Source organism: Pseudoalteromonas sp. 1_2015MBL_MicDiv (assembly GCF_002407505.1).
Classification (GTDB): Bacteria; Pseudomonadota; Gammaproteobacteria; order Enterobacterales; family Alteromonadaceae; genus Pseudoalteromonas; species Pseudoalteromonas fuliginea.
On the sequence record NZ_CP012737.1, the window covers coordinates 1153432 to 1211102 of the forward strand.

Sequence of the window (57671 nt, forward strand, 5' to 3'; positions counted from 1 at the left end):
GCTTGAACAAAAAGTTGCTCAACTAGAGAGCTGTGAAGCAGCTGCTGCAACCGCAACAGGTATGGGGGCCGTATCTGCCTCAGTACTGAGCTTTTTATCGCAAGGAGATCACCTTGTTGCCTCAAGTGCTTTGTATGGTTGTACCTTTGCGTTTTTCTCGCACATGTTGCCGCGCTGGGGAATCGAAGTCACCTTTGTTGATATGACCAATGAGGACGAACTACGCGCTGCCATCAAACCTAATTCAAAAATGATATTTGTAGAAACGCCAATCAACCCCACTATGGCGGTTATTGATTTGGCACTCATTGGCGCAGTTGCTAAAGAGCACAGTTTAATTAGTGTAGTCGACAACACCTTTTTAACGCCGCTACTGCAATCACCCAAAAAATACGGTATCGACATTATAATGCACAGTGCGACCAAGTACTTAAACGGCCACGGAGACGTAGTCGCGGGTATTGTATGTGGATCGCTTGAGCACATAACACACATTAAAATGACCGTACTAAAAGACATTGGTGCAACCATAAGCCCGCACGACGCATGGCTAATTAATCGAGGCCTAAAAACACTCGCCATTAGAATAGAGCGCCATTGTCAAAGCGCACAAACAATAGCGCAATATCTAGAAGCGCATCCACAAGTAAGCACCGTATATTACCCGGGGCTTAAATCGCACCCAGGTTATAAGTTTATTGGTAACCAAATGAAAGCCGCTGGTGGTGTTATTGCGTTTGAAATAAAAGGCACACTACAAGATGGCGCACAATTTATTGATAGTATGAAACTTTGTACACTTGCAGTAAGCCTCGGCGACGCTGAAACACTAATTCAGCATCCTGCATCTATGACTCACTCGCCTTATACGCCAGAGGAGCGAGCTGCCGCTGGAATAAGTGATGGGCTGATCAGACTCTCGGTTGGGCTTGAAGATGTTAACGACATTATTAGTGATTTAGACCAAGCTTTTACTAAATTGGTTGTGTGTATTTAATTGTATACACTTAAAAATAAGCTGCAGGCCTTTATTTAAAGGTCTGTATTTTTAATGTGCCAACGGTGTAATTTTAACTTTACGATCTAAGTGATCGCGCTAAATACTGATGTTAGCCTATCTATTAAACTTTTCTTCACTTTTGCATAGTATGGGGTCATTCGATATTCAACAGGTTTGAGTATCACACTGACACCGATTTAGGGCTCACACCCAAGAAGGTACTTATGGCTAAAGCAAGTAAATACACATCCAAAACACCAGACGAAAATGGTGTTATACACTGGAGTGATGAAGAAAATAAAATTTGGTCTGAGCTTGTAGCGCGCCAACTTGCATGCATTGAAGGCAAAGCCTGCAGTGAGTACATGCAAGGGTTAAAAAAGATTAACCTGCCGCACGACCGTATTCCGCAGTTAAGCGAGCTAAACGAAGTGTTACTAGCCACTACCGGTTGGCAAGTTGCACCAGTACCTGCGCTTATCGACTTTGACGAGTTTTTCAGATTACTGGCAAACAAGCAGTTTCCGGTAGCTACATTTATTCGTAGCCGCGAAGAATTTGATTACCTACAAGAGCCTGATATTTTTCATGAAATATTTGGCCATTGCGCCATGCTAACTAATCCTGACTTTGCCGAGTTTACGCATAAGTACGGGCAATTAGGTTACGCAGCGCAGAAAAAGGACCGTGTATACCTTGCGCGTATATACTGGTTTACGGTTGAATTTGGTTTAATGCAAACCGAAGACGGTCTGCGTATTTACGGCGGCGGTATTTTATCAAGCCCAGGGGAGACTCAGTACGTATACTCAAATACGCCAGAAATTAGCCCAATGAATGTGCTTGATGTACTGCGTACGCCGTACCGTATTGATATTATGCAACCACAGTACTACACCATAAATTCGATTCATGATCTGTTTGATATATCGCAAATGGATATTATGACTTTGGTTGAGCGAGCTAAAGAGCTTGGTTTGCACGACCCAAAATTTCCACCAAAAGAAAAATTAGCCAGTTAAATATTAATGCTAAAAAAGCTAAAAGTAAGGATTTAGAATGTCTTCATTAAGTGCACAAAAATGCGAAGCCTGTCATGTAGATGCGCCAAAAGTATCTGACGAAGAGTTAGCGCAATTAATTACTAAAATCCCAGACTGGGTACCAGAAGTACGCGACGGCATTATGCAGCTTGAACGTGTTTATAAATTTAAAAACTTCAAACAGGCTATCGCGTTTACTAACAAAGTAGGCGACATGGCAGAAGACGAAGGCCATCACCCAGGTTTATTAACCGAGTGGGGCAAAGTAACCGTTACATGGTGGAGCCATTCAATTAAAGGCCTACATAAAAACGACTTTATTTGCGCAGCTAAAACAGACGACGTATTTAACGCGCTGTAAACCACATTAATTGAGCAAACCAACAAAAGCGCTTATTTTTATAAGTTCTTTTTTGGTTTGGGGGGCGCTTATCGGTAACGATCAACTCGGCGTTAATTTTTATTACCCACAAAGACTAAAAAAGCTAGCCAAAAATGATCATTTCAATTTTAATGCTTTCGGGGATACTTATTATTCATTTAAACAATAAATTGTAAAAGTATAGAAGCAGTAGCCCAATATATGAATTTACTTATAGCATTCAGTAGAGATCTATTTAGCTGTGGTGCTGAAGGAATGTACTGAACTTACACTACAGTGAAAAGGAATTTTAAATTGAAAGAGCAAGCCTCAGACTTCTCAAAAGTACAAAGCGTATTTACATACAGTATATTCAGAATTTCTTTAATTATCCCCATACTACTTTCAATCGTTTTGCTGTTATTTATTTGGGTAAATGACAATTTGAGCATTACTTGGCCAAGTAAAGAAAGTTTAGATGTTTTCCTAAATTATATGGAAGTCCCTCTATGGGTACTTGGTTCATCTATTCCATTAGGTACATTAGCGGCGGCTAATTTCAGGGCATTACAGTTTCAACAAAACCTCTTGTACCAAAAAGAAAATATCGAAAGGCAAAATTTTGAACACATTATCGACTTGTACCATAAAGAACTTTCGCTTTTTAAAGAAAAATTTGAGTCAATAATCATCAATGGTAAATTTAAAACAATAAAAGGTTCAAACGGAGCTCTTATTTTTACACGATTTTATGAGAAGCCAACTAAAGAAAATTTAAATGTAATTAATCTAAATAAGTTACGTATGGAGTCCGTATTTCATTTTATGACAACTTTTGAAAAAAGCCTTTTCGAACTGGGGAGTAAAACAGCTTCTTTAGAAAAAGAAAATGAGTTTAGAGCTGCGTTTATAGAAACTTTCGGTAAGAACATATCTTCAAGCGAAAAAAAAATACTTTTTAGCAAAATAAATATCTACGATGGAAAAATTTTATTTTTATTAACAGGCATTGAAGAATATCACTTTGAAATTTGTCAGACGTTAGGAATTAAACATTTTTCGATAAGTAGTGAAAATATTATAACTGTAATTTATTCAATATTTGATATTTACGGTTTACAGTCTAGTTTATTCGATGATGGCAATAGTCTATCACCTATGTGCTTTTCAAGTTTAAGGCAGGGTATGTTGTTTGATATATTAGAGCATTGGGTATCCCATAGTAATATAGGCAAGTCACACATAAAAAATGAAGAATATAAATTAAACGACTTTTTACATCATTATCAAATTACTATTCTTACTACTGCAGATAAAACAAAAAAGCCCTAAACCCAAAGGGCTTAGCGCTTTTCTATATACAATTAAAGTTTAGCTAAAACACTTCACTTCAACGTATCGTTGGGTTTCGTTTCACTCAACCCAACCTACGATTACTCATCAATTGAGCGTAGTAGGGCGTTGATGCCTACTTTTTCACGTGTTTGCTTATCTACTTTCTTCACGATAATTGCAGCGTAAAGGCTGTGAGTGCCATCTTTTGACGGTAGTGCGCCTGGAACAACTACTGCCCCTGCTGGTACGCGGCCATAGTGAATTTCGCCAGTTTCGCGGTCATAAATACGAGTGCTTTGGCTGATGTAAACACCCATTGAAATTACTGCGCCTTCTTCAACAATTACGCCTTCCACAATTTCAGAACGTGCGCCAATAAAACAGTTGTCTTCAATGATGGTTGGGTTAGCTTGTAGAGGCTCTAAAACGCCGCCTATGCCAACGCCACCTGATAAATGTACGTTCTTACCAATTTGTGCACATGAGCCTACAGTCGCCCATGTATCAACCATAGTGCCGTCGTCAACGTATGCGCCAATGTTTACGTACGATGGCATAAGTACGACGTTTTTACCTACAAAGCTGCCTTTACGTGCTACAGCGTTTGGTACTACGCGCATACCGCCTTGCTGAAATTGCTCTGGCGTGTAGTCGCTAAATTTAAGTGGTACTTTGTCGTAAAACTGGTTTACGCCGTCGTTCATTGGTTGGTTGTCGCGAATACGAAACGACAGTAAAACCGCTTTTTTAAGCCACTGGTGTACAACCCATTCACCTGATATTTTTTCGGCAACGCGTGCTGCGCCGCTATCAAGTAAATCAAGTGCGTCGATAATGGCTTGTTTTACGTCGCTTGATACTGTGCTTGGGCTAATGCTATCGCGGTTGTCCCATGCGTTTTCGATCATCGTTTTTAAATCTGACATGTGTGTCCTCTATTCAGTTTCGGCGTTGAATTTTTTACGTAATGCCTGATGAATTTTTGCTTGCTCTTCATCAGTCAGCGCTTGGTATTCGTTATTAGATACAACAAAGAAATCCTCTGCACGTTCACCTACCGTGGTAATACGGGCAGCGTGAATGTGTAGTAAATGCGCTTGGAAAACTTCGGCTATTTTGGTTAGTAAACCTTGTATATCGACGGCTTGAATTTCTATTAAGCTACGGTCTTTGCGTGCATGTGGGCGCAACACAATTTTAGGTTTAATATTAAAATCTTTAAAGCGTTGAGAGCGGCTCTTTTTAAAGCGAATTTTTTTACGTGGATCGCTAAGTGCTTGCTCAAGCCCGCGTTTAATTGATTGCGCTCGACCGCTCGCTATTGGGTCGCCACTTACTTCAAGTATGACAAAGCTAAACAGGACGTAACCGTCTTTGGTGGTCAGTACTTGCGCGTGCTGTATTTGTGCTTTTTTAGAGCCAATGACACTCACTAATCTCGCAAATAGTGCACCAGAGTACGGGCTGTATACAAATACTTGTGTACCACCATGCATGGCTTTGTTAGATACAATTACACTAGGTTGGCTTAAATCGGTGCTACTTAATAAATGCTCACTTTGCCACGATATTTGCTGTTCGCTAAAGGCGGTAAAGTAATTGGCTTTAAAGCGACTCCAAATTAAATCAATTTTTTCCTCTTGATAGCCCAAGTTAAGTAGACGTTGTTTAGCTTGGTGCTTTTTATCGCGAATTTGGTCGCGTTGATCCATTGGGTTTTCGAGCCCTAAGCGCAACGCGCGTTGCGTGTGCAAGTACAATTCACGCAGTAGGGTGTTTTTCCAATCGTTCCATAAGTTGTCGTTGGTTGCACGTATGTCGGCAACGGTTAAACAATATAAATAGTCGAGTTGGCGCTCTGTTTTAATACGTGTTGCAAAGTCTTTTATTACAGCAGGGTCGTTAATGTCTTTACGCTGCGCGGTAACCGACATAAGTAAATGGTTACTTACAAGCCATGCTACTAATTTTGCATCAGCCGATGAAAAACCATGTAATTTAGCAAAGGCTATAGCATCAACAGCGCCAAGCTCTGAGTGATCGCCCCCTCGGCCTTTAGCGATGTCGTGAAATATACCGGCTAAATAAAGTAGCTCCGGTTTATCCATGCGAGTGACTATTTCACTGCAAATAGGAAACTCGCTAATGCCTGTTTTATCAAAATATTCGTAAATGTTTTTGATTAATTTGTGAGTGTGCTCATCTACGGTATAAGCATGAAACAAATCGAACTGCATTTGCCCAAATATATTACGCCACTGCGGTAAGTAGGCGGCAAGCATGCCATGTTTGTGCATTAACGTAAATGCGCGTCCCATACCGTTAGGGTGTTTGACTAAGCGTAAAAATGCTTCACGACAGGCTGCATAATCTTGTAAATCACCCAATAAACGACGGCGTACTTGTCGAATAGTACGAATAGTACTTGGGTAAATATGGGTGATTTCGGGGTTGTCGGCGATGTGCTCAAACAATACAAAGAGCTGGTCACGTCTAAAAAATACGGATGGATCTTTTACGCGTATTTGATGGCCAACACGTTCAAAATTTCTGTCGAGTACTTCTACAACATTTTCACTGTTTTGCGGTGAAATGCTTTGCTCAAAATACGAAAGCAGCATTTGGTTAAGCTCGCGTACGCGGCTCATTATTCTAAATAAGCGTTTCATCATACGCTCAACCGAGGCTTTACCATCGCTGCCAAAACCTAAAATTTCGGCGGCTTGGGGTTGATGATCAAACAATAAACGGTTTTCTGAACGCCCTGCAGCCAAATGAAGGGCAAAACGAATGTTCCATAGGTTTTCTAGGCACTCTGATAGCTCTTGAAACTCTTCGTGAGTCAGATAACCGTGGCTAATTAGCTCTTGCAGTGTTTCGGCTCTAAAGTGTTTTTTAGCAACCCAAATGATGGTTTGTAAGTCGCGAAGGCCACCGGGGTTTTCTTTAATGTTTGGTTCAAGGTTATACGCAGTGCCGTGGCACTTTCTGTGACGTAAGTTTTGCTCTTGTACTTTGGCAACAAAAAAGTCGCTAGAACCCCAAACAGGGGTTTCTAGTACAAAGGTTTTAAGTTTTTCGAACTCGATATGGTTGCCAAAAATAAGCCGACTTTCGAGCAAGCTGGTGGCAAAGGTGACGTCTTCACGTTTTTGCTCAATAGCTTGCTCAATGGTACGCACGCTATGGCCAATCTCTAAGTTGAGATCCCACAGCATAGTGACAAACTGGCCTATTTTTTCGCATATTTCTTCACTGGGTTGTTCAGTGACTAAAAGTAGAAAATCAATATCGGAATAAGGATGAAGTTCGCCGCGTCCATATCCGCCCACAGCAATTAGCGCTAAATCAGGTTCGTGCGATAACTCATAAACATGAAAGAGCTTAATTAATAGGCGGTCAATAAACTCAGCCCGGGCATTAATTAAATTCCCAACCGGTTGCTTAGAAAATTCGTTATGTAGCCATTTATAAAAATAGCTAGAACAATCGCGATAATCACTAAGTTGCTCAGCATCGCTAAGCAACTTTTTTACTTTGTTGGGTAATGCCACGTGGGCTGGCTCCTTGTTGAACCTTTCACACGGATAAGGTTTGTCTTATCAAGTGTTTCGGTTTTATTAGTGTTCTATTATCCTGTCGATAGTATCATCCGATCGTAGCGTTAAAATTTCAACACCATTTTCGGTCACTAATAAAGTATGTTCCCACTGTGCAGACAAACTACGGTCGCGTGTTACTACTGTCCAATCATCTTTAAGAAGCTTACATTGGCGTTTACCCGCATTAACCATAGGTTCAATAGTTAAACACATACCTGCTTTTAAGGCTTCGCCAGTGCCGGCTTTACCATAATGCATTATTTGTGGTTCTTCATGAAACCCTGCGCCAATACCGTGACCGCAATATTCACGTACGATTGAGTAGTTAAAGCTTTCTGCATATTTTTGAATCGCTGAGCCAATATCGCCTAAGCGCACACCTGGTTTTACCATTTTAATAGCAAGGTATAAGCTTTCTTGTGTTACTTCTGCAAGACGCTTAGCTTGAATGTTTGGTGTACCAACGTGGAACATTTTAGATGTGTCGCCGTGGTAACCGTCTTTAATGACAGTTACGTCAATATTTACGCTGTCGCCTTCTTTTAATGCTTTGTCATTTGGAATTCCGTGACAAATAACGTGATTAACTGACGTACAAACTGATTTTGGAAAGCCATGATAATTTAATGGAGCAGGGATTGCTTGTTGCACATTAACAATATAATCATGACAAAGTGTATTTAGCTCATCGGTGGTAACACCTGGCACTACATGAGGGCCGATCATTTCAAGTACATCGGCCGCTAAGCGCCCAGCTACGCGCATTTTCTCTATTTCTTCAGGGGTCTTGATAATAGCGCTCATTGAGGCTCCAAAGTTGAGTTTTTAACATTTATCGTCGAACAAATTTTGCACGCGACGTTGAGTATTTAATTTTAATATGGTATAAAGCGCGCCGTCTTTTTACAAATAAATTCTTAAATGATTTTTTGTATTTAAGGCAAACACAATTTGATTTTAACACACACACGTATCGTCACATACACTTGGGTGCATTTGAAGTTTAATTACTTCGGTGTTGGTGCTATGGGATATGTGGAGGCCTAACCCTAAACAACTATAGAGGATCTATAAAATGGCAAATGTTTCAATGCGCGATATGCTTCAAGCTGGTGTTCACTTTGGTCACCAAGCACGTTACTGGAACCCTAAGATGAAGCCTTTCATCTTCGGTACACGTAACCGTGTTCATATCATCAACCTTGAGCAAACAGTACCAATGTTCAATAACGCACTTAAGTTTTTAACTGGTGCTGCTTCAAACAAAGGTAAAGTTCTTTTCGTTGGTACTAAGCGCGCAGCAAGCGAAGCAGTTAAAGAAGCAGCTATTGCAAGCGACCAGTATTACGTTAATCACCGTTGGTTAGGTGGTATGTTGACTAACTGGAAAACAGTTCGTCAATCAATCAAGCGTCTTAAAGACCTTGAAGTACAAAGCCAAGACGGTACTTTCGAGAAATTAACTAAGAAAGAAACGTTAATGCTTAACCGCGAAATGGACAAGCTTGAAAAAAGCCTTGGTGGTATCAAAAACATGGGCGGTCTTCCAGACGCGCTTTTCGTTATCGATGCTGACCACGAGCACATTGCTATCCGTGAAGCTAACAACCTAGGTATTCCAGTTGTTGCAATCGTTGATACTAACTCTAATCCAGACGGCGTTGATTTCATCGTTCCTGGTAACGATGATGCTATCCGTGCTGTAAGCCTTTACACTAGCGCTGTTGCAGCTGCTATCACTGAAGGTCGCGAGAATAACATCGTTGCTCAAGCTGAGAAAGACGATTTCGTTGAAGCTGAGTAATTAGCTGTCATCAAGTCTTCATCTTTTTAAGGTGAAGACTTGCTATTCTTGTAGAGCGGGTAACCCGCTTATCTAAACCAGATTTCAGATTTGAGGATTTACTAATGGCTGTAACTACTGCCCTAGTTAAAGAATTACGCGAGCGCACAGGCGCTGGCATGATGGATTGTAAAAAAGCGTTAACTGAGACTGATGGCGACATCGAGTTAGCGATTGAAAATATGCGTAAAAGTGGCGCTGCTAAAGCTGCTAAAAAAGCAGGTAACATTGCTGCTGAAGGTACTATCATCATCAAGCAAAATGCGGGTGTTGCAGTACTAGTAGAAGTTAACTGTCAAACTGACTTCGTTGCAAAAGACGTAAGCTTCTTAGCATTTGCTAACAAAGTTGCTGACGCTGCAATTGCTGACACAATCTCTATCGAAGACTTACAAGCTAAGTTTGAAGAAGACCGTGTTGAGCTAGTTACTAAAATTGGCGAAAACATCAACGTACGTCGTATACAGTACGTAACTGGTGAAAACCTAGTTGAGTACCGTCATGGCGATCGTATCGGCGTTGTTGTTGCTGGTGTTGCTGATGAAGAAACACTTAAGCACGTTGCAATGCACGTTGCTGCATCTAGCCCTGAATACTTAACACCTTCTGATGTGCCTGCTGATGTTGTTGAAAAAGAAAAGCAAGTACAAATCGAAATCGCGATGAATGAAGGCAAGCCTGCTGAAATCGCTGAGAAGATGGTTGTTGGTCGTATGAAGAAATTTACTGGTGAGGTTTCTCTTACTGGTCAAGCTTTCATCATGGAACCTAAAAAATCTGTTGGCGATATTCTTAAAGAGAAAAACGCAACAGTTACTAGCTTCGTACGTGTAGAAGTTGGTGAAGGTATCGAGAAGAAAGAAGAAGATTTTGCTGCTGAAGTTGCTGCTCAAATTGCTGCAGCTAAAGGTCAGTAAGATTAACTATTTGTGATGCAAAAGGAAATTAGATGCAATTAAAGTACTATTTGGTTTTGCTTCACAGCTAGAAATTCTTTAAAATAACCGCGCTTTTATGTTTAACATAAGCGCGGTTATTTTTTATCCATAATTCAATAAAAGTTGGCCCCAATACTATGACTATCAATCGTAAACCTATTTTTAGACGTGTTCTTCTCAAATTAAGTGGTGAAGCTTTAATGGGAGACGAAGGCTTCGGCATCGATCCTAAAGTTTTAGACCGTATGGCACAAGAAATTAAAGAGCTAGTAGAGCTCGACGTAGAAGTGGGTTTAGTTATTGGTGGAGGTAACTTTTTACGCGGTGGATCGCTTGCAGAAGCAGGTATGAATCGCGTTGTTGGTGACCATATGGGTATGCTTGCAACAGTTATGAATGGCCTTGCAATGCGTGACGCGCTGCATCGTGCATTTGTAAATTGTCGTTTAATGTCGGCTATCCCATTAAATGGTGTGTGTGATGCATATAACTGGGCTGAAGCAATTAGCTTATTAAAAACGGGCCGCGTTGTTATTTTTGCAGCGGGTACGGGTAATCCATTCTTCACGACTGATTCTGCAGCGTGTTTACGCGGTATCGAAATTGAAGCGGATACTGTAATTAAAGCAACGAAAGTGGATGGCGTGTACAGTGATGACCCTGTAAAAAACCCAGAAGCGACGCTTTATCGCCACTTAAGCTACAATGAAATCATCGATAAAGAATTAAAAGTTATGGATTTAGCGGCATTTACTCTAGCCCGCGATCACAATATGCCGTTGAGCGTATTTAACATGAATAAATCAGGCGCGCTAAAACGCGTAATTATGGGTGAAGAAGAAGGAACACTTATTTCTTCACAAGCCTCAGATGAAATAATCAAATAATTAGGATTAAACCGTGATTAACGATATTCAAAAAGACGCGCAAGCGCGCATGCAAAAAAGTGTAACTGCACTAGGTAGCCAATTATCTAAAATTCGTACTGGCCGCGCACATCCAGCTATCTTAGATGGCATTATGGTGTCGTACTACGGTGCACCAACGCCTTTAAACCAAGTTGCTAACGTGACAATTGAAGATTCTCGTACACTTGCTATTGGTGTATTTGATAAGTCTTTGGCGCAAGCTGTTGAAAAAGCGATTATGGCGTCTGACTTAGGCTTAAACCCTATGTCAGCAGGTACTGTTATTCGTGTACCACTTCCTCCACTTACAGAAGAGCGTCGTAAAGACTTAATCAAAATTGTACGCGCTGAAGTTGAAGGTGGTCGTGTTGCTATTCGTAATATTCGTCGCGATGCTAATGGCGATGTGAAAGCGTTATTAAAAGATAAAGACATATCAGAAGATGAAGCGCGTCAATCAGATGATGCGATTCAAAAACTTACTGATAAGTTTATTAAAGAAATGGATACGCTATTAGCTGCCAAAGAAACTGAATTGATGGAAATCTAGGCAACTAAAATTATTAGTTTTGAAACGCCGTCTGGGGTATACTAGGCGGCGTTTTTTTATGGAATATTCAATATTTATGGTTCTAGACGCTGACACAATTTCACAGCAATGTTTACCTAAACATGTTGCCATCATAATGGATGGTAATGGACGTTGGGCGCAAGCTAGAAATAGACCTCGTGTATACGGGCATAAAAAAGGCGTGGATGCCGTTCGTCAGTCTGTTCAGTTTTGCACTAAGTTAGGGATACAATCGTTAACTTTATTTGCTTTTAGCAGTGAAAACTGGCGCCGACCTGAGGATGAAGTGAATACGTTAATGGAGCTTTTTTTGTTTGTTTTAACAAAAGAAGTTAAAAAGCTTCACAAAAACAATGTAAAACTGACCATTATTGGAGACTTATCACGATTCTCGGAGAGCTTGCGTAGTAAAGTATATTCCGCACAAGCGTTGACTGAGAATAACACCGGGCTGCACTTAAATGTTGCAGCTAATTATGGTGGTCGTTGGGATATGGCTAATGCAGCTAAGCAACTTGCGTTGCAAGTAGAAAAAGGCACACTTAACGCCGAAGATATTACCGAAGAGCGTTTAGCGCAGCATATGAGCATGGCAGATCAGGCAGAACCTGATTTACTTATTCGCACTGGTGGCGATGTTCGTATTAGTAACTTTTTATTATGGCAAGCCGCTTACGCAGAACTTTACTTTACCGACACACTTTGGCCTGATTTTAATGAAGCAGCATTTGCTGAGGCCATTGCGTGTTACGTTGCCAGAGAGCGACGTTTTGGTTGTACGGGCGAACAAATAAAACAATTACTCGCTCAAACCTAAATAGAATAAGGGTCACAATTTTGTTAAAACAACGCATTTTAACCTCGCTCGTGCTAGCGCCTTTAGCATTAGCATTGGTTTTTTATACACCGCTTACTTTATTTAGTTATTTTGCAGGTGCAATAGTATTATTAGGTGCATGGGAATGGTCTGCATTTATGGGCCTGTGTGACAAACTCAAAAGAAGTGCTTTTGTGCTTTTAGTTGCGGCTTTACTCGCAGTGCTCAACTTACATTGGCCAATTGAAGCTTTATGGCAAAATGGTAAATTAGTGGGTGATGCAAATTATTTATTTACACTTGCATTTGCTTGGTGGATTGTTGCCAGTTATTTAGTATGGCGTTATCCCGCTATGGCGAAAGCTTGGAATGAAGGCCTTGTGATGCGAGGCATCGCTGGTTTACTAACGCTTGTGCCATTGTGGCTTGCACTTAATACCTTACGCAGTGCGCAGTATGCTGAATCGGCTCATTTTGGTTCTATGCTGATTTTAGTCGTTTTAGGTATTGTGTGGAGCGCTGATGTGGGTGCCTACTTTACCGGGAAAAGTTTTGGTAAGCATAAATTGATGCCTAAAGTGAGCCCAAATAAAACAATTGAAGGGCTCGCCGGTGGTGTCGTTGCTGCTGTTATTTTTGTCTTAATATTTTGTCATTTCACCGATGTTGATTTAGTTGTTTGGCCTGTATACGCCATTATGACCGCTTTGATTGCGTTGTTTTCTGCTGTAGGTGACTTACTCGAAAGCATGTTTAAACGCGAAGCTGGCTTAAAAGACAGTGGTAATTGTTTACCTGGTCACGGTGGGATTTTAGATAGAATTGATAGCTTAACCGCTGCGGCTCCAATGTTTGTTCTGTGTTATGCATGGACGCTGAGTTTATGAGCCCAAAGCAACAACTGGTTATTTTAGGTGCAACAGGGTCTATTGGCTTAAGCACATTAGATGTTGTATCGCTAAATAAAGAACTATTTGATGTTTTTGCTTTAACAGCCGGACAAAATGCAAAAAAAATGGCTGCGTTATGCATAGAGCATGAACCTGTATATGCAGTTATGGCTTCGCAAACGGCTGCTGAGCAGTTGTCATCGTATTTAACTAATACTCAGTGTAAAACTAAAGTAAGGTATGGCGAGCAAGCTATGAGTGACGTGTGTGCTTATCCTAATGTTGATGTTGTTATGTCGGCAATTGTAGGTGCAGCTGGTTTATTGCCAACATTAAGTGCAGTAGAAGCAGGTAAAAAAGTACTGCTTGCCAATAAAGAATCACTTGTGATGTCTGGCCAGTTGTTTATTGACAAAGTTAAACAACATAAAGCAACTTTACTACCAATTGATAGCGAACATAATGCTATTTTTCAATGTCTACCTTCTTCGTTACAAAATGCCAAAGGCGATCAAAATTTACAGCAACATGGCGTAAGTAAAATTTTGCTTACCGGTTCTGGTGGCCCATTTTTAACCCGTGATATAAATACGTTAAAAGATGTCACTGTTAGCGAAGCAGTCGCTCACCCTAATTGGTCTATGGGTCAAAAAATATCAGTAGATTCGGCCACTATGATGAACAAAGGCTTGGAGTTTATTGAAGCCAAGTGGTTATTCAATTGTGACACCAGTGATATTGATGTAGTTATTCATCCGCAAAGCATTATTCATTCAATGGTGCAGTACCACGACGGTTCTATTTTAGCGCAAATGGGTAACCCTGATATGCGCACTCCTATTGCCCATGCACTTGCATATCCTGAGCGAATTAATGCGGGTGTAAAGCCTCTCAATTTCTCTGATATTACAGACTTTTCATTTACCAAGCCTGATTACGCCCGTTATCCTAATTTACAACTTGCGGTTGATGCATGTAGTGCAGGGCAAGGTGCTACAACGACAGTAAATGCAGCGAATGAAATAACAGTAAACGCGTTCTTAAATGGTAAAATTGGTTTTACCGATATATACAAAATAAATGCACAAACACTTGAAGCTGCAACGTACACCAATGTGCAAAGCTTAGATGAAATTTTAGAGTGCGATAAATTAGCGCGGATTAGCGCTTTGCAATTTATAACAAAAGTGGCGCATTAATATGTTTGATTTTTTTTGGAACCTAGGCTCATTTATTTTAGCGCTTGGTATTTTAGTGGCCATACATGAGTACGGCCATTTTTGGGTTGCGCGCAAAATGGGCGTTAAAGTGCTGCGTTTTTCAATTGGTTTTGGTAAACCACTTATAAAATGGCACGATAAATATAATACTGAATACGTAATTGCAGCAATACCACTAGGCGGTTATGTAAAAATGCTTGATGAGCGCGTTGATGAAGTACCACAAAACCAACGTCACTTATCGTTTAATGCTAAATCGGTTCAAGCGCGTATTGCTATTGTTGCAGCGGGTCCTATGGCAAACTTTTTGTTTGCTATTTTTGCACTTGCTGCCATGTATATGGTGGGTGTGCAATCGGTTAAGCCAGTTGTTGGCAGCGTTACTGAAGGGAGTCGAGCGGAGCAGGCGGGCATAATGCCAAGCCAGCATATTATTAAAATTGGCGATGACGATATAACAACGTGGCAAGATGCTACATTTGCACTAATGTCGAGCTTAGGTGAGGAAAGCGTTGAGGTTACGGTTCGTGATAAAAATCTACAACCACGTATTAAAACGCTTAATTTAGATGGTTGGAAACTTGATCAGCAAGATGTTCCGCCACTGAGTTCGTTAGGTATTGTTCCATTTAGACCTCAGGCAACACTGACTATTGCCGCTGTGACTGAAAATTCAGCAGCAAAACAAGCAGATTTGAAGGTTAATGACACTATTTTGGCTGTAAATGGCGAAACAATAAGCAGTTGGCAGCAATTAGTTAATCTTATTACGCAATCGGCTAACAAATCTTTACAATTTAGTGTAAAAAGACAAGATAGTATAAAAAGCATTACAGTAACCCCGCAAAGCCGCCTTGATAATAGCGGTATTGAACAGGGCTTTTTGGGCGTAGCACCGGTTGTTCAACAATGGCCAGAAGGGTATGTAGAGACTAGACAATACGGCCCTCTTGACAGCATTGTCCGAGGAACAAAAGAAACATGGCGCTTGATTACTCTTAGCTTTGACATGATAGGTAATTTAATTACAGGCCAAGTTTCTGTTAAAAATTTAAGTGGTCCCGTGGGCATTGCAGTCGGTGCTGGAACTAGCGTAAGCTATGGCTTAGTTGCATTTTTAAGCTTCTTAGCCTTGATTAGCGTTAACTTGGGTGTATTTAATTTATTACCCTTGCCAGTGCTTGATGGTGGACACTTAATGTATTACATAATTGAACTTTTTCGTAAAAAGCCAGTCTCTGAAAAGACACAAGAGTTTGGTTTTAAAGTGGGAGCCTTGCTACTCATTTTTCTAACATGTTTCGCTTTGTTCAATGATGTATCACGTTTGTAGCTACAGCGTGACAATTACTAATTAGAACACGATTGTAAAGCATCATTAATTTTAGGTGCTAAGCGGTAATACAGTTGTATAGGATAAAGATAATAAAATGGCTATAAAAAAACATTTGGCAGTTTCAAGTTTATTGGGTGCAAGCTTTGCAGCACTGGGCCAAACTTCCTTTATTGTTGAAGATCTTAAAGTTGAAGGCTTACAGCGCGTAGCACTGGGTGCTGCATTAACGCATATTCCTATCAATGTGGGCGATAATGTTGACGACTATACGATTTCAAAAACAATAAAGTCACTTTACCGCTCTGGTCACTTTGACAACATAAAAGCACTTCGTGATGGCAATAATGTTATTTTTAAAGTAACAGAACGTCCTACGATTAGCTTTATTGAGTTTGAAGGCAATAAAGATATAAAAGACGAGCAACTTAATGAGTCGCTTGAACAACAAGATATTCGCCAAGGTGAACCGCTTGATAAAACTGTTATCGATAATATCGAAAAAGGGTTAGTTGAGTTCTTCCACAGTATTGGTAAATACAACGCTAAAGTTGATATTAGTGTAACTAAATTACCACGTAACCGCGTTAAGCTTAAATTAGAGTTTGATGAAGGTGATGCCGCCTCCATCCGCCAAATAAACTTGGTTGGTAACGAACTTTTTTCTAATGAAGACTTATTAAAGCTTGCCGAGTCACAACAAGATTTACCGTGGTGGCAATTTATGGGCAGCGACCGTTACCAAAAGCAAACGGTTGAAGGCGATTTAGAAAAAATTCGCAGCTTTTATTTAGACCGTGGTTACCTACGATTTAATATCGATTCAACACAAGTGTCAGTAAGTCCTGAACGTGAGTCAGTATATGTTACAGCCAACTTAACTGAAGGCGTAAAATACAAAGTTAAGGGTTTTGATTTTATTGGTGACTTACTTGGCCGCGAAGACTTAATTAAAAGTGTTATTCCACTTCGTGCAGGCGAGTTATATAACGGTTCAGTAGTAACGTCTTCTGAAGAGTTTATTAAAAGTTACTTAGCACGTTTTGGCTACGCAAATGCTGAAGTACGTACTATTCCAGAGATTGACGACGAAAAGCAAGAAGTGCAATTAACGTTGTCGGTTAATCCGGGTAAACGTGTTTATGTGCGTCGTATTATTGTTGGTGGTAACCAAAATACGGCTGATGAAGTACTTCGCCGTGAAATGACACAACTTGAAGGCGCTTGGTTATCTAATCAGAACCTAGAGCGTTCAAAACTACAAATTCAACGTTTGGCCTACATGGAAAAAGTTGATTTTAATGTAGTGCCAGTCCCTGGTGTGGATGATCAAGTAGATGTTGATTTTACAGTAAAAGAGCAATCAGCCGGTAGCTTTAATGCCGGTTTGGCATATGGTTCTTACCAAGGCTTACAATTTAATATTGGTGTGACAGAATCTAACTTTTTAGGTACTGGTAACCAAATTGGATTCAATATTAATACCTCTAAGGGTTCTGAACGTGTAAGTTTATCGTACACTGACCCTTACTTTACGCCTGATGGTGTATCACAAGGTAGTAGTATTTTTTACAGTAACTATGATGCGAGTGCCTTTAGCCTTGTTGACTACAAATCGAAAAGTTACGGTATCGGTACAAATATAGGTTTCCCAATTGATGCGATTAATCGTATTAACTTTGGTGTGCGCTGGATTAAAGAAGAGCTATCGGATATTGCTGAGTATGAGCAAACACGAGTATTGCGTGAAACATTCTTAGATCCGGAAAACCCAGATGCTGGTTTCGATTTTAATAAATATGAGCTAAGTGTAGGTTGGTCGCGCGTTACTGTTAACCGTGGTTTATTTCCAACAGCGGGCTCACGTCAAACACTTAACCTAACTGCGACAACGCCAAATTCTGATCTTCAGTACTTTAAACTGAATTACGATTCACGTTTTTATTGGCCTATATCAAATGACCACCGTTGGGTATTTTCAACGCGTGCAGCGCTTGGTTACGGTAACGGTTACGGTTCAACAAATGGTTATGATCAAACATTACCATTTCAAGAATACTTTCGTATAACTGAAATGGAACTTCGTGGCTTTGACCGTAATACAATATTACCACGTGCTGTATCGCGTATACCGCAGTCTATTCCGGGTACACCGGGCACAGACGGTGCTACAACAGGCACAATAGGCGGTGCGTCTGAGTTTGATGTATTAATCCCTCAAGGTCGAATTGGTGGTAATGCTAAAGCGGTAGCTGGAATGGAACTAATTGTTCCTACGCCATTCTTAGATGAAGAAAATACCAGTTCTGTCCGTACGAGTTTCTTTGTTGATGCGGCAAACGTTTGGGATACTGAATTTAATGTAGATCGCTTTCAAAACTTAGGTGTTGATGAGCGTGCCAAATTAGACGATTATTCAGATCCGCTGCGTTTTAGGATTTCAACCGGTTTATCATTACAGTGGATCTCTCCAATGGGTCCTATGCTGATAAGTTTTGCGTATCCATTGCAAAAAGAAGAAGATGACGATACGAAAACCATCAGTTTTAATATTAGTAACACTTTTTAAAGGAGCTTTTTATGAAAAAATTATTTAAATCAACAGCAGTAGCTGTTTTAGCAACACTTATTATGGGAACTTCTGCGAGTGCACTTGCACATAAAGTCGGTATCGTAGATATGCAGGAAATTTATAAACAAATTCCTCAAATGGCAAAAATCGAACAGTCTTTACAAACAGAGTTTGCTGAGCGCCGTCAAGAACTTGAAAAGTTACAAGGTGATATTCGCTTTGAGGCTGAAAAGTTTAAGCGTGAAAGCACAACGATGAGCCAAGTTCAAAAAGATGCACTACGTGACAAAATTCAAGGTATGCAAAAAAACCTTGCGGAACAAGGTCGTCCTTTAGAGCAAGAAATTAAAGCACGCCAAAACCAAGAACTTGCTAAAGTTCAGGGTGTTATTATTAAAACAATTGAAGAAATTGCTAAAGATGGCGACTTTGATGAAGTTAAAGTAAAAGACACGACAATTTACTTTAACCCTAAAGAAGTTACCGATCTTTCATCTAAAGTTGTAGCCGCTGTTAGTAAGAAATAATCACTCCATGCAAAATTATACGCTTTCGCAAATTGCGGAACTTCTAGGCGCCGAACTTCAGGGTGATGGCGCTTTAGAAATAAAAAAAATAGCGACACTTGCAAATGCCCATTCTGGGCATATTGCATTTTTAGCGAACTCAAAATATCGATCGCAACTTGAGACTACTCAAGCTAGTGCTGTAATAGTAAGCCAAGCCGATGCACAGTACTTTAATGGCAGTAAAATTATTGTTGCTAATCCGTATGTAAGTTACGCTAAATTAGCGCAATTTATGGATACCACGCCACGCTCAGCCTCGACGGGTATTCATCCAAGTGCCACTGTCCATTCAACAGCGATTGTTAGTGACAGCGCCGCTATTGGTGCTAACGCAGTCATTGAAGCTGATGCAGTGATAGGTGACAACGCGCAAATTGGTCCGAACAGTTTTATCGGGGAACGTGTTAAAATTGGTTCTGGCACTAAGCTTTGGTCTAGTGTGACTATTTATCACGATGTCGAAATTGGTACAGATTGTTTGTTTCAAGCAAATAGTGTTATAGGTAGCGATGGGTTTGGTTATGCGAACGAACGCGGGCAGTGGGTTAAAATACCCCAGCTAGGTTCTGTGATCATAGGTGACAAAGTTGAAGTGGGTGCTAGCACAACAATTGATCGTGGAGCACTGGACAACACCATCATCCATAGCAATGTTATTATCGATAATCAATGTCAAATAGCGCACAACGTTGAAGTTAATTCAGGCACCGCAATTGCGGGCTGCACTGTACTTGCTGGAAGCGTTACCATTGGCAAAAACTGTCAAATTGGTGGCATGGTTGCAATTAATGGTCACATGTCTGTATGTGATGGTGTTATAATTACCGGCATGAGTATGGTGACAAAATCAATCACCGAACCAGGTATTTACTCATCTGGTATGCCCCATACAACAAACAAAGAATGGCGTAAATCAATAGCTCACTTGCGTAACCTTTCAGATATGAAATCTCGTCTTAAAGCGCTTGAAGCATTGGCTAAGTCATAAACGTTGAACACTAATAAGGATGCTATTTTGGCAAACGAATTAAATAGCCTTGATATTCAAGAAATTTTAGCTTTATTACCGCACCGTTATCCGATGCTATTAATAGATCGTGTTATTGACTTTACTCCTGGTAAATCTTTACATGCTATTAAAAATGTTTCTATAAACGAACCTATTTTTACTGGGCACTTTCCAAATCAGCCTATTTTTCCAGGTGTGTTAATTTTAGAAGCAATGGCTCAGGCAACGGGCTTACTTGGTTTTAAAACGGTTGAAAATCGTAGCGAAAACGAGCTTTACTTGTTTGCAGCAGTCGATAATGCGCGTTTTAAGCAACCGGTAATTCCTGGTGATACAATGCATCTTCATGTTGAGTTCTTAAAGGAACGTCGCAACATTTGGAAATTTTCGGCAGAAGCAAGAGTCGACGGCAAAATAGTATGTAGTGCCGAAATTATGTGTGCTAGAAGAGAGTTTTAATAGTGATCCATTCTACAGCAATAATCGAACCTGGCGCTAAACTAGGCAACAATGTCTCAGTTGGTCCGTATAGTTATATTGGCAATGATGTTGTTATCGGTGATAACTGTATTATTGAGTCTCACGTTGTTGTTAAAGGGCCATCAATTATTGGCGCTGGCAATCATATTTTTCAATTTGCGTCTGTAGGCGAAGCCTGCCAAGACAAAAAATACAACAACGAGCCAACCACATTAATCATGGGGGATAACAACGTTATCCGTGAATGTGCCACTATTCACCGTGGTACGATTCAAGACCAAGGCGTTACTAAAATTGGTAGTAATAATTTGTTTATGGCTTATACACACGTTGCACATGACGCGGTAATTGGCGATAACGTAATTTTTGCCAATAACGCAAGTGTGGCCGGGCATGTTCATGTAGGCGATTGGGTTATCTTAGGTGGTAATTCGGGAGTTCATCAGTTTTGTAAAATCGGCTCACATGCCTTTATTGGCATGTATTCTGGTGTTAACAAAGATGTACCACCATTTGTTACTACCATTGGTATGCCAGCAGGCCCTGCAGCTATCAATAAAGAAGGCATGAAACGCCGTGGTTTTGAAAGTGACGAAATTATGGCTGTACGCCGTGCATATAAAGCATTTTATCGTAAGAGCCTAGGTGCTGAAGAAGCTATTGAGTCGCTTAGTGAAGATGCTGCAAAGTATCCTGCAGTGCAGTTGATGATCGACTTTGTTAAAGGTTCTGAGCGCGGTATTGTAAGATAACGGCTTCTTAATAAAAAAAACCACCTTAGAGAAATCGAAGGTGGTTTTTTATTATTTAAAGTTTACTGTCGCGTTACTTCAAACATTTGATTTTCAGATCCAGCGCTGCAAGTCCATTGCAATAGATTTGCCCCGTCATTTGCTTTATTTCCCTCAACATCAAAACAAAGTTCACTATTACGATTTATTATCCGCCATTTTCCTGTACCAGCGGCTTGGAATCTAAATTGTTGATTATAACTACCGGTATATGTGTACAGAGCAATGTTTGCACCATTAACCGTTGAGTTAGCGGCTACATCAAGGCCCTTCGATGGAGCATTAACTGGTGAAATTCTATGCCAAATACCATCGACCGTTGATATATTGAATTTTTGACAATCGTTATTTAACCATGACCATTGCGATATGTTAGCACCATTGCTATTTGCACAATTAGCTACATCAAGTGATTTAGCACTGTGCTTAGGTGTAACCCTGTATACGCCATTAACTAGGGTATTAGTGACTGAACTACCTGAGTCGTTATAGCCATTGTAAACCTCAAATTCAGCAACTCTCGGTGTTGAGTTTGAAGAGTTAATAACAAAACTGACTTTTGACAAATTTACACTCGAAAAGGTGATTACATTAGGTACAGCCCCGCCATTAGCGAGCGTTGTGCCTGTATCGTAATTAACCAGCGACCATGAAGTAATATTTCCTTGAGCACCTGACGCTTCAATAATCTTTACTGCATTAATTGTCGTATTTAAGTTTTTAATATTTATTGTGCCAGTAGAGGAATTTGGCGACCAGTAAGTGGATGTATCTCCATCTTTAACATTACCATAACTTGTACCGCTGGCTTTAGAGCTGCCATCTACACCTGCAGCCAAAGCAAGATTTTCCCCTGAAGGAGTCGGCTCAGGTGGATTTGTTGGATCAGTCGGCTCAGTTGGATCTGTGGGCTCAGTCGTACCACATTCACCATTGGACTCTTTTAAGCCCTTATTTGCACCTGCGGTTGCTGCAATAATTGCAGGAACACACTGAGTATTATCCAGTTGATAGTTATAAGGTATGCTAATAGAAGTAGTTGATGAAGGATTTGGGCCTGCTGGGTGAAGCTTACTTTTATCTTCAGACCAATCAATATTGTCCCAGATATTACCGCTTACTTGCCAATATCCCATATCGTTAGTGTAAAAAGTACCTAGTGGATCTTTAGAGTCTTGAAAGTAGTTATTTTCTGCACGTATTTTACCACCTATGCGTGGATTCATCCCAGATGACTGTATGCCACTATAGTAGTTATTATAAGCATGGGCTGTTGCATGTCTGAGTAAGGGTGTTCGTGAATTTATATTTTGATAGTAGTTATGATGGAATGTTACAGGGCCATTAGCATCATCGCTGTCGCTCGAGCCAACCAAACCACCTCGACCTGAATTACGCAAAATGCTATAAGATAAAGTTACGTATTTTGTATTATTTTTCATATCAAAAAGTGCATCATAGCCACTGCTTTCACCACCACTTGCTTCAAGTGTTACATGGTCAACCCATACATTTCGAACATTAGATTCCATACCAATTGCATCACCTCCGTTTGAGATTGGTGAGCCTGATTTTTTTACATTTCGTACATGAACATTTTGAATAATAATGTTTGACGAAGAACGAATATGGATACCGAGTTGGTCAAATAAAGCACCACTGCCAACACCAATAATAGAAACGTTACTAATTTCTTTTAGTTCAATTAAGTCAGGGCCAGTGTTACAGCTATCACCAGATACCTTGCTTGTATTACCATGATTAATTGTGCCTTCAACTTGAATGATAATTGGTGTATCACTCGATGCACGATTACATAAAGCTTGGTGTATTTGGGTTCCTGTTGTTGCATATACTATATCACCACCGGCACCACCTGTTGTATTACCGTTTGTTGAAGCATATCCAGATGCATTTGCAGCTAGGGCACTGCCGCCATAAATTGCGGCTAATATTGCTGTTGTGTGTAAAGAGTATTTTAAAATATTAGTTTTTTTCATTTTAACTCCAATTAAAATGGTTTTCAGTGTAAAAACTTTTGTATTTAAGACTGCAGTGATCATTAACAAGTTTTATTCTTGAACTACAAATGCCACCGGTGGCATATTCACTTTAAATAATAATAATAACAATAAGTAAAAAGGATTAGATGGAGCGATCTTTTTTGTAATAATTAATTTACAATAAAATAACATATAAATATCATGCATTTAAAAAAGTGTGTATATTTGTAATCACAGCCTTTTTTTTGTAATCGACTAAGAAATACTTCATTTTGGGCCTGTTTATCTTTCGAGGCTGAACTTGCAGCAGTAAGCTTGGTGTTTAGACAAGGCAGGGCCTATGTAGTGTGGTTATTCTCCATAAATAGGCGATAACGTAGAATAAATGCCAAACATGTGCTGCCCGTACGGTTTTGCTCAGGGGCAATTTAATTTGTTAAATTGCTCAAAAATTTATGCAGGTTGGTTTAAGCGGTACTGTTCAACTGAAAAACTAAAAATGGAATTGTTACTTAACCTGAACCCTGGTTAAAGGATTTATTATCCAAAGTTCAGGTGACTTTAACTAAAACCGAGTAGTGAGCGCCACATAGTTGGGATAAGTGCCACTGAGCTCTTTATGAGAGCCTTGCGCAACTACTTTGCCGTCTTCTAACCACACAACATTATCCATTTGAGCAAGTAGAGCGGGATCGTGCGTAATTGTCAGCACGCTCGCGTTATCCATAACATGCATTATTGCTTGCATTACTCCTTGCTTAGAATGATTATCAAGACCTTCTGTTGGTTCATCAAGAACCAAAATAGCAGGGTTTTTAAGTAATGCTTGTGCAATAGCTATACGCCTAGATTGACCTTGCGACACGTTACGCCCGCCAGTGCCTAATCGTGTTTTTAAACCTTCTTTTAGTTCATTAAACCATGGGCTTAATTGAGCTAATGCGAGCGCTTCAATCATTTGCTCTTTAGTTGCATTTGGCGCGGCATAACGTAAGTTTTCACTTAATGTGCCATCAAAAATATGGTGCTGCTGGGCGAGTATATTTATAACATTTGCGCGTATATCATTATTTAACGAATGTAAGTCAACAACGCTATTTTGATTTTTTAGCGTTATGCTGCCTTGTTGCGAAGGCCATAAACCAGTAAGTAAATTTACAAGTGTCGTTTTACCGCTGCCGCTTCTACCTACAATCGCTACTTTTTGCTGGGGCATTAGTTCAAAACTGATATTAGTAAGTGCTGTTTGCTCACCATATTGGTAGCTAATATTGTTAAGTGCTAGTGTGTGGTTTTGCGCGCTAAAGCTTTCATCAACGTCTACATGTGCATCTTTAACTTGTGAGTTAGCGGCTTTATCTTCAAGTGTAAACAATCGCTCTGCTGCTTTTAAAACACTGGGAAGCTCTATAAATGCGTTAGGAAGTAGCAATACGCTTTCAAAGCTTGCCAGTACAAATAAACTCAACATAGCAAGCTCTACATTTACCATCGTATTGGCGTAAACCAGTGGCACTATGGTTACTATGCTAGCAAGCATGGCTAATTGAACAACCAACAAGCTTAACCCATCAGAGTTTGCCAGTGCTTTGTGGCGAATAAATAATTGCTGATTGTACTGCTCGCTTAATTCGTCGCACTTATTAAGCTGCTGCGAACGGGCTTGATAAATACTAAGCTCTCTGAGGCCTGTGAGTGTATCTGAAAGCTCGGAGCGAAGTTGTGCACTTAGTTGTGTTTCTTTGTGGCTGTTTTTAGTGAGTTTTGCGCTGAGTAGGGCAGGTATAACCACACCAATAAGCACAATGCCAGTAAAGCAAATAAGGGCGACGTTACCATTATAGGCCGACATAAACAGCATGATGATTGGCACACTTAAAAGAGCAACCAACATAGGCAGTAAAACGTTTAAATAAAATTTGTCGAGTGCGTCTACATCGTTTTGTAATCGGTTAACTAAATCAGCGCTGCGGCTCATTGCTAAATCAACATTGTTAAGCTTACTTAACGTTGCAAATACATTGGTACGTATTTCACTTAGTAATAAAAACGTGGCGTTATGAGTAACTAGGCGTTCGCCATAGCGCGATGCAGTTCGCACAATAGCTAAAAAACGAATCGTGCCGGCAGGAGTAAAATAATTCATTTGTACACCCGCAATACCAGCAGCGGCCATTGATGCTAAAAACCAGCCAGATATAGCCAACAGGCCCACATTAGCTAATACCGTAATCGTTGCTAAAAATGTACCCAATAGCATAGCTTTGTAATGAGGAGCACAAAGCTTTAATAAGCGGATAAAATTACGCATGCGCCACTCCTTGTTCAGCCGTTTTTAGTAAGTTAGCAAATGCACCATTTTGCGCTGCAAGTGTTTCAAAGTGACCTTGCTCAGCTATTTTTCCATCGTGCATCACAATGATATTGCTGGCATGTTTAACTGTATTTAATCTATGAGCAATAACTAACACTAAGTTGTTTTTAGCATATTCATTAATAGCATCTTGAATAAGCAGCTCTGTTTGGCTATCAAGGTGCGCTGTGGGTTCATCAAGCACTAAGACTGGTGCTTGTTTTATAAATGCGCGAGCCAGTGCAATACGTTGTTTTTGACCGCCAGAAAGTCCTTCGCCTTGCTCACCTATCAGTGTGTTAAAACCATCGGGTAGGGTATTTATAAATTCAAGCACACCAGCTTGCTCTGCTGCATGTTCAAGCTCTTGCTGTGTGGCAGTGGGTTTGGCCAATTTTATGTTGGCAGCAATGGTGTCGTAAAACAGCGTCGCTTTTTGTGGTATCCATGCAATATTATTTTGCAAGTAAGTAATATCGGTTGCACTTAAACTCTGCTCATTAATAGATAGGTGCTTAATTACCTCAGGGTGAAACCCTAATAGGCAATCAAACAATGTACTTTTACCTGAGCCACTACTGCCCACAACGGCAATTAAGCCTTTATTTGGTAGTGTTAAATTTATATTTTTAATGCCTTCGTTACTATCTGGGTATATAAAATTAAGGTCGGTAATACTTATTGAATTAATTGTATTTAAAGTTAAATTGTTTTCAGGTGCGCTTGTAGCCACTAACGCATTTTCGTCACTTGGCAGTGGCGCATTTAAAATGGCAACCATGTCGGTCGCCGCACTAATGCCTTGTAAGCGCGCATGATAATGGCTACCCAGCTGGCGCAGTGGTAAATAAAATTCAGGCGCTAAAAGTAGCACCACAAAGCCAGTTGCAAAATCAAGAGTACCAAAAAACAACCTAAAACCAATAATTACGGCAACGAGTGCCACGCTAATAGTAGCTAAAAACTCAAGTGCGAATGATGACAAAAATGCGATTTTTAAAACATCGAGTGTCGCGTGTCTAAAGTCGTCTGAAATTCTAGCTATTTGTTTAAGCTCGGTACGTGTTGCATTAAATAGCTTGAGTTGAGTTAAACCTTGTACGCGGTCAAAAAAGTAATTGCCCAGTACAGCAAGTTGCTTCCAGCGTTTTTGGTTTAAAGCCTCGGCTTTTGAGCCTACCAAAATCATGAAAAAGGGAATGAGCGGGGCGGTTAATAAAAATATCAGCCCAGCTTTATAATCTGTCGGAAAAATAACAACCAATATTGCCAGCGGAATAAGCGCGCTGTAAGCAGCACCGGGTAGGTATTTAGCATAATAGTCGTGGAGTGCTTCTACGCCATTATGTAGGGTATTTAATGTAGCGCCTTGGCCGTGTTGTTCTATATAGCTTGGCCCAAGTAAGCTGAGCTTATTTAAAAGTGTTTGGCGCATAGCCGATTTTATTTTAAGTGCAGCAAATGCACTTAAGCGTTCACTTAATGCTAAAAATATTGCACGTAGTAAAATAATACCTGCTAGCGGCCATAGTAAATGCGTAACGCCGCTTAAGCTACTGCCTTCAAACATTACATTGTGAATAGCTTGAGCCAATAAATAGGTGCCTGCAATCATTAGTAATGCGTTAAAAGTACCCAATGCAATGCTTAACTTTAACCACACTGCAGTGGGTTTACTTTGACGCTTTAAAAAAGCGCGCAGTGATTGCTGCTGCGCGCGATCTGGTCGGGGGTTAGTCGTCATCTTTGGTCGAGTTATTTTCATTTAATAAATCATGCATAACTTGCTCATCATCAGCAATACTGTTTTTATTTTGATGAAACTCATACCACATTACATTTATTACACCTAAGGTACAGGCCAAAAGCACACCTAAAATCCAAGCGAAATACCACATAGTTTAGTCTCCTTAATAGCTACCGTGAGTGTTATTTTCAATTTCTTCTACCGTTACTCTGCGCCACATTTTTACGTAACACCAAGTGGTGTAGGACAAAATTAGTGGTACAAAAATACACACTGCAATAAACATTATATTGAGCGTTTTATGGCTCGATACCGCATCCCAAATTGTTAAGCTAATATTAGGATTATTGCTTGATGGCATAATAAATGGGAACAGTGAAACACCTGCCGTCATAATTACGCCAATTAACATTAAGCTTGTTGAAATAAGTCCAAGTGCAGGTTTATTTAATTTTGAAAACACAAGTGCACTTAATGCCATTGCAAAGGCTAAAATAGGGAAGGTCATTGTCCACGGACGGGTGCTGTAATTACTTAACCAAGCACCTTGCGCTGTAGTGACTACTTTAGCTAGAGGATCTGCATGACTTTGTGTATCAGCCATAGATACAACTTGGTAACCCGTTAAGTTAGCCACCCAAAAACCAGCAGCTGCAAATAATACAATAAATGCGATTAGAGAGTAGCGACCATATTGACCCGAACGCTCTGCTACTGCACTTGCTGTACGAAGTTGTAACCACATACCAGCATGAGCAACTAACATGGTAATACTGACTAAACCAGCAAGTAATCCAAATGGGTTAAGCAAGCCAAAAAATGAGCCTTGGTAGCTAACACGCATTAGGTTATCAATATTAAACGGTACGCCTAAAAATAAGTTACCAAATGCAACACCAAAAACTAATGCTGGAATTGCGCTGCCTGCAAGCAAGCCCCAATCCCAATTATTGCGCCAGCGTTTTGAATCTACTTTACTGCGGTAATCAAACCCAAGTGGTCTAAAAAACAAAGCGAATAGTACTAGCATCATGGCAAAGTAAAAACCCGAAAATGCAGCGGCATAAACCATAGGCCACGCTGCAAACAACGCACCGCCTGCGGTTATAAACCATACTTGGTTACCATCCCAATGCGGACCAATAGTATTAATTACTGTACGGCGCTCTGAATCTGTTTTACCTACAAGGCGAAGTAACATAGCCACGCCCATATCCATACCATCGGTAATAGCAAAGCCTATAAGCAGCACACCAATGATCAACCACCAAAGCATTTTTAATGTTTCATAATCAAAAATCATGATTGCTCTCCTTTAGTTTGCTCAGCTTTGTTTGGTAACTCAAAATGGTATTTACCAGTATGTAGCGAGCTTGGTCCTTGCTTAACAAAACGGATCATCAGCCAGCCTTCAATAATGGCTAAACCAGTATAGAAAATAACAAACCCAGTTAAGCTAATTAAAATATCGTTTACTGTTAGTGACGACGTTGCTAAAAAGGTCGGTAGTATTTCAGATATAGCCCAAGGTTGACGGCCATACTCGGCAACAATCCAGCCAAATTCAATCGCTATCCAAGGTAGTGGAATGCTCAATACGGCAGCCCATAACAACCAGCGTTTTTGCTCAATAACGCGATGTGCATTGTAGTAAAAAGCCAATATAAATACACCAAGCATGGCTACACCACAGGCAACCATAATCCTAAATGACCAAAACATAGGCCCTACTTTAGGAAAAGAGTCTTTAACTGCTTTTTGAATTTGCTCTTCAGTAGCATCTACAACATCAGGTGTGTAGCGCTTAAGTAGCAAGCCATAACCTAAATCATCTTTTAGAGTATTAAATTTGGCAATATTATCTGGCGTATCTTCACCGTTTCTGAGTTTTGTAAGGTATTCATAAGCAACCATACCGTTGCGAATACGTACTTCATGTTGTTTTTCTAGGTCGTTAATACCCGTTACTTGCTCATCTAGTGAGCGCGTAGCAATTAACCCAAGTGCGTAAGGTATTTTAACCGCCGCATGTGTTACTTGCTCTTCTGAATCAGGAAAACCAAATGCGGTAAACGCAGCTGGAGCTTCTTCTGTGTGCCATTCGGCTTCAATTGTGGCAAGTTTCACTTTTTGGACTTCGCCTACTTCGTAGCCTGATTCGTCACCGAGTAAAATTACACATAAAATTGACGCTAAACCAAAGCCTGATGCGACTGAAAAAGAACGTTTAGCGAATGCTAAATCACGGCCTTTTAATATATACCAACTGCTTATACCTAGCACAAACATAGACGCTGCTACATAACCTGCCGATACAGTATGAATAAACTTAACTTGGGCTACAGGGTTAAACACAAGCTCTGCAAAACTGGTCATTTCCATGCGCATGGTTTGATAGTTAAATTCAGCGCCTACTGGGTTTTGCATCCAACCGTTGGCAATTAAAATCCACAGCGCCGACATGTTGGTACCAATGGCCATTAAAAAGGTTGCACCTAAATGTTGGCGTTTAGAGAGTCTATCCCAGCCTAAAAAGAACATACCTACAAAGGTCGATTCTAAAAAGAATGCCATTAAACCTTCAATAGCAAGGGGAGCTCCAAAAACATCACCTACGTAATGCGAGTAATAAGACCAGTTAGTACCAAACTCAAACTCCATGGTAAGGCCTGTGGCCACACCAATCGCAAAGTTAATACCAAACAATTTTCCCCAAAACTTAGTCATATCACGATAAATTTCGCGACCGGTCATTACATAAACCGATTCCATAATAACTAAAATCCAGGTCATACCTATAGTTAACGGTACGAATAAGAAATGAAAGAGAGCGGTAACAGCAAACTGTAATCGCGATAGATCCACAAAGGTTTCATCTATCATTATTGGCTCCTTGAGAGTGACGGATTAACAGGGCAATGCTTAATTGGCAAAGTTAATATTTAATGAACTTTCAGTAATTACTGAAAGTTTGTAATATTATTTACGTTTGTGCAATTTTTGTCAATATGTATATTAGTAAAACTTAATATATTTCCTATGCTACATCAGTATTAAAAACAAACAACATAAAGGCTTAACTTAGGTGATAAAAAACCAGTTATTTAAAGCGTTTAATCAAACAGTAAAACACGGTAAACTAATAAGCATGAAGGCCTGGTTTACTTGTGAAATAAAATCAAATGAATAAAGATAAAAAACAACTACGAATTGGTATTGTGGCAGGTGAACTGTCGGGCGATATTTTAGGTGAAGGCTTAATTAAAGCCCTTCAAAAGCACTTCCCGGATGCTATTTTTGAAGGGATAGCGGGGCCTAAAATGCAAGCGCAGGGTTGTAAAACACTTTACGACATGGATGAGCTTTCGGTAATGGGGCTTGTTGAAGTGTTAGGGCGTTTACCGCGTTTGCTCAAAATACGTAAACAACTCGTGCAGCATTTTGTAGATAACCCACCTGATGTATTTATAGGTATAGATGCACCGGATTTTAACTTACGAGTAGAAAAGCCGCTCAAAGATGCGGGTATTAAAACGGTGCAATACGTAAGTCCATCTGTTTGGGCATGGCGCGAAAAGCGCATTCATACAATAAGTGCAGCGACTAACTTAGTCCTTGCATTGTTGCCTTTTGAGAAAGAATTTTATGATAAGCATCAAGTACCGTGTACGTTTGTGGGTCATACCTTGGCAGACGATATAGCACTTGAACACGACGACAGCAAAGCGCGTGAAGAACTCGGCTTAAGCCTTGATGACAAAGTACTGGCATTGCTACCTGGTAGTCGAGGCTCTGAGGTTGGTTTACTAAGTGAAACTTACATTAAAACAGCTGAAAAGCTGCAAGCGCAAAACCCAAATCTTAAAATTGTGGTGCCACTGGTAAACGAAAAGCGCAAAGCGCAGTTTACTGAAATATTAAACGCCACCGCGCCTGACCTTAATGTTAATCTGCTTGATGGGCAATCAAAATTAGCGATGCAAGCTGCCGATGCTATTTTATTAGCGTCGGGCACTGCAACACTTGAAGGCATGCTTTATAAAAAGCCAATGGTAGTGGGTTATAAAATAAAGCCTTTGAGCTATTGGATTTTTAAAACTCTATTTACGTTTAATATTAAGTACTTTTCGCTGCCTAATTTATTAGCCGACGAAGAGCTAGTGCCTGAGTTTTTACAAAGTGAGTGTAATGTGACTAACTTAACAAACGCACTTACCCCTATGCTCAACACAGATAACAAAGCGCTAAAAGCACGCTTTTTAGCTATTCACGAAAAAATTAGATTAAATGCCAGTGAACAAGCAGCCAACGCTGTGGCGGAGTTAATAAATGCAAATTGATAGACCAAATGTAACCCTAATTGCCGGTGTAGATGAAGTTGGGCGCGGCCCGCTTGTTGGTGATGTAGTTACTGCCGCCGTTATTTTAGATCCCACTAAACCAATTGCTGGCTTAGCGGATTCTAAAAAATTAACGGATAAAAAACGCCAAGCACTGGCAATTGAAATTAAAGAAAAAGCATTGTGTTACGCATATGGTCGCTGCAGTCCAACAGAAATTGATGAATTAAATATTTTACACGCGACTATGCTTGCCATGACTCGCGCAGTGGAGGCATTAAGTACGCAACCTGAATTTGTATTTATAGATGGTAATCGTTTGCCAAAACTCACTATGCCAGCGCAAGCTGTTGTTAAAGGCGATAGCCTAGTGGCAGAAATTTCAGCAGCGTCTATTTTAGCTAAAGTAGCGCGCGATGACGAAATGATTGAGCTTGATAAACGCCACCCTGAATATGGTTTTGCAGGGCATAAGGGGTATCCAACTAAAGCGCATTTTGCAGCGCTTGAGCAGTACGGCGCGATTGACGAGCATCGTAAAAGCTTTAAACCTGTGCAGCGTGTATTGGCGCAAGCCAATGGTGAGGGCTAAGCATGGCTGCTCCTGATTTTGTTCATTTAAGAGTTCATTCAGATTTTTCGATGGTTGACGGCCTTGCTAAAACAAAGCCAATAGTCGCTAAAGCGCAAGAGCTGCAAATGCCCGCGATTGCGATTACCGACCAAATGAACTTTTGTGGTTTAGTGCGCTTTTATGGCGCAACACATAATGCAGGTATTAAACCTATAGTGGGTGCTGATTTTTGGGTTCGTAGCCCAGAATTTCCTGACGAGCCAAGCCGCTTAACCATATTAGCCAAAGACAACGACGGCTATAAAAATATTACCTTATTAATATCTAAAGCGTATCAACGTGGGCATGTATTTCATCGCCCTGTGATTGATCGTGAGTGGTTAGTTGAGCTAAAAGCAGGCTTAATTATTCTCTCGGGTGCTAAAGACGGTGATTTAGGTAAGGCGTTATTAAAAAATAATCCGAGTGTAATTGAATCGGTTGTTAGTTTTTATAAGCAGCATTTTAGCGATAACTACTACCTAGAGCTTGTTCGCACCAATCGCCCGCTTGAAGAAGATTACTTACACATGGCGGTAGAGCTTGCAGCTAAAGAGCAGTTACCTGTTGTAGCCACCAACGAAGTGGTATTTTTAAAACCTGAAAACTTTGAAGCGCACGAAATTCGTGTTGCTATTTTTGACGGTTACACACTTGATGATAAACGCAGGCCTAAACGATTCTCTGAAGAACAATACCTAAAAACACCAGAGCAAATGGCTGAGCTGTTTAGCGACATTCCTGAAGCGCTACAAAACACCGTAGAAATCGCTAAACGTTGTAATGTAACGGTTCAGTTAGGGACTTACTTTTTACCTGATTACCCAACTGGCTCACTTAAGATTGATGAGTTTTTAGTTAAAGTGTCAGAAGACGGCCTTGAAGAACGTCTACAGTTTTTATTCCCCGATGAAGAAGAGCGAAAAGTAAAACGCGTTGAATACGATGAGCGACTTGATATAGAGCTTGGCGTAATTAACCAAATGGGATTCCCAGGTTACTTCTTAATCGTAATGGAGTTTATCCAGTGGAGTAAAGATAACAATATTCCGGTTGGACCTGGTCGTGGTTCAGGTGCGGGTTCATTAGTTGCGTACGCGCTTAAAATTACCGATTTGGATCCACTTGAATTCGACTTGCTTTTTGAGCGATTTTTGAATCCTGAACGTGTATCAATGCCCGATTTCGACGTCGATTTTTGTATGGATAGACGAGACGAAGTAATTGATCACGTGTCGGCTTTGTATGGTCGAGATGCGGTTTCGCAAATTATTACCTTTGGTACTATGGCTGCAAAGGCGGTAATACGCGATGTTGGGCGAGTGCTTGGGCATCCTTATGGATTCGTTGATCGTATCTCAAAAATGATTCCAGGCGATCCTGGGATGACACTTGCTAAAGCGTTTGATATAGAGCCGCGCTTGCAAGAAGCCTACGATGGCGATAACGAAGTAAAAGATTTAATCGACATGTGTCGCATCCTAGAAGGGTGTACGCGTAACGCCGGTAAGCACGCTGGTGGCGTAGTAATATCGCCAACCACGATTACCGATTTCGCCGCGCTTTATTGCGATGACGAAGGTAAGTTTCCGGTCACACAGTTTGATAAAAATGATGTAGAAACTGCAGGCTTAGTTAAGTTCGATTTCTTGGGTTTACGTACACTGACTATTTTGCAGTGGGCGGTCGATATGACCAACGTGCGCATGGAGCGCCAAGGTAAAGACCCTGTCGATATAAACACTATTCCACTGGATGATAAAAAAAGTATTGAGCTACTACTTCGCGCCGAAACGACTGCTGTATTCCAGCTAGAATCGCGCGGTATGAAAGACTTAGTACGCCGACTTAAGCCCGATTGCTTTGAAGATATGATTGCACTTGTGGCCTTGTTCCGCCCAGGTCCGCTGCAATCAGGCATGGTAGATAACTTTATCGACCGAAAGCTGGGCCGAGAAGAAATCTCATACCCTGATGCGCAATATCAGCACGAAAGCTTAAAACCAATACTTGATCCAACGTACGGCATTATTTTGTATCAAGAACAAGTAATGCAAATTGCGCAAGTACTAGCAGGTTACACGCTAGGCGGCGCCGATATGCTTCGCCGTGCAATGGGTAAGAAAAAACCCGAAGAAATGGCAAAGCAGCGTTCAACATTTGAAGATGGCGCAAGAAATAACGGTATCGACGGCGAGCTCGCGATAAAAATCTTCGACTTGGTAGAAAAGTTCGCAGGTTACGGATTTAATAAATCTCACTCGGCAGCTTACGCACTGGTTTCGTATCAAACATTGTGGATGAAAACCCATCATCCGGCAGAGTTTATGGCTGCTGTAATGTCGGCCGATATGGATAACACCGACAAAATAGTTATTTTGGTGGATGAATGTGAAAACATGAAACTCACCTTATTACCGCCAGACGTAAATGCAGGTGAGTTTAAGTTTACAGTAAACCTTGAAGGTGAAATTGTTTACGGCATTGGCGCGATAAAAGGCGTGGGTGAAGCACCGGTTGATGCAATCCTAGAAGCGCGTGCAAAAGGCGGCCCATTTAAAGATTTATTTGATTTTTGTGCCCGCGTTGACTTAAAACGCTTAAATAAGCGTGTGACCGAAAAATTAATTTACTCAGGCGCACTTGATAAGCTTGGGCCTGAAAAAACGCAATCTGGACGTGCTACGTTATTGGCTAGTTTAAAAAGTGCAATGCGTGCGGCCGACCAACACAACAAAGCTGAGCTATTAGGGCAAAGTGACTTGTTTGGTTTATTAGCCACTGAGCCTGATGAAGTTGAACAAGCTTTTATTAAAGCCATAGGCCTCACTGATAACGAATGGTTAGAGGGCGAAAAAGAGACCCTAGGCCTTTATTTAACAGGGCATCCGATAAATCAATACCGCCGTGAACTTAAGCATTACACCAGTGGGAAAATAGTTGATTTACAGCCTACTAATCGCGATGTGTTTGCCACAGCTGCTGGTTTAGTGATTGCTTCTAGGGTGTTAATTAATAAAAAAGGAAATCGTTGGGCCTTAGTAACTTTAGATGACAAGAGTGCACGCATTGATGTACGCTTGTATTCAGACGAGTTTGAAAAGTACCAAGATATGCTCCAAGTTAATAATATCTTGGTAATATCTGGACAGGTCAGCTTTGATAACTTCTCTGGTGGTATTACAATGACCGCCAGAGAAATAAACACCATTGCTCAGGCGCGTGAAAAGCGTATTAAAGCGATTAAAATGACGCTGAACATGGTGCAAATCGAGGCTGGTTTCTTCGATAAATTACAAAAAGTACTCGAACCCTACAAAATGGGAACGTGTCCGATCAAGGTTTATTACCAACGTCCAGATGCGTTGGTACAATTAACTCTTGGGATCGAATGGTGTGTTACGCCAAGTGATGACTTAATTCATAAGTTATCGCTAATGGCGGCGCAAGATGTAGAACTGGAATTTAACTAATTAGGTAGTTTAGAGCATGAGCCTCAATTATCTTGATTTTGAGCTTCCGATTGCAGAATTAGAAGCGAAAATTGAAGAATTACAAAATGTAAGCCGCGCTGGCGAATTAGACCTTGGATTAGAAGAGGAAGTCAGCAAATTAAAAGAGAAAAGCGACCAGTTAAAAGGGAAGATATTCTCTGAACTTGGCGCTTGGCAAGTATCACAGTTGGCACGTCACCCGTTGCGTCCTTATACTCGAGATTATATCGAGCGTATTTTCACGGAATTTGACGAGTTTGCTGGTGATCGAACTTTTGCTAACGATCCGGCTATTTTAGGTGGTATAGCGCGTTTAGATGGCGAACCAGTAATGGTTATTGGCCAACAAAAAGGCCGCGACACTGCTGAAAAAATTAAACGCAACTTTGGTATGCCAAAGCCAGAAGGTTACCGTAAAGCATTACGCTTAATGGAAATGGCTGAGCGTTTTAAAATGCCAATCATGACCTTTATCGACACGCCGGGTGCATACCCAGGTGTAGGCGCTGAAGAGCGTGGCCAATCTGAAGCAATCGCACGTAACTTAAAAGTAATGGCGACACTTAAAGTGCCGACAATATGTACAGTTATTGGTGAAGGTGGTTCAGGCGGTGCATTAGCGATTGGTGTTGGCGACAGAGTTAATATGTTGCAGTACAGTACTTATTCTGTAATTTCGCCTGAAGGTTGTGCGTCTATTCTTTGGAAAAGCGCCGACAAAGCACCCCTTGCAGCAGAAGCAATGGGTGTAACCGCAGAGCGCGTTAAAGAACTAGATTTAATCAGCAACTTAGTTGATGAGCCACTAGGTGGTGCGCACCGTAATTACGATGCTATGGCACGTAACTTAAAAGTGCGCCTAAAACGAGATTTAGCTGACCTACAAGCTCTTACGCTTGAAGAAATGCTTGATCAGCGTTACAAGCGTTTAATGTCGTTTGGCTATTGCTAAGCACATTAAATGTTAAAAAAAGCCGCTTATGCGGCTTTTTTACTTTAAAATACTCAGAGTTTTTATATTAAAGTGCGGACACATGTATACATCAGTAATTTATCAACAATTAAAAAAATCACTAAGTAGCTATATTGAGCAAGGTAAGACTGTTTTTACAGTTGCGTTATCTGGTGGCGTTGATTCTGTGGTGTTACTGCATTTAATGCGTGCGTTAAAAGAAGATAACCCTGTAATTGATGTATCGGCTATTTATGTTCACCATGGTTTAAGCCAGTATGCTGATGACTGGCAACGCTTTTGCAAAAACGTATGTGTTGAGCTCAATGTGCCTTTTGAAGCTGCGAAAGTGGTAATTGAGCAGCAGTCGCGCACGAGCCTTGAAGCCCAAGCGCGCGACGCCCGTTATAAAGCACTTGATGAACTAAGCCCACAAGGCAGCATTATTTTACTGGGCCAACATTTAAACGACCAAGTAGAAACGTTTTTACTGCGCTTAAAGCGTGGTTCGGGTTTAAAAGGGCTTGGCGCTATGCACCAAGCGCGTTTTCTACAAAGTGGGCGTGTGTGTTTCAGGCCGTTATTGAATGCAAAGCGAAGTGATATAGAAGCCTTTGCGGCGCAGTTTAATATTAAGCATATTACTGATGACTCTAATACAGATGAGCGCTTTGATCGAAACTTTTTACGTTCCAAAGTTATTCCATTATTAGCCGAACGCTTTAATGGGTTTGAGCAATGTACAGCGCGAAGTATTGAGCTACTGCAGCAACAACAAACATTACTAGATGAATATACTCAGCTTGATTTAAATAAGTGTATTAACCAGCATCAAGCATTGTGTATTAATAAAATAAGCGAATACAGCACTGCGCGCATTGCAAATATAGTGCGTGCGTGGCTTGCATTATTTACACAAATTATGCCATCGCAAAAACAACTTGAGCAAATTATTAATCAAGCTATATGCGCTAAGAGCGATTCGCAAATGCTTATTGATTTGGCTGGTGGGCAAGTACGTCGCCATCAAGGCTATTTGTATTTTGTGAATCCATATCAAATCTTACAAGATCAAATACTTGTAAGTGATGAGCTTAAATTTAATGATGACCGTTTGCTAATAAAAAAAAATGGCAAGGGTATTCGACCGCCGTTTAAGCATGAACAAGTTACTGTGCGTTTTAACTGTAACAATGCGCGGATCAAACCGGAAAAAAAACCAGGTGGTAATACATTAAAACATTGGTTTAAAGATGCAAAAGTAGCCCCTTGGTTACGTGCTAATGTGCCATTAATTTTTTATAATGACGAATTGGTTCAAGTGGTTGGCTACTTTATGAGTGCCAATCATCTTGACGAAACAGGTATTTTTTGGGAGTGTAAATAATGACAGAACAACCACATGTTGGCTTATCGCTAGTAAACAAAGCGCCACTGGGGATGTTAGTTACAGCTATCGTCGCGGTATTAGCTAATGCCTTGCTTTCACTTAACCTAATTACTTTGGGTCACGCTATTGCTGGTGGAATATTATGTGGTGTATTATTACTGGCTTATTGGTTAGGTAAAGGTGGGCTGTTTTTTGTTTTAGGAGTCAGTACGCCGTTAATTTTAGTTTTATTCACGCCAATTGCAAAAAGTGCTGCATTACTTAACTTAGTGAGTGGTTTCTTTTTTGGTTTTTGCTTAGTGCTTGTTATATATAAATTTTTACCAATAAAGTCAGAGCGTTAAGCCATGCTTTTTAGTGTGTTGTCCTGAGTTTTAAACAGGACAATACAGCAAAATAAAAAGCCTAACGGGGGAAGTTAGACTCTTTTATTTTAAATGTATTTTTAAATTTTAATATGCTTTAGCACAGTTTCTGCCCGAGGCCTTTGCTTTATACAGCCCTTTATCTGCGCGAGCAAATATCTCATTATCACAATCTTGACTGCTTGCTAAGGTAAAACCTATGCTGGTTGTTACGCCATATTGCGACATTAAACTTGATTCTCTAACAAGGCGCATGATCCGTTCAGCAACTACTTTGTTAGTTGTAAACTCAGGGTCTTCGATTAAAATTGAGAACTCATCGCCGCCAAACCTAAATACTGAGTCTGTACCACGAATACTGCTACATAAAACTTTAGCGAATTCTTTCAATGTATCGTCGCCCACTTTGTGACCAAAGTTATCGTTAACTTGTTTAAAGTTATCTAAGTCGAGCAGCATTAAGCTAAAAGGACGTTGGTAGCGGCGACAATTTTCGAGTTTTTGCGACAAAATATCATTAAATTGACTACGGTTATTTAATCCCGTTAAGGTATCTTTTGTCGCAAGTTTTAATACTCGGCTATACATCATCGCATTTCGAAGTGGGTAAATTAATGCGGTATGTAAAACGCGTAATTTTTTTTCAATTACAGCACTAAGAGGATATTTACTAAAGTAAATTAGTTGTCCTAAGTGTTCTGCTGCTATTGTTAAGTCAAAAATATAGGGTGTATTGTTTGTATCACTATCTGATGTTTGCGCTGTGCCAAGTGTCGATTGAAACTGTATACCCGAAAAGTTTAGCAATTGTTTTGCGAACTTAGCATACATAGCTAAAACATCTTCAATAACTAAACTAGTTTGTAGTTCAGTAACAAGTTCGTGTGTTTCAGTTGGTTCATCTACACGTGTGTGTTCTGCCGAGAATGGCAAAAAATCACCGCGACCTGATACACGTTGTGTCAAAATATGGACGTTTTCCATTAAATTCTCCCCCGAGGGTGTTGCTTTACAATTACTAAGCTATTTCTATGCCATATTTTAAAACTGGCCGAAAAACAGATGGTTGCTATATTTAATGTAAGTCCCTTGGTTTAATTTAAGCGTGAGGTTCAGTTTGCAGAGTATTAATGTTCAATTTTTTGGCTTATTAGTTGTTGCAGTACTTTTTGTATGGTTTTTTAAGCGCATTGGATTGCCGCCTATTTTGGCGTATCTAGCAACAGGGGTTTTAGCTGGCAGCCATGGTATTGGTTGGATGGCACACACGCATGAAATCGACTTTGTGGCAGAGCTTGGTATTGTATTTTTGTTATTTAGTTTAGGGTTAGAGTTTTCTATTTCACGTTTAATGGCAATGCGCAATATTGTGTTTGGCCTTGGGTCACTACAAGTAGTTGTGACCAGCCTGATACTTATTGTTGTTTTATATTGCTTAAATTTCAGCTTATTAACTAGTTTTGCTATTAGTATCATTATGGCGCTTTCATCCACTGCCGTGGTGGTTAAGTTATTAAAAGAAACCGGCGAGCTAAACCAGCGTCGTGGACAACTAGCCGTTGGTGTATTGTTATTTCAAGATATAGCGGTTGTTCCCTTGCTTATTATCCTTCCTTTATTAGCATCTAGCGATTCACAAAGCATTAGTTGGGCGCTTGCTTTTGCATTAACTAAAGGCGCATTTGTTTGCTTATTGTTATGGGCTATAGGCAAATGGATACTGCCTAAAGTATTCAACGAAATAGCGCTAGTACGCACCGATGAGTTATTTGTGCTTACAACATTACTGGTTGCGTTATTTGCCGCGTTGCTAACATATATGTTTGGTCTATCAATGGCTCTTGGCGCTTTTTTAGCCGGTATGATGTTGGGCGAGAGTCATTACAGACACCAACTAGAGGCTGATATAAGGCCCTTTCGCGATATTTTAATGGGCCTATTTTTTGTAACTGTCGGCATGCAGCTTGATTTATTATATGTGTTTAGTAATGGCTTATTTATAATTGGTGCGTTACTTGGCTTATTAATTTTAAAAATAACCGTTGTTGCAATAAGCGCGCAGCTTATGGGGGAGCGAAGACAAGATGCATTGGCTTGTGCAATTATGCTTTGGCAAATGGGAGAGTTTGGTTTTGTACTTATTGCCTTAAGTGGACAACAGCAATTATTAACGAGTGATCAAACCTCATTTTTAATTGCATTGGGTGTACTTTCAATGGCCTTTACACCATTTTTAATTGATAAAACACCGCTTATTTTAAAACGTTTAGGCGTATTAAAACGCGCAAGTATGGGATGGGAAAATGAACCTAAAAGTAGCGCGCTTTATAGTAATCATGTTGTTATTTGTGGCTTTTCAAGAGTTGGGCAAACCATTGCGCGGTTTTTAAAGCCTGAGGCAATAGAATATGTCGCTATTGAGAGTAACCCAATACTCGTTCAAGAAGGTAAAGCCGCTGGAGAACCCGTAATATTTGGACACGTTAAACAAAAAGACATTTTAAAATGTGCAGGGGTAGAGCGTGCACGCTTAGTCATTATTACCTTTACTGAATTTGAGCAAACACAAATAGTAATAGACGCTATAAAGCAAATAGCGCCCGAAGTTAAAATACTTATACGCACGCGAGATGACAGTCAGCTCGAAAAGTTAAAAGAATTGGGGGTAACCGAAGTTGTGCCCGAAACTTTAGAAGCAAGTTTAATGTTAGTGTCGCATGTTTTATCTATGTCGGGTGTACCCATGAGCCGAATTGTTAGGCGTGTAAGTAAAGAGCGCCGTAATCGCTATAAATTTTTGCAAAGCTTTTTTTCCGGTGAGCACATTGATAGCGATGAAAATAATAGCGATAGATTAGAATACCTGCATGTTATAGCTTTGCCCGATAAAGCGTTTGCTGTAAATAAAAGTATTAGTGAGCTTAATTTAACAAAACGAAGAGTGTTTATAAAAGCGTTACGCAGGCAAGATCGCGAAATAGACGCTCCATCGGATCAAACCTTATTACTGGCTAACGATATATTAGTACTGCAAGGAAAACCAAGGCGCGTTGAGCGGGTAGAGCACTACCTGCTCGACGGAATAGAATAACGTTTCTGTTTGGGCTTAATCTAGTTCTAAAAACTTGCGTATCTCCGGTAATTTTTTCATACCGTCTTCATAGCCAATTTGCATTAAATGCTGGGTGTAGCGTTTTTCAAACAATAGATAACTGGTTAAGCTCGATTGCGAATGCTTTTTTACACCTATGGTACGTAGCAATACTTTAATAGCCCATGGCATATCGTTGTAATACTGCGCTGCAATGGCATTAAAATTTTGCGAAGGGTTAATTACAAACGTATCAATTTGTTTAAGCTCTTGATGTTTATCGCGTGCAGGTAATAGCCCTAGGGTTCGGTTAATACGGTCCAAACGTTCTAAATCCGATTGCATAGTGTCGGTAAATACACTGTCGAGTAAATGCCCTGCAACAGCAGAAAGCCCTGGGTAATGCGCAGAATAACCCGGTGGGTGTAATTCTTTAGGTTGATCGACCCCAATAATAAATATTTTTTCAGCCCCTAAGTGAATCGACGGACTAAGCGGTGAAAGCTGATGTATAGAGCCATCACCAAAGTAATGGTTATAAATATTTACGCTAGGAAATACCATCGGAATGGCACTCGACGCCATTAAATGCTCAACATTAATGCGCGTAGCACGACCCTCGCGTTTAGCACGCTGCCAAGATGTTTGCGTATTAGATTGAAAAAATGCAACCGAGTCACCCGTTGTATAACTTGAGGCCGTAATAGACAGCGCATCTAAATAATTACGATGTAAATTGCGTTCAATGCGGTGTAAATCTAAAATTTCGTTTAATAAACTACGAAGAGGGCGATTATTTAGCAAGCTCGCAGGCGGGTGATTAATATGCTCTGACTGAAAGCTCGTTAAAATATTACGCGCAATATGACCAAACACACTTAAAAAGTCGCTTTTATACACCATAGAGGTTGAAAAGTTTTTCCAAACAGATTCGAGCTTTCGTACAGCCAAATGCGCACACGAGGCGTAACATGCTAACGCTGCAGAATTAATTGCCCCAGCTGAGGTGCCATTTATTACCCTAAATGGTAATGGAGCTGTACGCGGCATGCTATGAGCGAGTGCTTTTAGTACGCCCACTTGGTAAGCAGCACGTGCGCCACCACCTGTAAGTAACAAGGCTATTTTAGGTTTTTTGGGATCAACTTGCTTGATTTTCATATTGGTGGTTAAACTGTTCTACGTCTTTGCTTTATTTATTCACTGTAAGTCTTTAAGCTAGAAGAATCAAAGGATAACTGCCCTTATACTCATTACCTTATTTAACTTTGCAATTTAGCGCTTAACCTTTGAGCTATTATTGCCGTGTTATTAAATGTCATAGTATGTGTGTCAGAATGAATTTAATCCACTTAGCGTATTCTAAGTGATATCGCATTTTAATTTTTTATGGAGTTCGTATGTCAGATAAACCAGAAGTGTCAGATGTTCAAAAACGTCCACCTAATAACAATCTTCTTTTTGCCGTTATTATTTTAATAGTCGTAGCATGCGCGGCTGCTTTCGTATTACTTAAACCAAGTGATGAAAAAGTAACACGCACAGAGGTAGAACCGCCAGCTAAAGAGCAGCCAATAATGGAGCTTAAACCAGAAATTGCTCCTATTATTGATACTCCTTCTGCAGTAAAACCAGAGGAACCTGAAGAACTTGAAGTGCCAACACAACGCCCTGTTGAGCCGGCCCCAAAAGTAGAACCATTAGTGACGCTTGACGAAAGTGACGCGGTGGTTGTTGCTAAAATGGATGAGTACTTAAGTGATTCTGTGATGAGCTTAATGGTAACCGACGATGTGATTCGCCGTGGTGTTGTATTTATAGATAACATTGCCCAAGGCAAAATAGCCAAAAAGCATACACCTGTTATTAAGCCAGAAGAGAGTTTTAGCGTAACAGAAGGAGATATTTTAACGATTGATCCTAATAGCTATGAGCGTTATACACCGTATGTAAAAGTATTCACCAGTATGAGTGCAGCTCAAGCAGTGCGTATGTACGAAGAATATAAACCGCTTATTAATAGTGCATATACTGAAATAGGTTATGGCGATGATGAGTTTAATCAAACCCTAACCGATGCAATTGATTTGTTACTTGATACGCCAGAACCTGAGGGCGACTTACCATTACTTCGTAATTCAGTAACATATCAATACGCATTTTCAGAGTGGGAGCAATTACCAGCCGCACAAAAACAACTTTTACGCATGGGCCCTGAGAACATGAAAAAAGTAAAAGCAGCATTACGTAATATTAAAACTCAGTTAGAGAGCAATTAATACGCATTAAAACAGCTAAATGCATCGCGATTGTATATGAAGTATGCAATCGCACTTTCTTTTTAGATTACCCCTTGAATAACAGAGCAAAAGTAGAGATAATCCCCCCGCGCCAACCAAGGCCCTCAATGGTAGTCTTATTGGTCCTCTCGCAACACTAGCAGGCGAACCTGGTCAGGCCCGGAAGGGAGCAGCCACAGTTTGTGACGTGTGTGCCGAGATGTGGCTGGTAAGACTGCCACCCAAATTCCTCATTTGGGTGTTAAACCTCCAATATAATTTAACCTAAAGCACATTAATAAAAATTTATTTTTTATTTCATTACCCATGCCATCACACACTTTAAAATAAACTCAGCAAGTTCTACTTAAATAACATACTGTAAAAGCAATTAAGCGTAGCAAGTTAGCATTCAATACAATCAGTGTCTTTGTATAGTAATTAATGGTCGATTTAGAGCGAACGGCGGACGGTCAAGAATTGTAAAGTATGAAGTCAAGATTTGATCTCGTTGGCTCTGTTTTCTGGAATCACCTCTACAGCTCAAACTGAATAAAATGTCAGACACAGCTAACAATAAGTTTAGCAATCTGCTAACCTAGCAACATTAAACATCTACCTAATTTCTATTTACAACTATCCCCATGCTGTTTATTTCCTTACCAATGCAATATCTTCATGCCATCGGAACATTCCAAGGCATTTTATTAGCAGCAATGCTTTTGTTTAGTGCAGGCGTTAACAATACTGGGCGCATAATGGGCGTTTGGTGTCTTTTTCAAGCATTTTATTTCTGCAGCCCTTTGATTGTAGTGCATGCTGAGGATACTGTTTTTGCCAATTTAATTGGATGGGGCTACTTTGTTCCCGCCAGCTTTGGTGCATTTTTATATTTATATTTTCGGTCAGCGATAATTAAAAAGTCATTCCATTTAAAGGATGGTATTCACGCTACGCCGTTATTACTTTGCCTTCTCTTAAATATAGATTTTTTATTTTCTACCCCGACTGAAAAAATCAACATCGCTAATAACGCTTTACACAAAGAAAATATCCAACTGCTGACTCAGATTATTATGTTCGTACAGGCATTTTTTTATTTAGCATTGAGTGTCAAACTGATAACTAAAAGTGGACGCCATGCGCGTGACACGCTTTCCAACTTTAATCCCAAAATATTTACCTGGTTATGGATAGTATTAAATTTGTACGCAGGAATGTTGCTGACAGAAGCTGTCAGCACAATAATCGGTGCAAATTCTACTTTGGCTATTGCTAGTGATCTCATTGCCTTTACTTTGATATACAGCGTTTCGATGGCTCAGTGGCGTGAGCCAAACTTATTTGTCATTGATAACTTGGGTGAAACTCCAGCGGAAGCACTCAACTCGACAACCAAGGCACAATGCTTCGACTCTAATACTAGAGCCAAATTATTAGAAAACATTGTTCAATATATGGAAGAAGAGCAACCTTATCTAGAAAGTGAACTTACCTTAGATGCGCTAGCAAGATATACCAACCTTAGTAGTCATCACTTATCTGAAATCCTCAATCAGCAAGCAAATAAGAACTTTTATCAATTTGTTAACGAATACAGAATAAAAACAGTCTGTTCTCAAATCTCTTCTAATCCAAAAGTGAGACTTATTGATCTAGCTCTATCTGCTGGGTTTTCCTCAAAAAGTACCTTTAATGCCGTTTTCAAGCAATTCAAAGGAATGACCCCAAGCCAGTATAGGAAACAACTGAAACTCGATAGTGAATAAGTGCGAACCGACCGAATCGCACGTCCAACTCGTCAAAATCAGACGCTTTTTCTCATGAACACCTCTTTAATACAGCTCCTAATCGCCGTGGATAAAACGTTTGGTGAATATTTATTAACCTCGGGTACGAGTAGCTACTTTTGCCGCTGTATCAAGCAAACTTGAAAATTACTTGCAAGTGGATAACAAGGTTCATCAGTCGATTTATATAGTGGAAAAGAGAAATAAGGACAAAAAATTGAAGAATATAATTTTAATTTTGCTTATCGCGTTTGTAGTTGGCTGCACTAGCTTGAATGAACCAAAGCCATTTGCAAAAAACACAATAACGCAAGAAGGTAATACTCAGACTAACCTGTCTTCATCTGGCAAGATAGTGAGCATTAAGGCATTAAAAAGCAACCTGACTGAGCTAAGTGAACGCCTTGATACGATCCACCCAGATCCGGGCTTTACTATGGATGTATCTGAAGTTAAATCGCAGATAGAGTCCTTGTCAGAAGGTATAACTTCACCCATGACACATTATGAAGCATGGAAATACTTCTCTCAGCTGAATCCTTACTTTAAAGATGGACACATGCTAATTGCTTCGCCACAGCTTGATGATCAATTTAAGAGCCACATTCAGAACGGTGGTCGTCTATTTCCATTTGACGTAATGATAGATGCATCCCAACGTTTGCTTGTGGCGGAAACTCTTGAGGGCTATTCAGATATTAAAATCGGTGATGAGATTACCTCAGTCAACGGAGTTAGGGCATCAAAAATAATTGAAACTATGTTGGCAAGAATGTATGGCGATTCATTAGAGTTTAGGGCTGCTTTTACTGCCAGTCGATTTAACAAAATGTACTGGTTACTGTTTGGTAGTAGCAAAGATTATCAAATTGAGTTTATGCATAAAAATAAGCGCAAGCAATTATCTATAATGGGTGTCAGTGATGACCCAGAAAATCACAATGGTGGTGTGAGGGAATTTGTCCAAAGTCGAATACTAGACAATGACATAGGGTATTTACGTGTCGATCGCTTTTTTTATTCTCAAGAACAAGAACAACCTTTTTTCACATTTCTAGATGAAACGTGGCAGGCGTTTAAAGATGCGAACGTCAAAGATGTGATTATCGACGTTCGCCACAACCCGGGGGGACCGATCACTATTGGCAGCAAGGTATTGCACCTTACATTGCGAGCAAGCCATTTCCATTTCTGTCAAACTTTAAAATTCGTATGACGGAACGAAATATTAAACTAGGACCTATTCAGGGTAAACAAGGTGAGGTTATTGAAGGCACATTTAATCAATTAGTGCCTGTCGACGCGCATAAGGGTTTAAAGATACCTGGACGGGCATATTTACTAATGGGGCCGCTCAGTTATTCATCCACTATTTTGTTTTTAACCTCACTACAGGACTCTCGACAAGCTGTCATTGCGGGTCACTCAAATGTAAGGTCTTGCACTACTGGGCGTATAGAAACTCATGTTTTGTCTGGTTCTAATTTAGAACTAACCATGCCGACACTTATCTTTACTCGCCCATCTGGAAAAGAGCATTGTCAGCAACCTATCGAACCAGATGTTTATTTGTCGAACCAAGTAATAAATTCGAATGAGGCAGTGGAAGACTTAGCAAAATACATTACCGCTAATAGGCAAACGACTATTAACACGCTCCAATAAATATGTCATAAAAGCTTATGACTGTTATATAAACTGAAATCGAATGGAAAATACTATGCAAAATATTGCGAATTTTCAGAAAGCCAGACAAATCCAGACGGGTCAGAATCCAGACTTTAGACGTTATAGCTCCTGACCGTCTGCAAATAGCACATTGTAGTGGTACAGTGATTTTGGCCACCCATTACTTGAAGGTAAGCCATGAATACACTCATTGAACAAGTCAAAACTGAAATAATTTACAGTGGTTGCTTATCAAGCCAAATTTAGGTGTAATAACGACATAACAAACGCTGAGCAGTGCAGGGACAGCTTTAAAGCGATGGACACGCCAATTAAATTGGCTAGATATTGGTTAGGCCATAAAAAGCAAATTCCCATAGCATAAACAACACCTGCTCTGACACACCGAGCAGGTAGCGCCTCAGCCCAACAAGCGATTATGCAACACAAACTGCGTGTTGCATAAATACTAAAGTGTTATGTGTCCGGCAGCGATTAATGACACCGAATAGTGAATCTACTAATGTTGTCCAACTTGATAATTACCGGCCTCAAAGCCAAAAGATTTTGCCAAACGATTCCAAGAATTAATTTGTACGATTGATAAGGTTAAATTTGAAATATCATCTTGGCTGAAATATTTTTTCAAGTTAGTAAACGATTGTTGCCTTTGGTCTGTAGAGTCATTGAGCTTTGTGACAGACTCAGTCCATTCCAGTAATGCTTGCTCTGATTCGTTATAAAAGCTCGTTTCTTTCCATGCCGACGATGAGTAAATACGTAATTCACTTTCACCCGCAGCAATAGCTTCTTTAAAGTGCATTTCAATGCAGTAAGCGCACTGGTTTATCACTGAGACCCTGTATCTCAACACCTCCATAAAAGACTCATCAATAATGTTTAAGCTCTTGATGTATTTCTCTGTTTGCATCATGCAGTTCATTAAATTCTCGGGTATATTTTCAAAAGGTACTCTCGGCATATTTTTTCTCGCTTGTGTAAATGAGTGACGCGATACATTGTATGCCTATCAAATAATGATTAGAATATATGCTATAAGCCAAACAATCTTGCATAAAACGCAAAGGTTATTATGTTAAAGTCTGTTCGTATATTTTTAAAGGTCGTTGAGTTGGGTAGCTTTTCTAAAGCTGCCAAAGTATTAAATATGGCTCCGTCATCAGTTACTCGTGCCATTGATAATCTTGAATATGAGCTGAAATCCGAGCTATTTAAACGTAGCACGCGCCAATTATTACTGACAGATAAGGGCTATATTTTTTTAGAGGGAGCCTCTAATCTGGTCTCTAATTGTGATTCTATACTTATGTCTATGACTGACAGTCATAAAGAGCCTGAAGGAAATTTGAGGGTTTCAGTGTTTGAGAGTTTTGGTCGGTTAAGTGTTTGTCCCATAATCCCTGAATTCTTGAAAAAATACCCAAAGATAGCAATTGAAATTGAGCTAGAGAATAAGGTGGTTGATCTAGCAGGGGAAAATATTGATTTGGCAATTCGTATAGGAACACCGAAAGATTCGAGTTTAAAATTTTGTAACATTATCCCAAATCACACCTTTGTTTGTGCGTCACCAGATTACTTGTCAAAAAATGACAATATTGAAAAACCTGAAGATTTGTCATTACATAATTGCTTATTACTTAATCAAGAGAGGCAAAGAACTTACTGGCATTTTAAAAAAAATCGTCGTAATACTAAGGTCTTAGTTAGTGGTAATCTTAAATCAAAAGGCGGCACACCATTATTGGAGGCAGCCTTGTGTGGTCTTGGTGTCGTTCAGCTTTCAAACTGGATAGTATCTGACTATGTGAAAAGTGGGCTGCTTGTGGTTTGCTTACGAGATTGGGAGCCGCTTCTTAATGAGCAGTCTAGTGGTAGCGTTTATGCTGTATATAAACAAGGTATATATAAAAATCCAATTATAAGGCTATTTCTTGACTATCTAGTTGAAAAAACACATAACAAGTTACTGCATCGGACGTGGTAGAGTTACTCTTTTTAGGAACGTATACCACTATTTTTAATTGAATGTTTTTTAACCTTTAATCCCTCTGTTCGTTGTGATCTAATAGACATTATTCACCCATGGTAAACTGTTATGGCACTTTTTTTAGGTTATAGGTCAAGCCTGACTTATCCTGTCAAAACAAATTCATTCCTACCAATTTCGCTGAGCAAATTTTGCCTGGCACATTTGAGTATGCGCTTTGTTATATTATCGAAAATAAACTTGATTTATCGGGCTTTGACGCGTGGTATAACAACGATAAAACGGGCGCGGCGGCGTATCCGCCTTCGGTAATGCTAAAGATTATTTTACTGGGCTATGCACATGGTTTAATTAGTAGCCGCCGAATTGCTAAAGCGTGTGAGACGAACATTTTATTTATGAGTGTGTCGGGTGATATCCAGCCGCATTACACCTCTATAGCGGGTTTTGTGGCTAAAATGCATGAACAGATTGAACCGCTTTTTACGCAAGTGCTGATGATATGTGATGAGGAAGACTTGATAGGCCGTAACATGTTTGCCATTGATGGGTGTAAATTAAAGTCCAATGCGAGTAAGGAGTGGAGCGGCACATTCGATGAGCTAGGGCGTAAAAAAGCAAAACTAGAACGCGCAAGCAAACGTATTATTGAACGCCACCAATCACAAGATGGACTGGGCGAAGAGTTGATAACTCAGGACTTAAAACAAAAAGAAAAGCTGGATAAAAGTGCAGATAAAATCACCGAGTTCTTAGCCACTCACAAAGAAAAAACAGGCAGCAAAGGTAAGCCAGTTAAAAGTAATATTACCGACCAAGATAGCGCGAAAATGACCACCTCAAAAGGCACAATTCAAGGCTATAACGGCATAGCGATAAACGATGACAAACATCAAGTCATCCTGCAAGCACAAGCGTGGGGCTCAGTGGGTGAGCAACAAACTCTGCAGCCAGCCGTTGCACAATTAAAGCAGCAGCTCGATAAATTGAACACTGACAAATCCAAAGACGAGCACACGATTAAGTTCACTGCAGACAGCGGGTTTAACAGCGAAGCAAACCTCGAATTTATGGCGCAAAGTGGGTTTGATAGCTACATTGCAGATAACCAATTTAGAAAACGAAATCCGCTGTTTAAAGACAGCGAAACATACGAAACAGAGCAAGAAAAACGCCGACTAAAACGCAGTAAAGGCAAGCCACGACTATTTACCTCAGATGATTTTCATTATGATGAAGCAACCCATACATGCCGCTGCCCCGCAGGCAATGATATGTGGCGAAGTGGGGTTAATGTAAAAAGTCATAACCAACAATACACCCGGTTCTGCGGTTACTTAAAAGATTGTAAAGCGTGCCCGCTACAACAGCAATGTATGCGAAAGCCGCCTATTAAAACAGGGCGACAAGTTCAGTTTATAAATAATGAATCACGCAAAAAGCTGAGCTATGTAGACAAAATGAAAGTAAAAATAGATAGCCCCATAGGGCGACGACAATACAGTAAGCGATTAGGCTGTATTGAGCCAGTGTTCGGAAACATTACAGTGAATAAAGGGATGAATAAATTGACCTTACGGGGTCAAACGAAAGTGAACGCCCAATGGCAACTGTATTGCCTTGTTCATAATATAGAAAAGCTGCAAAACACGATGCATTAAGAAGGGTAAGCGCTTTTACCCTAAATAAAAGCCACTCAAGTACCCGTAATCCCGTCCAAAACGCCAGTTAAAACAATACCAAACCAGCTTTTATATTCTATGAAAAATACAGTAATCAATTGAATCAAAATAGGAACTCAGCTATGGTCTATTTATCAATAAAAATAAATTTAAAAACGAGTTAATCTACAGGCTCGTTAGGGCTTTAGCAGAGTCATCAATCGAAAATGGAGTATATCTTGATAGAAGAAGATAAAATTAAAATAAAGAAAATTTTAACAGATTGTGTAGCTGGAGCCATTTCTAGAACGACAAAGAAAATAGCAGAGCAAAAATCACATAAACCATTTCATATGGCTTTATTAACCGAAGATATTGTTAAGGTCTCGTCATTTGAAAGATCATTTTCAACTTCATTTGGCCAAGGGCCAATTGAAAAAATTTCTGAGTTAGTAGCAAAACAAAATGGCTTTGAGGCAACACGACAAAAAGAGACACTTTTAAACCTATATAAAGGAGCCGTTGACGAAGTTGAAAGGATTTGTTCTGCACTACGTAGTGGTAACCAAAAACCAAATTGGACAAAAGAAATTCAGACCTTAGCAGCCTTTAATAAAGGGGATACTGTTGTTCGAAGAGTTATTTCAGATTTGTGGTTAAAAAAAGGTGAAACTGAGTATTTTATCTCGATCAAAACAGTTACACCAAATTTAGATCAATCCGAAATTGCGAAAAAAGATATGTTATTGCTTAAGGCTGAAAACTCCAGTTTTAATACTTTCTTTGCTCTATATTATAACCCTCACGGTTTAAAGAGAGAGGACTATAACCATTCATTTCCAATGAAGATGTATGATATGCACAAAGATGAATGTGTTTTAATCGGCAAAGATTATTGGGACTTTCTTGGTGGAGAAGGGTTTTATGAAATCCTTCTTCAAATCTTTGCCGAAGTAGGCGAAGAAACGAAACAAACACTGTTAGGTTTTTAATTTCTAGCAGGCTTAAACAGCCTGCTTGTTAATTTGTGTTGATTTTAATTTTTCTTTTCTAATTAAAAACTCTGCTTTCCATTCAGTATCTGAAGTTTTCTTATATCTAGAATATTTAAATCCATCAATTGGTATCGAGCCAACGCCCTTAATGAGGTTCATGATTAAGTTACCAACAGCAAACCCTAGTCCTATGGGCACTGCATTTCCAACCTGTTTATATTGCTGAACAAGTGGCCCAGCTAGAAGCCAGTTATCAGGAAACTCTTGAATTCTTTTATATTCCTGAACAGAGATCGGTCGATCTTCTTCTGGGTGAGCAAGATCTGTTGCAGGCATTGCAGGGTGAGTTACTAACGTAGGAGCTGGTTTTTCCCATGCTAATCTACGTAAAAAACCAGTTTTACCACCACCTGAGTAGTATGATTTTCCCATTGCTTCTTTTTGCAGATTAGTAGGTAAATTTTTCCAATTTTGCCCGTTAGTTAAAATCCTGTAGTATTTCAATCGCTTTTCTGGAAAGTTAAGATGATCATGTTTCTTAATATCTCCGATACAATCCTTTAATACATTCCATTTAGGTAAGCCAAAAGCAGAATCTTCAGAATGAGTCGGCATTAAATATGGGGGCTTTTGTCCATCTCTAGAGCACACAATTATTACACGTTCTCTAACTTGCGGTGTCCCAAAGTTAGCAGAGTTATATAAATTAAATGCGTAACCATATCCTGAATTTTCTAGGCGGTTAATGATGTAATTTAAAGCTCCACCTTTCAATTCATCTTCACCAAGTTCAGGAAAACCTTCTCCACGCATTTCATGTGGACGGTGCTCCATAGGGCATGATAATAAGCCTCTTACATTTTCGATAACAAAATACTTAGGCTTTAGATCTAAACATAAATCTAAATATTTTAAAAAAACGTTGCCCCTATCGTCATTAAATCCTTTTCTTTTTCCTGCCGTACTAAAAGCCTGGCATGGTGGCCCACCCATAATAAGATCAATATCATCTTTTTCGGTTAAACCTGCTTCCTTTCTGATATCTTTGGCAGAGTAGTTATTTATATCTGTTAATAATGCGGAGTTAGGTTTATTTATTGCAATTGTTTGCCTGCAAAATTTGTCTATTTCACAAGCTAATCTTATATCAAACCCTGATTTTTCAATTCCTAAATCCAATCCCATAGCACCTGAAAAAAAACTGAGAGCAATAGGTCTTTTATTTTCAACATTATATGCGGGGTGATCTTCAGCAACAGTGTGGGCTGTTTTCAGACCATACTCACTTAAGCTTTTCTTATCAATTAACCAAGAAGTTCCAAATTTATGGGATTTTAACTCGTTTTGCCTACAAAGTGTTCTAACCCTTTGTTCACTAATATTTAGTTGCTTGGCTGCATCTTTAATGCTAATTTCGGTACTCATTGTGAGTTTCCTTTACGAAACCTATAATGAGTACCATTATAGCTGTATATAACCACAGGTCAAGCCCTAACAAGTTGCTTAAACGGACAAAAAACTGTTGGCTTTTTGCTCGTACCTCGCTTATTTTAGCCAACAATTTTTAGCCGCTTAGCAAGGCGTTGAGGCTGTAGAATTACTCTTTTTAGGAACGTATCCAACTATTCTTGGCTGGTTGCTTTTTAACCTTGAATCCATCCGTTCGCTGTGATCTAATAGATATTATTCACCCACGGTAAATCGTTATGGCCAACTACAAGCCTGACTTATCCTGCCAAAATAAATTCATTCCTATCAATTTCGCTGAGCAAATTTTGCCTGGCACATTTGAATATGCCCTTTGTTATATCGTCGAAAATAAACTCGACTTGTCGGGCTTTGACGCGTGGTATAACAATGACAAAACGGGCGCGGCGGCGTATCCACCTTCGGTAATGCTAAAGATTATTTTACTGGGCTATGCACATGGTTTAATTAGTAGCCGTCGAATTGCTAAAGCGTGTGAGACGAACATTTTATTTATGAGTGTGTCGGGAGATATCCAGCCGCATTACACATCAATAGCAGGCTTCGTTGCTAAAATGCATGAACAGATTGAACCGATTTTTACGCAAGTGCTGATGATATGTGATGAGGAAGACTTGATAGGCCGCAACATGTTTGCCATTGATGGGTGTAGTGGTCAACTAATTTTGGCCACAGTTTTAGAATCTTGATATCTAACCTCAGATTCATTTGGTGCTAAACCGGCATTATAATGATGCGGCCTAACATTGTTGTAATATCCATTTATGTAATCACTTACGCTATATTTAGCGTCTATAAAGTTTCCATATCCAATCTTTGGCATCCATTCCGTCTTAAAGCTTCTAAAAAATCGCTCCATTGGCGCATTATCCCAACAATTTCCACGTCTACTCATACTTTGTGTGATTTTATAGCGCCATAAACGTTGACGATATTTTAAACTTGTATAATGGCTACCTTGGTCTGAATGGAACATGAGTCCTGTCGGTTTCCCTCTGCTTTCATATGCGAGTTCAAGCGCTTTTAGCGTTAAATTAGTATCTGGTGACAACGACATTGCCCAGCCAACCACTTTGCGTGCAAATAAATCAATAACCACGGCTAAATAAGCCCAGCGATTGCCTGTCCAAATATACGTCACATCACCGCACCACACGGTATCCGGCTCAACAACATCAAACTGTCTATCAAGCAGGTTTGGGATTTCAAGGTGTTCATTACCACCACGTTTATATGAATGTTGAGGTACTTGGCAGCTTTCGAGCTTTAATTTAACCATTAGCTTAGCTGCACGATAACGGCTCAATTCAAAATCATTGTTCGTTGCTATCGCTGCGATTGTCCGTGCCCCTGCTGAACCACCACTCATCGCATGTATTGCTTTTACTTCAGCCTCTAATCTTGCTTGCTCAGGTGTCGGCGCTGTATCCCGTATGGCCCAGTACTTATAGCTGCTGCGATGCACATTGAATACGCTACACAGCAGACTAATTGGATAACGCTCTCGTTGATTTAACTTCTCGATTAACGAGAATTGTTCAGGGAGTCGGACATCAAGAGAGCGGTAGCCTTTTTTAATATATCCTTTTCTAATTCAATGCGTTGGATTTGCTTTTTAAGTTCGCGGATTTCAATTTGTTCGGGCGTCATTGGTGACGCTGATGGTGACTGACCATTGCGTTCTAGCTTTAATTGAGTAACCCACTTACTTACGGTTGATTTACCCACCCCCATCGCTTTTGCTGCGTCTTCTTGCGTATAACCTTGGTCTACTACAAGCTGAGCCGTTTCTAATTTAATTGCCGCTGAATATGTTGCGCGTTTTAATTTCGTCATTTTTTCACCCAAATTTGTATGCTTATTAGCATAACATTTCTTTCTTAATGGGTGGCCAAAATCACTGTACCACTACATCATAATATAGAAAAGCTGAAAAACACGATGCATTAAGAGAGGCAACCCCTTTTAAGCCAAAATAAAGCCACTGAAACACCCGTAAATCCTTCCGAAACGGCAATTAAAGCAAAGCAGCAAATCCTCTTTTTATATTCTATGAAAAACACAGTAATAGATTGAACCAAAATAGGAACTCAGCTATGGTTTGTTTATCAAAAAAACAAATAAAAAACGAGTTAATCTACAGGCTCGTTAGCTCTCAACATGGATCGGTGATGACTACTATATTTTTTCCTGAACGTTTTGATAGAGACACACTTGCGCCATTTTTTGAACAACTTGAACTTCACCAAGATACACCAGATGTTTGTGTTGATTGTTCTACATTAAGATATTCATTTCCTACTGCTATGCTAGTTGCTGGCTCTAAGCTAAGGAAGTGGATAGTTATTCGTAGACAAAAAAGTCTTAGAACAAGGAAGTCAGGACAAAATAGCCCAAATAATGTGCATTCATATCTTATGCACTTAGGTTTTTTTGATTTCATATTGATGGGAGGAGGTAATCAAGTTGGGGAAGCTAGAGGCTCTTCGGCCTATTTACCTATCACCAGAATCGAAAAGCCAGCCTATGATGCTAGTTCACAAGAACTCCAAATTTGGTATGACAAGATAATGTCTAGTGTAAGAAATCTCGCTAGAGTTGTTTCAGGTACAGCCGAAGATACAGAAGAAAATAGACTCTATAACTATGCACTTCGCGAAATAATCCGTAACGTATTTGAACATTCCCAAGCAACAGAGTGTTATGTCTGTGGTCAGCGTTGGTGGAATGGTAGAGTTGAAATTGCAGTAATAGATGAAGGTGTTGGTATCGCTAGTTCCTTAAAGCGATCTCACGCTATATCTAGTGATAATGAAGCATTACATATGGCTATAAAACCAGGTGTTTCGAGTACTAGCAATATAAATCAGTCTCAAAACATCTACGACAACTCTGGTTTTGGATTATATGTATTAAGTCAATTAGCATCTAGCTTTGGCTGGTATGTTGTTGGCAGTGGCGCAGCTAGATTAGTCGGTTATGGAAATAATATCAGCGAAGAAGCTCTAAATTTTAATGGTACTTATTTTGGGATGCAATTACAGCGCTCACCTCAGCAATTTAGCCAACTTCTAAATGACATTATAACTTCAGGTGAAGAAGAAGCGGAAGCAAGTGGAATTTCTAAAAAAGCATCAGGTATGTCAAAGTTGTTCTAACTGCGAGCTAACAAGTGACTAAGGTTATGAGTGTCCGCAATTGGCACATAGCAGCCAATTAAAATTTGGCAGTATTTTTATGAGATTGTCTTCATAAAGTCTGTATTTGGTAACTTTATGCCACCTTAAGCTTCAATTTCATGCCAAGTTACATTTTACTTACGGTGCTGTAGCCCAGTAAAGCCGTATATTCTTATGCCAACTAATGCTTCAAACAACTGGAATTAACCCTGTACAAAAAGAAACAGACTCTGAACCTAAAAATAAATTTAGTGGCATAGTTTTGTTTGTTAAATTAAAGTGGCTGTTTAGTTTGTTCGTCGCATAAATACTAAAATGTTAGGGTACTAGGAGAGTACAGTTGAAATATTCATTATTATTTGTTGCTATTTTATCATTTGACGCTTTTGCCGATCTCAATGTCGAATTAGCAAACAAATCCGAAAAAGAGCAACTTAAATATTCTCAATTAAAAAGAGTAGAAAAGAGTTATGACCTTGGTAAATGGCAATTTACAGACAGTGTTGTAATAGATGAGTTTGCTAAAAGACCGCATAGTCACCCTAAGCTTACCTTGACAGTTAGTATGCCTAAAAACGATGGTGCATTCTTATCACAATATTTGCACGAGCAGATACATTGGTTTGAAGATTCTCGAAAAACAGAAGTCCAAAATGTCATAAATGACCTAAAAATAAAATACCCTGATGCACCAAAAAAAGGGCCTGAAGGTGCAAGAAGTGAACTTTCAACGTACTTACATTTAGCTGTTTGTTTATTAGAGTATGATGCTCTTACAGAAATTTTAGGTGAAGAAGAAGCACATAAAATCATTTCTACAAATTCAAAGTATTTTTATAAATGGATATATCAAAAAACACTCACAGAGCCTGATTCAATTAGAGATATTTTGGTCAAGCATAATTTATATATAAAGTAAATTTACTCTAACAAGCGATGAATATTGCCAACGTCCTCTCATGGTGCATAG

The 57671-nt window shown here is 39.8% G+C and carries 47 protein-coding genes, 1 other RNA gene and 1 pseudogene (1 of these 49 running past the window's edge); 35 read left to right on the forward strand and 14 right to left on the reverse strand.

Going from position 1 to position 57671, the window contains the following annotated elements; genetic code table 11:
- The 4 genes from megL to AOR04_RS21685 form a co-directional block, all read left to right on the forward strand.
- On the forward strand, window positions 1-997 hold the 3' portion of the coding sequence (gene megL / locus AOR04_RS05190; RefSeq protein ID WP_096794085.1) for a methionine gamma-lyase. The gene continues 194 nt to the left of window position 1, outside the view; the window shows 997 of its 1191 coding nt (coding positions 195-1191); its start codon lies beyond the left edge, outside the window; it ends in the stop codon at window positions 995-997.
- 227 nt (window positions 998-1224) lie between these two features.
- Window positions 1225-2022: a phenylalanine 4-monooxygenase gene (phhA, locus tag AOR04_RS05195; RefSeq protein ID WP_008134775.1), complete on the forward strand. Its 798-nt coding sequence runs from the start codon at window positions 1225-1227 to the stop codon at window positions 2020-2022.
- Between the two features lie 37 nt (window positions 2023-2059).
- Entirely contained in the window at window positions 2060-2404 is a 345-nt protein-coding gene (locus AOR04_RS05200; protein WP_002958326.1) for a 4a-hydroxytetrahydrobiopterin dehydratase, read from the forward strand.
- A 315-nt stretch (window positions 2405-2719) separates the two neighbouring features.
- Entirely contained in the window at window positions 2720-3736 is a 1017-nt protein-coding gene (locus AOR04_RS21685; protein ID WP_198403008.1) for a hypothetical protein, read from the forward strand.
- A gap of 101 nt (window positions 3737-3837) precedes the next feature.
- Here AOR04_RS21685 and dapD read toward each other — a convergent pair whose 3' ends face one another.
- The 3 genes from dapD to map form a co-directional block, all read right to left on the reverse strand.
- Window positions 3838-4665 carry a 2,3,4,5-tetrahydropyridine-2,6-dicarboxylate N-succinyltransferase gene (dapD, locus tag AOR04_RS05215; protein ID WP_002958324.1) on the reverse strand — a complete coding sequence of 276 codons (828 nt, stop codon included), beginning with the start codon at window positions 4663-4665 and terminating at the stop codon, window positions 3838-3840.
- Window positions 4666-4674: 9 nt separating this feature from the next.
- The gene (gene glnD, locus AOR04_RS05220; RefSeq protein ID WP_007376821.1) at window positions 4675-7293 is read right to left on the reverse strand and encodes a [protein-PII] uridylyltransferase; all 2619 of its coding nucleotides are present in this window, start codon (window positions 7291-7293) and stop codon (window positions 4675-4677) included.
- A 66-nt stretch (window positions 7294-7359) separates the two neighbouring features.
- Window positions 7360-8145 carry a type I methionyl aminopeptidase gene (gene map, locus AOR04_RS05225; protein WP_007376820.1) on the reverse strand — a complete coding sequence of 262 codons (786 nt, stop codon included), beginning with the start codon at window positions 8143-8145 and terminating at the stop codon, window positions 7360-7362.
- Between the two features lie 271 nt (window positions 8146-8416).
- Here map and rpsB point away from each other — a divergent pair, with 271 nt between their 5' ends.
- The 13 genes from rpsB to lpxA all read left to right on the forward strand — a co-directional run bounded on the left by rpsB (window position 8417) and on the right by lpxA (window position 21243).
- Window positions 8417-9145: a 30S ribosomal protein S2 gene (rpsB, locus tag AOR04_RS05230; RefSeq protein WP_007376819.1), complete on the forward strand. Its 729-nt coding sequence runs from the start codon at window positions 8417-8419 to the stop codon at window positions 9143-9145.
- Between the two features lie 104 nt (window positions 9146-9249).
- The gene (gene tsf / locus AOR04_RS05235) at window positions 9250-10101 is read left to right on the forward strand and encodes a translation elongation factor Ts (protein WP_008133872.1); all 852 of its coding nucleotides are present in this window, start codon (window positions 9250-9252) and stop codon (window positions 10099-10101) included.
- Between the two features lie 158 nt (window positions 10102-10259).
- A complete protein-coding gene (pyrH, locus tag AOR04_RS05240; RefSeq protein WP_008133874.1) occupies window positions 10260-11009 on the forward strand; it encodes a UMP kinase in 750 nt (249 codons plus the stop codon).
- A gap of 49 nt (window positions 11010-11058) precedes the next feature.
- A complete protein-coding gene (frr, locus tag AOR04_RS05245) occupies window positions 11059-11580 on the forward strand; it encodes a ribosome recycling factor (RefSeq protein WP_370587472.1) in 522 nt (173 codons plus the stop codon).
- 58 nt (window positions 11581-11638) lie between these two features.
- Window positions 11639-12418 carry an isoprenyl transferase gene (locus AOR04_RS05250; protein WP_007376814.1) on the forward strand — a complete coding sequence of 260 codons (780 nt, stop codon included), beginning with the start codon at window positions 11639-11641 and terminating at the stop codon, window positions 12416-12418.
- Between the two features lie 20 nt (window positions 12419-12438).
- Window positions 12439-13305 carry a phosphatidate cytidylyltransferase gene (locus AOR04_RS05255; protein ID WP_096792703.1) on the forward strand — a complete coding sequence of 289 codons (867 nt, stop codon included), beginning with the start codon at window positions 12439-12441 and terminating at the stop codon, window positions 13303-13305.
- Entirely contained in the window at window positions 13302-14507 is a 1206-nt protein-coding gene (gene ispC / locus AOR04_RS05260; protein WP_096792704.1) for a 1-deoxy-D-xylulose-5-phosphate reductoisomerase, read from the forward strand. Before AOR04_RS05255 ends, ispC begins: the two co-directional genes overlap by 4 nt.
- A gap of 1 nt (window position 14508) precedes the next feature.
- On the forward strand, window positions 14509-15861 hold the full coding sequence (gene rseP, locus AOR04_RS05265; protein ID WP_033039699.1) for a sigma E protease regulator RseP: 1353 nt from the start codon (window positions 14509-14511) through the stop codon (window positions 15859-15861).
- 97 nt (window positions 15862-15958) lie between these two features.
- Entirely contained in the window at window positions 15959-18430 is a 2472-nt protein-coding gene (gene bamA / locus AOR04_RS05270) for an outer membrane protein assembly factor BamA (protein WP_007376810.1), read from the forward strand.
- Window positions 18431-18441: 11 nt separating this feature from the next.
- The gene (locus tag AOR04_RS05275; protein ID WP_007376809.1) at window positions 18442-18960 is read left to right on the forward strand and encodes an OmpH family outer membrane protein; all 519 of its coding nucleotides are present in this window, start codon (window positions 18442-18444) and stop codon (window positions 18958-18960) included.
- A gap of 7 nt (window positions 18961-18967) precedes the next feature.
- Window positions 18968-19990 (forward strand): UDP-3-O-(3-hydroxymyristoyl)glucosamine N-acyltransferase, encoded by a 1023-nt coding sequence (lpxD, locus tag AOR04_RS05280; RefSeq protein WP_096792705.1) that lies wholly within the window; start codon window positions 18968-18970, stop codon window positions 19988-19990.
- Between the two features lie 27 nt (window positions 19991-20017).
- Window positions 20018-20470, forward strand: a complete 453-nt coding sequence (gene fabZ / locus AOR04_RS05285) for a 3-hydroxyacyl-ACP dehydratase FabZ (RefSeq protein WP_007376807.1) — start codon at window positions 20018-20020, stop codon at window positions 20468-20470.
- Between the two features lie 2 nt (window positions 20471-20472).
- The gene (lpxA, locus tag AOR04_RS05290; protein WP_096792706.1) at window positions 20473-21243 is read left to right on the forward strand and encodes an acyl-ACP--UDP-N-acetylglucosamine O-acyltransferase; all 771 of its coding nucleotides are present in this window, start codon (window positions 20473-20475) and stop codon (window positions 21241-21243) included.
- A gap of 62 nt (window positions 21244-21305) precedes the next feature.
- On the opposite strand, the gene AOR04_RS05295 is transcribed toward lpxA, so the two are convergent.
- From AOR04_RS05295 to AOR04_RS05320, 6 genes are all read right to left on the reverse strand, one after another.
- A complete protein-coding gene (locus AOR04_RS05295) occupies window positions 21306-23282 on the reverse strand; it encodes a pectate lyase family protein (protein WP_096792707.1) in 1977 nt (658 codons plus the stop codon).
- 568 nt (window positions 23283-23850) lie between these two features.
- Window positions 23851-25596: a thiol reductant ABC exporter subunit CydC gene (gene cydC, locus AOR04_RS05300; RefSeq protein WP_096792708.1), complete on the reverse strand. Its 1746-nt coding sequence runs from the start codon at window positions 25594-25596 to the stop codon at window positions 23851-23853.
- Complete coding sequence (gene cydD, locus AOR04_RS05305) at window positions 25589-27382, reverse strand: thiol reductant ABC exporter subunit CydD (RefSeq protein WP_096792709.1); 1794 nt, start codon at window positions 27380-27382, stop codon at window positions 25589-25591. The genes cydC and cydD overlap by 8 nt, the downstream gene beginning before the upstream one ends.
- Window positions 27372-27536: a cytochrome bd-I oxidase subunit CydX gene (cydX, locus tag AOR04_RS05310; RefSeq protein WP_007376801.1), complete on the reverse strand. Its 165-nt coding sequence runs from the start codon at window positions 27534-27536 to the stop codon at window positions 27372-27374. The genes cydD and cydX overlap by 11 nt, the downstream gene beginning before the upstream one ends.
- A gap of 12 nt (window positions 27537-27548) precedes the next feature.
- A complete protein-coding gene (gene cydB / locus AOR04_RS05315) occupies window positions 27549-28688 on the reverse strand; it encodes a cytochrome d ubiquinol oxidase subunit II (protein ID WP_096792710.1) in 1140 nt (379 codons plus the stop codon).
- A complete protein-coding gene (locus AOR04_RS05320) occupies window positions 28685-30268 on the reverse strand; it encodes a cytochrome ubiquinol oxidase subunit I (protein ID WP_096792711.1) in 1584 nt (527 codons plus the stop codon). Before AOR04_RS05320 ends, cydB begins: the two co-directional genes overlap by 4 nt.
- Before the next feature lie 299 nt (window positions 30269-30567).
- Between AOR04_RS05320 and lpxB the strand changes: the two genes are divergently transcribed.
- The 6 genes from lpxB to AOR04_RS05350 all read left to right on the forward strand — a co-directional run bounded on the left by lpxB (window position 30568) and on the right by AOR04_RS05350 (window position 38518).
- Window positions 30568-31725: a lipid-A-disaccharide synthase gene (gene lpxB, locus AOR04_RS05325; protein WP_007376798.1), complete on the forward strand. Its 1158-nt coding sequence runs from the start codon at window positions 30568-30570 to the stop codon at window positions 31723-31725.
- On the forward strand, window positions 31715-32317 hold the full coding sequence (rnhB, locus tag AOR04_RS05330; protein ID WP_096792712.1) for a ribonuclease HII: 603 nt from the start codon (window positions 31715-31717) through the stop codon (window positions 32315-32317). The genes lpxB and rnhB overlap by 11 nt, the downstream gene beginning before the upstream one ends.
- Window positions 32318-32319: 2 nt before the next feature.
- Window positions 32320-35811, forward strand: a complete 3492-nt coding sequence (dnaE, locus tag AOR04_RS05335) for a DNA polymerase III subunit alpha (protein ID WP_096792713.1) — start codon at window positions 32320-32322, stop codon at window positions 35809-35811.
- Between the two features lie 16 nt (window positions 35812-35827).
- On the forward strand, window positions 35828-36784 hold the full coding sequence (accA, locus tag AOR04_RS05340; RefSeq protein ID WP_008133897.1) for an acetyl-CoA carboxylase carboxyl transferase subunit alpha: 957 nt from the start codon (window positions 35828-35830) through the stop codon (window positions 36782-36784).
- An 82-nt stretch (window positions 36785-36866) separates the two neighbouring features.
- On the forward strand, window positions 36867-38171 hold the full coding sequence (tilS, locus tag AOR04_RS05345) for a tRNA lysidine(34) synthetase TilS (RefSeq protein WP_096792714.1): 1305 nt from the start codon (window positions 36867-36869) through the stop codon (window positions 38169-38171).
- The gene (locus AOR04_RS05350) at window positions 38171-38518 is read left to right on the forward strand and encodes a hypothetical protein (protein WP_096792715.1); all 348 of its coding nucleotides are present in this window, start codon (window positions 38171-38173) and stop codon (window positions 38516-38518) included. Before tilS ends, AOR04_RS05350 begins: the two co-directional genes overlap by 1 nt.
- Before the next feature lie 108 nt (window positions 38519-38626).
- Here AOR04_RS05350 and AOR04_RS05355 read toward each other — a convergent pair whose 3' ends face one another.
- Entirely contained in the window at window positions 38627-39523 is an 897-nt protein-coding gene (locus tag AOR04_RS05355) for a GGDEF domain-containing protein (RefSeq protein WP_008133903.1), read from the reverse strand.
- A 133-nt stretch (window positions 39524-39656) separates the two neighbouring features.
- Here AOR04_RS05355 and AOR04_RS05360 point away from each other — a divergent pair, with 133 nt between their 5' ends.
- On the forward strand, window positions 39657-41630 hold the full coding sequence (locus tag AOR04_RS05360) for a monovalent cation:proton antiporter-2 (CPA2) family protein (protein WP_008133904.1): 1974 nt from the start codon (window positions 39657-39659) through the stop codon (window positions 41628-41630).
- Between the two features lie 15 nt (window positions 41631-41645).
- On the opposite strand, the gene AOR04_RS05365 is transcribed toward AOR04_RS05360, so the two are convergent.
- Window positions 41646-42791: a patatin-like phospholipase family protein gene (locus AOR04_RS05365; protein ID WP_007376790.1), complete on the reverse strand. Its 1146-nt coding sequence runs from the start codon at window positions 42789-42791 to the stop codon at window positions 41646-41648.
- 239 nt (window positions 42792-43030) lie between these two features.
- On the opposite strand from AOR04_RS05365, the gene AOR04_RS05370 reads away from it, so the two are divergent.
- The 5 genes from AOR04_RS05370 to AOR04_RS22085 all read left to right on the forward strand — a co-directional run bounded on the left by AOR04_RS05370 (window position 43031) and on the right by AOR04_RS22085 (window position 47364).
- A complete protein-coding gene (locus tag AOR04_RS05370) occupies window positions 43031-43909 on the forward strand; it encodes a DUF3014 domain-containing protein (protein WP_008133906.1) in 879 nt (292 codons plus the stop codon).
- A gap of 138 nt (window positions 43910-44047) precedes the next feature.
- An RNA gene (gene ffs, locus AOR04_RS05375) (signal recognition particle sRNA small type) lies at window positions 44048-44144 on the forward strand.
- A gap of 409 nt (window positions 44145-44553) precedes the next feature.
- Window positions 44554-45678 (forward strand): helix-turn-helix domain-containing protein, encoded by a 1125-nt coding sequence (locus tag AOR04_RS05380; protein WP_096792716.1) that lies wholly within the window; start codon window positions 44554-44556, stop codon window positions 45676-45678.
- A 238-nt stretch (window positions 45679-45916) separates the two neighbouring features.
- Window positions 45917-46915, forward strand: a complete 999-nt coding sequence (locus AOR04_RS22080) for a S41 family peptidase (protein ID WP_335682232.1) — start codon at window positions 45917-45919, stop codon at window positions 46913-46915.
- Complete coding sequence (locus AOR04_RS22085; protein WP_335682233.1) at window positions 46912-47364, forward strand: hypothetical protein; 453 nt, start codon at window positions 46912-46914, stop codon at window positions 47362-47364. Before AOR04_RS22080 ends, AOR04_RS22085 begins: the two co-directional genes overlap by 4 nt.
- Window positions 47365-47887: 523 nt before the next feature.
- Here AOR04_RS22085 and AOR04_RS05390 read toward each other — a convergent pair.
- Window positions 47888-48349 carry a carboxymuconolactone decarboxylase family protein gene (locus AOR04_RS05390; protein ID WP_232525512.1) on the reverse strand — a complete coding sequence of 154 codons (462 nt, stop codon included), beginning with the start codon at window positions 48347-48349 and terminating at the stop codon, window positions 47888-47890.
- A gap of 111 nt (window positions 48350-48460) precedes the next feature.
- On the opposite strand from AOR04_RS05390, the gene AOR04_RS05395 reads away from it, so the two are divergent.
- The 3 genes from AOR04_RS05395 to AOR04_RS05405 all read left to right on the forward strand — a co-directional run bounded on the left by AOR04_RS05395 (window position 48461) and on the right by AOR04_RS05405 (window position 52031).
- Complete coding sequence (locus AOR04_RS05395) at window positions 48461-49375, forward strand: LysR family transcriptional regulator (protein WP_096792717.1); 915 nt, start codon at window positions 48461-48463, stop codon at window positions 49373-49375.
- Between the two features lie 167 nt (window positions 49376-49542).
- Window positions 49543-51039 carry a transposase gene (locus tag AOR04_RS05400; protein ID WP_096792718.1) on the forward strand — a complete coding sequence of 499 codons (1497 nt, stop codon included), beginning with the start codon at window positions 49543-49545 and terminating at the stop codon, window positions 51037-51039.
- Window positions 51040-51278: 239 nt separating this feature from the next.
- Window positions 51279-52031 carry a TdeIII family type II restriction endonuclease gene (locus AOR04_RS05405; RefSeq protein WP_157770533.1) on the forward strand — a complete coding sequence of 251 codons (753 nt, stop codon included), beginning with the start codon at window positions 51279-51281 and terminating at the stop codon, window positions 52029-52031.
- A gap of 12 nt (window positions 52032-52043) precedes the next feature.
- Here the strand turns inward: AOR04_RS05405 and AOR04_RS05410 are convergent, their stop codons facing one another.
- Window positions 52044-53459 carry a DNA cytosine methyltransferase gene (locus AOR04_RS05410; protein ID WP_096792720.1) on the reverse strand — a complete coding sequence of 472 codons (1416 nt, stop codon included), beginning with the start codon at window positions 53457-53459 and terminating at the stop codon, window positions 52044-52046.
- A 281-nt stretch (window positions 53460-53740) separates the two neighbouring features.
- Between AOR04_RS05410 and AOR04_RS05415 the strand changes: the two are divergent.
- Window positions 53741-54172: pseudogene (locus AOR04_RS05415) on the forward strand (transposase); the annotation flags it as partial.
- A gap of 5 nt (window positions 54173-54177) precedes the next feature.
- On the opposite strand, the gene AOR04_RS05420 reads toward AOR04_RS05415, so the two are convergent.
- A protein-coding gene (locus AOR04_RS05420) for an IS3 family transposase (protein WP_096794087.1) occupies window positions 54178-55358 on the reverse strand; the annotation gives its coding sequence in 2 pieces (ribosomal slippage) (window positions 54178-55100 and window positions 55100-55358; 1182 coding nt in all).
- Between the two features lie 260 nt (window positions 55359-55618).
- Between AOR04_RS05420 and AOR04_RS05425 the strand changes: the two genes are divergently transcribed.
- Together AOR04_RS05425 and AOR04_RS05430 are read left to right on the forward strand one after the other, a co-directional pair.
- Window positions 55619-56680, forward strand: a complete 1062-nt coding sequence (locus AOR04_RS05425; RefSeq protein ID WP_232525514.1) for an ATP-binding protein — start codon at window positions 55619-55621, stop codon at window positions 56678-56680.
- Window positions 56681-57041: 361 nt separating this feature from the next.
- Window positions 57042-57620: a hypothetical protein gene (locus AOR04_RS05430; protein WP_096792722.1), complete on the forward strand. Its 579-nt coding sequence runs from the start codon at window positions 57042-57044 to the stop codon at window positions 57618-57620.
- Window positions 57621-57671: the final 51 nt, after the last annotated feature.

Bases quoted from the DNA above. Each gene is read 5' to 3' on its own strand.
- phhA (WP_008134775.1), top strand. From the start codon at position 1,225: ATGGCTAAAGCAAGTAAATACACATCCAAAACACCAGACGAAAATGGT.
- AOR04_RS05200 (WP_002958326.1), top strand. From the start codon at position 2,060: ATGTCTTCATTAAGTGCACAAAAATGCGAAGCCTGTCATGTAGATGCG.
- dapD (WP_002958324.1), bottom strand. From the start codon at position 4,665: ATGTCAGATTTAAAAACGATGATCGAAAACGCATGGGACAACCGCGAT.
- map (WP_007376820.1), bottom strand. From the start codon at position 8,145: ATGAGCGCTATTATCAAGACCCCTGAAGAAATAGAGAAAATGCGCGTA.
- rpsB (WP_007376819.1), top strand. From the start codon at position 8,417: ATGGCAAATGTTTCAATGCGCGATATGCTTCAAGCTGGTGTTCACTTT.
- tsf (WP_008133872.1), top strand. From the start codon at position 9,250: ATGGCTGTAACTACTGCCCTAGTTAAAGAATTACGCGAGCGCACAGGC.
- pyrH (WP_008133874.1), top strand. From the start codon at position 10,260: ATGACTATCAATCGTAAACCTATTTTTAGACGTGTTCTTCTCAAATTA.
- frr (WP_370587472.1), top strand. From the start codon at position 11,059: ATGCAAAAAAGTGTAACTGCACTAGGTAGCCAATTATCTAAAATTCGT.
- AOR04_RS05250 (WP_007376814.1), top strand. From the start codon at position 11,639: ATGGAATATTCAATATTTATGGTTCTAGACGCTGACACAATTTCACAG.
- ispC (WP_096792704.1), top strand. From the start codon at position 13,302: ATGAGCCCAAAGCAACAACTGGTTATTTTAGGTGCAACAGGGTCTATT.
- rseP (WP_033039699.1), top strand. From the start codon at position 14,509: ATGTTTGATTTTTTTTGGAACCTAGGCTCATTTATTTTAGCGCTTGGT.
- bamA (WP_007376810.1), top strand. From the start codon at position 15,959: ATGGCTATAAAAAAACATTTGGCAGTTTCAAGTTTATTGGGTGCAAGC.
- AOR04_RS05275 (WP_007376809.1), top strand. From the start codon at position 18,442: ATGAAAAAATTATTTAAATCAACAGCAGTAGCTGTTTTAGCAACACTT.
- lpxD (WP_096792705.1), top strand. From the start codon at position 18,968: ATGCAAAATTATACGCTTTCGCAAATTGCGGAACTTCTAGGCGCCGAA.
- AOR04_RS05295 (WP_096792707.1), bottom strand. From the start codon at position 23,282: ATGAAAAAAACTAATATTTTAAAATACTCTTTACACACAACAGCAATA.
- cydC (WP_096792708.1), bottom strand. From the start codon at position 25,596: ATGCGTAATTTTATCCGCTTATTAAAGCTTTGTGCTCCTCATTACAAA.
- cydD (WP_096792709.1), bottom strand. From the start codon at position 27,382: ATGACGACTAACCCCCGACCAGATCGCGCGCAGCAGCAATCACTGCGC.
- cydX (WP_007376801.1), bottom strand. From the start codon at position 27,536: ATGTGGTATTTCGCTTGGATTTTAGGTGTGCTTTTGGCCTGTACCTTA.
- cydB (WP_096792710.1), bottom strand. From the start codon at position 28,688: ATGATTTTTGATTATGAAACATTAAAAATGCTTTGGTGGTTGATCATT.
- AOR04_RS05320 (WP_096792711.1), bottom strand. From the start codon at position 30,268: ATGATAGATGAAACCTTTGTGGATCTATCGCGATTACAGTTTGCTGTT.
- lpxB (WP_007376798.1), top strand. From the start codon at position 30,568: ATGAATAAAGATAAAAAACAACTACGAATTGGTATTGTGGCAGGTGAA.
- rnhB (WP_096792712.1), top strand. From the start codon at position 31,715: ATGCAAATTGATAGACCAAATGTAACCCTAATTGCCGGTGTAGATGAA.
- dnaE (WP_096792713.1), top strand. From the start codon at position 32,320: ATGGCTGCTCCTGATTTTGTTCATTTAAGAGTTCATTCAGATTTTTCG.
- accA (WP_008133897.1), top strand. From the start codon at position 35,828: ATGAGCCTCAATTATCTTGATTTTGAGCTTCCGATTGCAGAATTAGAA.
- tilS (WP_096792714.1), top strand. From the start codon at position 36,867: ATGTATACATCAGTAATTTATCAACAATTAAAAAAATCACTAAGTAGC.
- AOR04_RS05350 (WP_096792715.1), top strand. From the start codon at position 38,171: ATGACAGAACAACCACATGTTGGCTTATCGCTAGTAAACAAAGCGCCA.
- AOR04_RS05355 (WP_008133903.1), bottom strand. From the start codon at position 39,523: ATGGAAAACGTCCATATTTTGACACAACGTGTATCAGGTCGCGGTGAT.
- AOR04_RS05365 (WP_007376790.1), bottom strand. From the start codon at position 42,791: ATGAAAATCAAGCAAGTTGATCCCAAAAAACCTAAAATAGCCTTGTTA.
- AOR04_RS05370 (WP_008133906.1), top strand. From the start codon at position 43,031: ATGTCAGATAAACCAGAAGTGTCAGATGTTCAAAAACGTCCACCTAAT.
- AOR04_RS05380 (WP_096792716.1), top strand. From the start codon at position 44,554: ATGCTGTTTATTTCCTTACCAATGCAATATCTTCATGCCATCGGAACA.
- AOR04_RS22085 (WP_335682233.1), top strand. From the start codon at position 46,912: ATGACGGAACGAAATATTAAACTAGGACCTATTCAGGGTAAACAAGGT.
- AOR04_RS05390 (WP_232525512.1), bottom strand. From the start codon at position 48,349: ATGCCGAGAGTACCTTTTGAAAATATACCCGAGAATTTAATGAACTGC.
- AOR04_RS05395 (WP_096792717.1), top strand. From the start codon at position 48,461: ATGTTAAAGTCTGTTCGTATATTTTTAAAGGTCGTTGAGTTGGGTAGC.
- AOR04_RS05410 (WP_096792720.1), bottom strand. From the start codon at position 53,459: ATGAGTACCGAAATTAGCATTAAAGATGCAGCCAAGCAACTAAATATT.
- AOR04_RS05425 (WP_232525514.1), top strand. From the start codon at position 55,619: ATGGTTTGTTTATCAAAAAAACAAATAAAAAACGAGTTAATCTACAGG.